The organism is Priestia sp. YIM B13551 (assembly GCF_042787905.1).
Classification (GTDB): Bacteria; Bacillota; Bacilli; order Bacillales; family Bacillaceae_H; genus Priestia.
The window spans coordinates 1-55,609 of record NZ_JBHZOX010000005.1; the positions used below are offsets into that span (position 1 = coordinate 1).

General features: G+C 38.0%; 68 protein-coding genes and 1 riboswitch (1 of these 69 cut by a window edge). Of the genes, 28 read left to right on the plus strand and 40 right to left on the minus strand.

Translation table 11 applies throughout. From position 1 onward, the window contains the following. The first annotated feature begins 333 nt into the window (after positions 1–333). The 3 genes from ACFX4N_RS21630 to ACFX4N_RS21640 all read left to right on the plus strand — a co-directional run bounded on the left by ACFX4N_RS21630 (position 334) and on the right by ACFX4N_RS21640 (position 3,148). The gene (locus ACFX4N_RS21630; protein WP_057275340.1) at positions 334–528 is read left to right on the plus strand and encodes a hypothetical protein; all 195 of its coding nucleotides are present in this window, start codon (positions 334–336) and stop codon (positions 526–528) included. 236 nt (positions 529–764) lie between these two features. After that, positions 765–2,351, plus strand: a complete 1,587-nt coding sequence (locus ACFX4N_RS21635) for an AMP-binding protein (protein ID WP_013059576.1) — start codon at positions 765–767, stop codon at positions 2,349–2,351. A gap of 119 nt (positions 2,352–2,470) precedes the next feature. Beyond that, positions 2,471–3,148, plus strand: a complete 678-nt coding sequence (locus ACFX4N_RS21640; protein ID WP_013059577.1) for an MgtC/SapB family protein — start codon at positions 2,471–2,473, stop codon at positions 3,146–3,148. 26 nt (positions 3,149–3,174) lie between these two features. Here ACFX4N_RS21640 and ACFX4N_RS21645 read toward each other — a convergent pair whose 3' ends face one another. The 7 genes from ACFX4N_RS21645 to ACFX4N_RS21675 all read right to left on the minus strand — a co-directional run bounded on the left by ACFX4N_RS21645 (position 3,175) and on the right by ACFX4N_RS21675 (position 9,044). Next, positions 3,175–3,783 carry an NAD(P)-binding protein gene (locus tag ACFX4N_RS21645; protein ID WP_013059578.1) on the minus strand — a complete coding sequence of 203 codons (609 nt, stop codon included), beginning with the start codon at positions 3,781–3,783 and terminating at the stop codon, positions 3,175–3,177. Beyond that, on the minus strand, positions 3,764–4,531 hold the full coding sequence (locus ACFX4N_RS21650) for a sirohydrochlorin chelatase (RefSeq protein ID WP_057275339.1): 768 nt from the start codon (positions 4,529–4,531) through the stop codon (positions 3,764–3,766). The genes ACFX4N_RS21645 and ACFX4N_RS21650 overlap by 20 nt, the downstream gene beginning before the upstream one ends. Before the next feature lie 13 nt (positions 4,532–4,544). After that, positions 4,545–5,324: a uroporphyrinogen-III C-methyltransferase gene (cobA, locus tag ACFX4N_RS21655; protein ID WP_013059580.1), complete on the minus strand. Its 780-nt coding sequence runs from the start codon at positions 5,322–5,324 to the stop codon at positions 4,545–4,547. 91 nt (positions 5,325–5,415) lie between these two features. Beyond that, positions 5,416–6,015: an adenylyl-sulfate kinase gene (gene cysC, locus ACFX4N_RS21660; protein ID WP_014457932.1), complete on the minus strand. Its 600-nt coding sequence runs from the start codon at positions 6,013–6,015 to the stop codon at positions 5,416–5,418. A gap of 12 nt (positions 6,016–6,027) precedes the next feature. Further along, on the minus strand, positions 6,028–7,179 hold the full coding sequence (gene sat, locus ACFX4N_RS21665; RefSeq protein ID WP_353880246.1) for a sulfate adenylyltransferase: 1,152 nt from the start codon (positions 7,177–7,179) through the stop codon (positions 6,028–6,030). A 52-nt stretch (positions 7,180–7,231) separates the two neighbouring features. Continuing rightward, the gene (locus ACFX4N_RS21670) at positions 7,232–8,311 is read right to left on the minus strand and encodes a sulfate permease (RefSeq protein ID WP_082611996.1); all 1,080 of its coding nucleotides are present in this window, start codon (positions 8,309–8,311) and stop codon (positions 7,232–7,234) included. A gap of 19 nt (positions 8,312–8,330) precedes the next feature. After that, a complete protein-coding gene (locus ACFX4N_RS21675) occupies positions 8,331–9,044 on the minus strand; it encodes a phosphoadenylyl-sulfate reductase (RefSeq protein ID WP_025601286.1) in 714 nt (237 codons plus the stop codon). 254 nt (positions 9,045–9,298) lie between these two features. After that, a riboswitch (SAM riboswitch) is annotated at positions 9,299–9,401 on the minus strand. Positions 9,402–9,714: 313 nt separating this feature from the next. Between ACFX4N_RS21675 and cdaS the strand changes: the two genes are divergently transcribed. The 3 genes from cdaS to ACFX4N_RS21690 all read left to right on the plus strand — a co-directional run bounded on the left by cdaS (position 9,715) and on the right by ACFX4N_RS21690 (position 11,678). Beyond that, a complete protein-coding gene (cdaS, locus tag ACFX4N_RS21680; protein ID WP_013059585.1) occupies positions 9,715–10,341 on the plus strand; it encodes a sporulation-specific diadenylate cyclase CdaS in 627 nt (208 codons plus the stop codon). Positions 10,342–10,438: 97 nt separating this feature from the next. Continuing rightward, positions 10,439–10,822, plus strand: a complete 384-nt coding sequence (locus ACFX4N_RS21685; protein ID WP_013059586.1) for a VOC family protein — start codon at positions 10,439–10,441, stop codon at positions 10,820–10,822. A 67-nt stretch (positions 10,823–10,889) separates the two neighbouring features. Beyond that, positions 10,890–11,678, plus strand: a complete 789-nt coding sequence (locus tag ACFX4N_RS21690) for a potassium channel family protein (RefSeq protein ID WP_028409582.1) — start codon at positions 10,890–10,892, stop codon at positions 11,676–11,678. A 9-nt stretch (positions 11,679–11,687) separates the two neighbouring features. On the opposite strand, the gene ACFX4N_RS21695 is transcribed toward ACFX4N_RS21690, so the two are convergent. The 4 genes from ACFX4N_RS21695 to ACFX4N_RS21710 form a co-directional block, all read right to left on the minus strand. Beyond that, entirely contained in the window at positions 11,688–12,092 is a 405-nt protein-coding gene (locus ACFX4N_RS21695; protein ID WP_016765797.1) for a YugN-like family protein, read from the minus strand. A gap of 48 nt (positions 12,093–12,140) precedes the next feature. After that, positions 12,141–12,341, minus strand: coding sequence for a hypothetical protein (locus tag ACFX4N_RS21700; protein ID WP_225519265.1), 201 nt, complete (start codon positions 12,339–12,341; stop codon positions 12,141–12,143). Between the two features lie 130 nt (positions 12,342–12,471). Then, entirely contained in the window at positions 12,472–13,821 is a 1,350-nt protein-coding gene (locus tag ACFX4N_RS21705; protein ID WP_013059589.1) for a glucose-6-phosphate isomerase, read from the minus strand. 245 nt (positions 13,822–14,066) lie between these two features. Next, positions 14,067–14,315 carry a hypothetical protein gene (locus ACFX4N_RS21710; RefSeq protein ID WP_225519264.1) on the minus strand — a complete coding sequence of 83 codons (249 nt, stop codon included), beginning with the start codon at positions 14,313–14,315 and terminating at the stop codon, positions 14,067–14,069. Positions 14,316–14,529: 214 nt separating this feature from the next. Between ACFX4N_RS21710 and ACFX4N_RS21715 the strand changes: the two genes are divergently transcribed. The 7 genes from ACFX4N_RS21715 to mnhG are packed head-to-tail and all read left to right on the plus strand — an operon-like array spanning position 14,530 to position 20,283. Next, positions 14,530–16,935: a Na+/H+ antiporter subunit A gene (locus ACFX4N_RS21715; RefSeq protein WP_098239786.1), complete on the plus strand. Its 2,406-nt coding sequence runs from the start codon at positions 14,530–14,532 to the stop codon at positions 16,933–16,935. Continuing rightward, positions 16,932–17,354 (plus strand): Na(+)/H(+) antiporter subunit B, encoded by a 423-nt coding sequence (locus tag ACFX4N_RS21720; RefSeq protein ID WP_098239785.1) that lies wholly within the window; start codon positions 16,932–16,934, stop codon positions 17,352–17,354. Before ACFX4N_RS21715 ends, ACFX4N_RS21720 begins: the two co-directional genes overlap by 4 nt. Then, complete coding sequence (locus ACFX4N_RS21725) at positions 17,354–17,695, plus strand: Na(+)/H(+) antiporter subunit C (RefSeq protein WP_013059592.1); 342 nt, start codon at positions 17,354–17,356, stop codon at positions 17,693–17,695. The genes ACFX4N_RS21720 and ACFX4N_RS21725 overlap by 1 nt, the downstream gene beginning before the upstream one ends. Continuing rightward, positions 17,685–19,169 (plus strand): Na+/H+ antiporter subunit D, encoded by a 1,485-nt coding sequence (locus tag ACFX4N_RS21730; RefSeq protein ID WP_013059593.1) that lies wholly within the window; start codon positions 17,685–17,687, stop codon positions 19,167–19,169. Before ACFX4N_RS21725 ends, ACFX4N_RS21730 begins: the two co-directional genes overlap by 11 nt. A 6-nt stretch (positions 19,170–19,175) precedes the next feature. Next, on the plus strand, positions 19,176–19,652 hold the full coding sequence (locus tag ACFX4N_RS21735; RefSeq protein ID WP_013059594.1) for a Na+/H+ antiporter subunit E: 477 nt from the start codon (positions 19,176–19,178) through the stop codon (positions 19,650–19,652). Further along, positions 19,653–19,937, plus strand: coding sequence for a Na(+)/H(+) antiporter subunit F1 (locus tag ACFX4N_RS21740; RefSeq protein WP_013059595.1), 285 nt, complete (start codon positions 19,653–19,655; stop codon positions 19,935–19,937). Beyond that, the gene (gene mnhG / locus ACFX4N_RS21745) at positions 19,921–20,283 is read left to right on the plus strand and encodes a monovalent cation/H(+) antiporter subunit G (protein ID WP_013059596.1); all 363 of its coding nucleotides are present in this window, start codon (positions 19,921–19,923) and stop codon (positions 20,281–20,283) included. Before ACFX4N_RS21740 ends, mnhG begins: the two co-directional genes overlap by 17 nt. Positions 20,284–20,327: 44 nt before the next feature. Here the strand turns inward: mnhG and ACFX4N_RS21750 are convergent, their stop codons facing one another. Beyond that, entirely contained in the window at positions 20,328–21,491 is a 1,164-nt protein-coding gene (locus ACFX4N_RS21750) for an iron-containing alcohol dehydrogenase (protein ID WP_013059597.1), read from the minus strand. A 220-nt stretch (positions 21,492–21,711) separates the two neighbouring features. Between ACFX4N_RS21750 and ACFX4N_RS21755 the strand changes: the two genes are divergently transcribed. Next, the gene (locus ACFX4N_RS21755) at positions 21,712–21,942 is read left to right on the plus strand and encodes a DUF378 domain-containing protein (protein WP_013059598.1); all 231 of its coding nucleotides are present in this window, start codon (positions 21,712–21,714) and stop codon (positions 21,940–21,942) included. A gap of 36 nt (positions 21,943–21,978) precedes the next feature. On the opposite strand, the gene yugI is transcribed toward ACFX4N_RS21755, so the two are convergent. From yugI to ACFX4N_RS21770, 3 genes are all read right to left on the minus strand, one after another. After that, a complete protein-coding gene (gene yugI, locus ACFX4N_RS21760; protein ID WP_013059599.1) occupies positions 21,979–22,380 on the minus strand; it encodes a S1 domain-containing post-transcriptional regulator GSP13 in 402 nt (133 codons plus the stop codon). Between the two features lie 207 nt (positions 22,381–22,587). After that, positions 22,588–23,748, minus strand: coding sequence for an aminotransferase (locus tag ACFX4N_RS21765; protein WP_013059600.1), 1,161 nt, complete (start codon positions 23,746–23,748; stop codon positions 22,588–22,590). After that, positions 23,748–24,248, minus strand: coding sequence for an Lrp/AsnC family transcriptional regulator (locus ACFX4N_RS21770; RefSeq protein WP_013059601.1), 501 nt, complete (start codon positions 24,246–24,248; stop codon positions 23,748–23,750). Before ACFX4N_RS21770 ends, ACFX4N_RS21765 begins: the two co-directional genes overlap by 1 nt. 158 nt (positions 24,249–24,406) lie before the next feature. Between ACFX4N_RS21770 and ACFX4N_RS21775 the strand changes: the two genes are divergently transcribed. Both ACFX4N_RS21775 and ACFX4N_RS21780 read left to right on the plus strand, forming a co-directional pair. After that, on the plus strand, positions 24,407–25,255 hold the full coding sequence (locus ACFX4N_RS21775; protein ID WP_107918134.1) for an alpha/beta fold hydrolase: 849 nt from the start codon (positions 24,407–24,409) through the stop codon (positions 25,253–25,255). Between the two features lie 168 nt (positions 25,256–25,423). Next, a complete protein-coding gene (locus tag ACFX4N_RS21780) occupies positions 25,424–26,596 on the plus strand; it encodes a MalY/PatB family protein (RefSeq protein ID WP_013059603.1) in 1,173 nt (390 codons plus the stop codon). 35 nt (positions 26,597–26,631) lie between these two features. Here the strand turns inward: ACFX4N_RS21780 and ACFX4N_RS21785 are convergent, their stop codons facing one another. Together ACFX4N_RS21785 and ACFX4N_RS21790 are read right to left on the minus strand one after the other, a co-directional pair. After that, positions 26,632–27,156: a superoxide dismutase family protein gene (locus tag ACFX4N_RS21785; RefSeq protein WP_107918135.1), complete on the minus strand. Its 525-nt coding sequence runs from the start codon at positions 27,154–27,156 to the stop codon at positions 26,632–26,634. A 103-nt stretch (positions 27,157–27,259) separates the two neighbouring features. Next, entirely contained in the window at positions 27,260–27,457 is a 198-nt protein-coding gene (locus ACFX4N_RS21790; RefSeq protein WP_078082210.1) for a hypothetical protein, read from the minus strand. Positions 27,458–27,542: 85 nt separating this feature from the next. Between ACFX4N_RS21790 and kapB the strand changes: the two genes are divergently transcribed. Beyond that, entirely contained in the window at positions 27,543–27,923 is a 381-nt protein-coding gene (gene kapB / locus ACFX4N_RS21795; RefSeq protein WP_013059606.1) for a kinase-associated lipoprotein KapB, read from the plus strand. A 36-nt stretch (positions 27,924–27,959) separates the two neighbouring features. Here kapB and kapD read toward each other — a convergent pair whose 3' ends face one another. Continuing rightward, on the minus strand, positions 27,960–28,574 hold the full coding sequence (gene kapD / locus ACFX4N_RS21800; RefSeq protein WP_013059607.1) for a 3'-5' exonuclease KapD: 615 nt from the start codon (positions 28,572–28,574) through the stop codon (positions 27,960–27,962). A gap of 344 nt (positions 28,575–28,918) precedes the next feature. Continuing rightward, complete coding sequence (locus ACFX4N_RS21805) at positions 28,919–29,302, minus strand: hotdog fold thioesterase (protein ID WP_013059608.1); 384 nt, start codon at positions 29,300–29,302, stop codon at positions 28,919–28,921. 106 nt (positions 29,303–29,408) lie between these two features. Here ACFX4N_RS21805 and ACFX4N_RS21810 point away from each other — a divergent pair, with 106 nt between their 5' ends. The 3 genes from ACFX4N_RS21810 (at position 29,409) to ACFX4N_RS21820 (ending at position 30,798) form a co-directional block, all read left to right on the plus strand. After that, the gene (locus ACFX4N_RS21810) at positions 29,409–29,777 is read left to right on the plus strand and encodes a YuzC family spore coat inner layer protein (RefSeq protein ID WP_057275329.1); all 369 of its coding nucleotides are present in this window, start codon (positions 29,409–29,411) and stop codon (positions 29,775–29,777) included. A 176-nt stretch (positions 29,778–29,953) separates the two neighbouring features. Beyond that, a complete protein-coding gene (locus ACFX4N_RS21815; protein ID WP_013059610.1) occupies positions 29,954–30,490 on the plus strand; it encodes an HD domain-containing protein in 537 nt (178 codons plus the stop codon). Positions 30,491–30,606: 116 nt separating this feature from the next. Beyond that, the gene (locus tag ACFX4N_RS21820; RefSeq protein WP_013059611.1) at positions 30,607–30,798 is read left to right on the plus strand and encodes a hypothetical protein; all 192 of its coding nucleotides are present in this window, start codon (positions 30,607–30,609) and stop codon (positions 30,796–30,798) included. 51 nt (positions 30,799–30,849) lie between these two features. Here the strand turns inward: ACFX4N_RS21820 and ACFX4N_RS21825 are convergent, their stop codons facing one another. Together ACFX4N_RS21825 and ACFX4N_RS21830 are read right to left on the minus strand one after the other, a co-directional pair. Then, a complete protein-coding gene (locus ACFX4N_RS21825; RefSeq protein ID WP_029319220.1) occupies positions 30,850–32,169 on the minus strand; it encodes a Na+/H+ antiporter family protein in 1,320 nt (439 codons plus the stop codon). A gap of 267 nt (positions 32,170–32,436) precedes the next feature. Next, a complete protein-coding gene (locus ACFX4N_RS21830; protein WP_029319223.1) occupies positions 32,437–33,930 on the minus strand; it encodes a leucyl aminopeptidase in 1,494 nt (497 codons plus the stop codon). 245 nt (positions 33,931–34,175) lie between these two features. Between ACFX4N_RS21830 and ACFX4N_RS21835 the strand changes: the two genes are divergently transcribed. Then, positions 34,176–34,652, plus strand: coding sequence for a divergent PAP2 family protein (locus ACFX4N_RS21835; RefSeq protein ID WP_013059614.1), 477 nt, complete (start codon positions 34,176–34,178; stop codon positions 34,650–34,652). A 42-nt stretch (positions 34,653–34,694) separates the two neighbouring features. Here ACFX4N_RS21835 and ACFX4N_RS21840 read toward each other — a convergent pair whose 3' ends face one another. The 3 genes from ACFX4N_RS21840 to ACFX4N_RS21850 form a co-directional block, all read right to left on the minus strand. After that, positions 34,695–35,342, minus strand: coding sequence for a 3D domain-containing protein (locus tag ACFX4N_RS21840; RefSeq protein WP_041816630.1), 648 nt, complete (start codon positions 35,340–35,342; stop codon positions 34,695–34,697). An 81-nt stretch (positions 35,343–35,423) separates the two neighbouring features. Further along, positions 35,424–35,747, minus strand: a complete 324-nt coding sequence (locus tag ACFX4N_RS21845) for a YuiB family protein (protein ID WP_013059616.1) — start codon at positions 35,745–35,747, stop codon at positions 35,424–35,426. Between the two features lie 122 nt (positions 35,748–35,869). After that, positions 35,870–37,084 (minus strand): NAD(P)/FAD-dependent oxidoreductase, encoded by a 1,215-nt coding sequence (locus ACFX4N_RS21850; protein ID WP_025752690.1) that lies wholly within the window; start codon positions 37,082–37,084, stop codon positions 35,870–35,872. A gap of 493 nt (positions 37,085–37,577) precedes the next feature. On the opposite strand from ACFX4N_RS21850, the gene ACFX4N_RS21855 reads away from it, so the two are divergent. Further along, positions 37,578–38,570, plus strand: coding sequence for an NAD(P)/FAD-dependent oxidoreductase (locus ACFX4N_RS21855; protein ID WP_013059618.1), 993 nt, complete (start codon positions 37,578–37,580; stop codon positions 38,568–38,570). A 26-nt stretch (positions 38,571–38,596) separates the two neighbouring features. Here the strand turns inward: ACFX4N_RS21855 and ACFX4N_RS21860 are convergent, their stop codons facing one another. The 4 genes from ACFX4N_RS21860 to ACFX4N_RS21875 all read right to left on the minus strand — a co-directional run bounded on the left by ACFX4N_RS21860 (position 38,597) and on the right by ACFX4N_RS21875 (position 41,101). Then, positions 38,597–39,115 carry a hypothetical protein gene (locus tag ACFX4N_RS21860; RefSeq protein ID WP_013059619.1) on the minus strand — a complete coding sequence of 173 codons (519 nt, stop codon included), beginning with the start codon at positions 39,113–39,115 and terminating at the stop codon, positions 38,597–38,599. A 149-nt stretch (positions 39,116–39,264) separates the two neighbouring features. Next, positions 39,265–39,630 (minus strand): HesB/IscA family protein, encoded by a 366-nt coding sequence (locus ACFX4N_RS21865; RefSeq protein WP_013059620.1) that lies wholly within the window; start codon positions 39,628–39,630, stop codon positions 39,265–39,267. 75 nt (positions 39,631–39,705) lie between these two features. Next, on the minus strand, positions 39,706–40,560 hold the full coding sequence (gene dapF / locus ACFX4N_RS21870) for a diaminopimelate epimerase (RefSeq protein ID WP_098547090.1): 855 nt from the start codon (positions 40,558–40,560) through the stop codon (positions 39,706–39,708). A gap of 301 nt (positions 40,561–40,861) precedes the next feature. Beyond that, positions 40,862–41,101, minus strand: coding sequence for a YuzB family protein (locus ACFX4N_RS21875; RefSeq protein WP_013059622.1), 240 nt, complete (start codon positions 41,099–41,101; stop codon positions 40,862–40,864). A gap of 382 nt (positions 41,102–41,483) precedes the next feature. On the opposite strand from ACFX4N_RS21875, the gene ACFX4N_RS21880 reads away from it, so the two are divergent. Continuing rightward, positions 41,484–42,548: an NAD(P)/FAD-dependent oxidoreductase gene (locus ACFX4N_RS21880; RefSeq protein ID WP_013059623.1), complete on the plus strand. Its 1,065-nt coding sequence runs from the start codon at positions 41,484–41,486 to the stop codon at positions 42,546–42,548. A gap of 43 nt (positions 42,549–42,591) precedes the next feature. Here ACFX4N_RS21880 and ACFX4N_RS21885 read toward each other — a convergent pair whose 3' ends face one another. After that, positions 42,592–42,918 (minus strand): YuzD family protein, encoded by a 327-nt coding sequence (locus ACFX4N_RS21885; protein WP_013059624.1) that lies wholly within the window; start codon positions 42,916–42,918, stop codon positions 42,592–42,594. A gap of 193 nt (positions 42,919–43,111) precedes the next feature. Here ACFX4N_RS21885 and ACFX4N_RS21890 point away from each other — a divergent pair, with 193 nt between their 5' ends. Further along, positions 43,112–43,342: a NifU family protein gene (locus ACFX4N_RS21890; protein ID WP_013059625.1), complete on the plus strand. Its 231-nt coding sequence runs from the start codon at positions 43,112–43,114 to the stop codon at positions 43,340–43,342. Between the two features lie 89 nt (positions 43,343–43,431). Here the strand turns inward: ACFX4N_RS21890 and thrB are convergent, their stop codons facing one another. The 5 genes from thrB to yutH all read right to left on the minus strand — a co-directional run bounded on the left by thrB (position 43,432) and on the right by yutH (position 49,052). Then, positions 43,432–44,346, minus strand: a complete 915-nt coding sequence (gene thrB / locus ACFX4N_RS21895) for a homoserine kinase (protein WP_013059626.1) — start codon at positions 44,344–44,346, stop codon at positions 43,432–43,434. Then, on the minus strand, positions 44,340–45,401 hold the full coding sequence (thrC, locus tag ACFX4N_RS21900) for a threonine synthase (protein WP_025752680.1): 1,062 nt from the start codon (positions 45,399–45,401) through the stop codon (positions 44,340–44,342). Before thrC ends, thrB begins: the two co-directional genes overlap by 7 nt. Beyond that, positions 45,401–46,702, minus strand: a complete 1,302-nt coding sequence (locus ACFX4N_RS21905; protein WP_013059628.1) for a homoserine dehydrogenase — start codon at positions 46,700–46,702, stop codon at positions 45,401–45,403. Before ACFX4N_RS21905 ends, thrC begins: the two co-directional genes overlap by 1 nt. 241 nt (positions 46,703–46,943) lie before the next feature. Beyond that, positions 46,944–47,933, minus strand: a complete 990-nt coding sequence (locus ACFX4N_RS21910) for a 2-hydroxyacid dehydrogenase (RefSeq protein WP_013059629.1) — start codon at positions 47,931–47,933, stop codon at positions 46,944–46,946. A gap of 117 nt (positions 47,934–48,050) precedes the next feature. Next, complete coding sequence (gene yutH, locus ACFX4N_RS21915; RefSeq protein ID WP_013059630.1) at positions 48,051–49,052, minus strand: spore coat putative kinase YutH; 1,002 nt, start codon at positions 49,050–49,052, stop codon at positions 48,051–48,053. A gap of 176 nt (positions 49,053–49,228) precedes the next feature. Between yutH and ACFX4N_RS21920 the strand changes: the two genes are divergently transcribed. After that, a complete protein-coding gene (locus tag ACFX4N_RS21920) occupies positions 49,229–49,729 on the plus strand; it encodes a phosphatidylglycerophosphatase A family protein (RefSeq protein ID WP_013059631.1) in 501 nt (166 codons plus the stop codon). A gap of 36 nt (positions 49,730–49,765) precedes the next feature. On the opposite strand, the gene ACFX4N_RS21925 is transcribed toward ACFX4N_RS21920, so the two are convergent. Both ACFX4N_RS21925 and ACFX4N_RS21930 read right to left on the minus strand, forming a co-directional pair. Next, complete coding sequence (locus tag ACFX4N_RS21925) at positions 49,766–50,536, minus strand: TIGR01457 family HAD-type hydrolase (RefSeq protein ID WP_013059632.1); 771 nt, start codon at positions 50,534–50,536, stop codon at positions 49,766–49,768. 74 nt (positions 50,537–50,610) lie between these two features. Beyond that, on the minus strand, positions 50,611–51,048 hold the full coding sequence (locus ACFX4N_RS21930; RefSeq protein ID WP_013059633.1) for a DUF86 domain-containing protein: 438 nt from the start codon (positions 51,046–51,048) through the stop codon (positions 50,611–50,613). Between the two features lie 161 nt (positions 51,049–51,209). On the opposite strand from ACFX4N_RS21930, the gene ACFX4N_RS21935 reads away from it, so the two are divergent. Continuing rightward, positions 51,210–51,476, plus strand: a complete 267-nt coding sequence (locus ACFX4N_RS21935; RefSeq protein WP_013059634.1) for a DUF3055 domain-containing protein — start codon at positions 51,210–51,212, stop codon at positions 51,474–51,476. A 48-nt stretch (positions 51,477–51,524) separates the two neighbouring features. Here ACFX4N_RS21935 and ACFX4N_RS21940 read toward each other — a convergent pair whose 3' ends face one another. Next, positions 51,525–51,800, minus strand: coding sequence for a YutD family protein (locus ACFX4N_RS21940; protein WP_013059635.1), 276 nt, complete (start codon positions 51,798–51,800; stop codon positions 51,525–51,527). A 196-nt stretch (positions 51,801–51,996) separates the two neighbouring features. On the opposite strand from ACFX4N_RS21940, the gene ACFX4N_RS21945 reads away from it, so the two are divergent. Further along, positions 51,997–52,638: a YhcN/YlaJ family sporulation lipoprotein gene (locus tag ACFX4N_RS21945; protein ID WP_013059636.1), complete on the plus strand. Its 642-nt coding sequence runs from the start codon at positions 51,997–51,999 to the stop codon at positions 52,636–52,638. A gap of 38 nt (positions 52,639–52,676) precedes the next feature. Here ACFX4N_RS21945 and lipA read toward each other — a convergent pair whose 3' ends face one another. Continuing rightward, entirely contained in the window at positions 52,677–53,576 is a 900-nt protein-coding gene (lipA, locus tag ACFX4N_RS21950; RefSeq protein WP_013059637.1) for a lipoyl synthase, read from the minus strand. Positions 53,577–53,892: 316 nt separating this feature from the next. Between lipA and ACFX4N_RS21955 the strand changes: the two genes are divergently transcribed. Further along, positions 53,893–54,894: a M23 family metallopeptidase gene (locus ACFX4N_RS21955; protein WP_057275323.1), complete on the plus strand. Its 1,002-nt coding sequence runs from the start codon at positions 53,893–53,895 to the stop codon at positions 54,892–54,894. Positions 54,895–54,924: 30 nt separating this feature from the next. On the opposite strand, the gene ACFX4N_RS21960 is transcribed toward ACFX4N_RS21955, so the two are convergent. After that, entirely contained in the window at positions 54,925–55,041 is a 117-nt protein-coding gene (locus ACFX4N_RS21960; protein ID WP_107918137.1) for a methionine/alanine import family NSS transporter small subunit, read from the minus strand. Next, on the minus strand, positions 55,041–55,609 hold the end of the coding sequence (locus ACFX4N_RS21965; protein WP_057275322.1) for a sodium-dependent transporter. Its footprint extends 946 nt past the window's final position; the window shows 569 of its 1,515 coding nt (coding positions 947–1,515); its start codon lies off the right edge, out of view — the gene reads right to left on this strand; the stop codon is at positions 55,041–55,043. The genes ACFX4N_RS21960 and ACFX4N_RS21965 overlap by 1 nt, the downstream gene beginning before the upstream one ends.

Consider the following 55,609-nt stretch of genomic DNA (forward strand, 5'->3'; position numbering starts at 1 on the left):
AAAAAATAAAAATTAACGTTGACGTTTGTCGCTTTGTTCAGTTTTCAAAGTTCAACCGCCGCTCTTAAGCGACTTTACTATCATAACAAGTTGAAACCTAGTTGTCAACAAGTTTTTTTATTTGTTTATCACTTCGATGTTTGCTTTAGCAGTTCATCTTAGCGACATTTAATAATATACCACGCCTTCTTTTATTGTGCAATAGTTTTTCGATATATTTTTAAAAACTATTTTTTTGTAAACGAAACGTTAGCCAATTAATAGATACTAGCATATCTAGAGCCATACTAGCATAATGTCTATTAAATCCTTATCCGCCAAGGAGGCGTTCACTTGGATACCTTAATTGCAGCTGCACTCTATTTGTCCTTTTGTATGTCTATTCTCTTAATTTCACTTGCTTATTGGGAATCAATTCAAATGTCTAATAAAGAAGGCAAAGTCAACGGCCTTTCATTTATTTCACTTTCAACATTCAGCATGATTTTTTGTTTGTTTACTTCATATTTTTATGCCATTCTTTATTAACATGCGTTGTCTTCTTATAACAGGGAGACATTTCTTTATTTTATTACAATATTCGCATTCCGTATACTTACTTGTTGAAATCAATGTGATAAATCTAGTTCCTTCCCTTTCCTATATGCAGTGTAAAGTGAAGGAATTTGTCGAATGGTTTTTTGGAACACTTCCTTTAAATTTGATAAACTACTTTTAGAAAACGCTTTCATATATACTTTAACATTATTCAAGGAGGAAACCAAATGAAACCATTGCTTGAATTAACGGTTGGAGAACTTTTAAAAGAAAGTACAAAAAAGTTTGGGCATCAAGAAGCGGTTATCTACTCTGAACAAAATATTCGCTATACGTACGCGGAATTTTATCAAGAAACCTCTCGAGTTGCAAAGGCACTTCTAGCCACCGGTCTCAAAAAAGGCGACCATATCGCTATCTGGGCTACCAATGTGCCGGAATGGTTGCTTCTTCAATTCGCAGCAGCTAGAATAGGCGCTGTTTTGGTTACCCTTAATACAAGTTATCAATCCTCTGAATTAGAGTATGTATTGAGTCATTCTGATACAACAGCGCTATTTTTCATTGATGAATTTAAAAGCACTTCTTATACGTCTATTATCACCAGTATTGAACATAATCTTCCCAAACTAAAACATCTTATAAACTTAAGTGGATCAAGCGAACATACATCTTGGAACGAGTTTTTAATGAGTAGCTTAATGGTATCGGATGAGGTTCTCGATAAGCATGAACAATCCCTACATATCCATGATGTTATCAATATGCAATATACTTCCGGAACAACAGGTTTTCCAAAAGGAGTTATGCTCAGTCACCATAATATAGTAAACAACGGCTTTTTAGTTGCTCAGTCTATGAAACTGACTAACGAAGACCGCTTATGCATCCCAGTTCCTTTCTTTCATTGCTTCGGATGTGTGCTGGGTGTTCTAGCATGCGTATCTGTAGGTGCTACTATGCTACCGATTATTGAATTTCAACCTGCCTCTGTTTTACGCACCGTAGAGAACGAAAAATGTACAGCTCTTCACGGTGTACCAACTATGTTTATTGCGGAATTAAATACGCTTGACTTTCATCAATATGATTTATCTACTCTTCGCACAGGAATCATGGCTGGTTCTAATTGTCCAGCAGAAGTAATGAAACGAGTCATACATGACATGGGCATCAATGAAATTACGATCGCCTATGGTCAAACCGAAACATCTCCTGTAATCACCCAAACAACCCCAACTGATTCTATCGAGCGGCGAGTACAAACGGTTGGCAAAGTTCATAATCATGTACAGATTCAAATTATTAATCCAGTTACAGGTAAACCAGCTTCTTTCGGAGAACAAGGAGAACTTTGTGCAAAGGGATATTTAACAATGAAAGGATATTACAAAATGCCGGAAGAAACAGAAAAAACAATTGTAGAAGGTTGGCTACATACAGGAGATTTAGCTACCATCGATAAAGATGGCTATGTAAAAATTACAGGACGTCTAAAAGATATGATTATTAGAGGCGGAGAAAATATTTACCCAAGAGAAATTGAAGAGTTTTTATATAGAATACCCGAGGTAGAAGATGTGCAAATTGTCGGTATTCCTGATCCAAAGTATGGAGAACGAGTTGCTGCATGCATTAAACTCAAGCAACATTCTTTTCTTACCGCTCAAGAAATCAAAGACTTTTGCAAAGGTAAGCTTGCTCATTTCAAAATTCCGGAACATATTTATTTTATAGACGACTTTCCCATGACGGCATCCGGCAAGATTCAAAAATATAAATTAAAAGAAAAGATCGTAGCGCTTTATAAATAATCAGATTTTTTTGAATTTAACCTGTCATTATGAAGAAAAGTTTACTATACTGATACATATCTGTTTTTCTTCTTTCATACAGATATAAACAACAATGTTTATTGAAATAGGTGAAAATAATGGAAAATGAAATGTTGCTCAAATTAGGTATTTCCGCTGTACTTGGTCTTATTATTGGAATTGAAAGGGAACTAAAACGAAAGCCTGTTGGTTTAAAAACATCTCTCGTAATTTCCATTATTAGCTGTTTACTCACGATTGTTTCGATTGAGTCTTCTCAAATCTTTAATAAAGGTGATCACATCACAATGGACCCGCTTCGTCTGGCCGCTCAAATTGTTTCTGGAATTGGTTTTTTAGGGGCCGGTGTCATTTTACGAAAAGAAAATGACAGCATCTCAGGGCTTACAACAGCGGCTATTATCTGGGGAGCAGCAGGTATAGGCATTGCTGTAGGTGCAGGGTTTTATCCTGAAGCTATTACCGGAGTTGTACTGCTCATCATCAGCGTTGAACTTCTTCCCTTCCTTATTACTATTTTGGGGCCTAGGCAACTGCGCGAGAAAGAGCTTATTCTTCAACTCAAGCTGGCGGATAAGCACAATATCTTTGATACAACTAATAGCATTAGAGAAAAGAATATTACAATTAAAAATATTCGAATCAAAGATTTAGACACCAATGAATTGTATATACGAATGAAAGTGTCAGTTAATAACCAGCGCCCTACTACAGAAGTGTATTACGAAATTCAAAAAATCAGCGGTATTCGAAGCATTGAAGTTGAAAATGTATAAATAAAAAACGGCCAATTGGCCGTTTTTTATTTATATTTTTCAATCTGTTGTAAAAATTCCCGCTGTTTTACTAGAGACAGCCGGTATTGATCATTGATAATTTCTGTTAATAACTCATGTTTACGGCTCTTTGACACATTCAATCTGTGGATAAGAACTCTGCATTCATACAAAAACTGTGTATACTGTGTGTAACTCTCATCATAATTTGAGGATAAGTCTTCTTTGATTCGTTTTGTCAACAAAGGACTAGCGCCATCTGTGGATATTGCTAGCGATAATCTCCCTCTAGAAAACTGTGCAGGAATCTGAATATTTCCATCGGAAAAACTGCTGGCCATATTAACCAACTGATCATTTTTAATATGCTGCTTAACAAACTTATTCACAGCTTGATCATTTGTAGCCACAACAATTAAAAAGACATTAAGTAAGTCTTCTTCTCCTACTTTTTTTCTTTTTACACGCAGCTGATCTTTAGCTTCCCATTCATTTATTTCGGCTGAAACAGTTGGAGCAACCACTGTAATGGCTGCTCCTTCTTGTAAAAAACCTTTAATTCTACGAGTTGCGATTGTCCCCCCCCCAACTACTAAGACCGAACGACCCTTTAAATCAAGCATAACGGTATACATCGTATTGATTTCCTTTGCTCGATAATAACGTTTTTACTTGGTGACTTAAAATGTGTGCAAGTTCATCATGATAACCTAGGTAGTTGGCTAAGATAAACTGCTGGGCATCTGTTGATAGCTGCTCCAATTCTTCCTTAATTTCGTTCATTAAAATACCGGTAAACAAAAGGTACGGAAGAACGAATACTTGCTTATACGAAGTTCGTTTAGCAAGGTGCAGGCCTTCTTTTAAATTAGGAGAAGCCGCAGCTAAATAGCATGTGCTCACTTCTTTAAAAGCACCTTTCCCTTTTAGCAGTTGAGCTATTTCGTTAAAATCTTTTTTTACAGCAGGATCACTGCTTCCTCTGCCGACCAACAATACCATCGAATCTTCATGCTTATCCACATTGGTTTCCTTGATTCTCTCTACCAAGATATCAACAATTCGTTCGTCTACGCCGAACGGTTCTCCGTACAGCACTTCTACCTGGGGATAACGTTCATATACTTTGTGTATTTCTTCGGGTATATCATGCTTTGCATGCGCAGCTGTTAATAACAGAAGAGGCACAATTGCAATACGAGTAGCACCGTGTTCAATACATGCTTCAAATCCTTGTTCAATAGTGGGGGAAGCTAGTTCTAGGAAACAAACTTCTTGAATCGTTACATCTAGATTTTTTTTACATCTTTCAATAAAAGCAACTGCCTGATCAGCGCCTTCTTTTACGCGGCTGCCATGGCAAACATATAAAACTGCATCCATATAATCAACCTCTTTAGTAAGCTTCTTGTGCAAACGAATAGTAATGCTGTCCAGTCTTCTCAAACCAATTTAATCGGTCATGAAAATTCACAACTTCACCAACGATAATCATACTTGGATTTTCAATTTGTTCTTCTTTAACAATATCAACAATTGTACCAAGAGTTCCAGTTACAGTGCGCTGGTCCGCACATGTTCCCCAGTGAATCAATGCAATTGGCGTAGCTGAAGTTTTTCCGTGTTTCATTAACTGTTGGCAAATGTACGGTAAGTTCCGCACCCCCATATAAATTGCAAGAGTATCTACACCTTTGGCTAGGCTATCCCATTTGATTGCATCATGCTCGCTATCTTTACGATGACCTGCTACAAAAGCAAAGCTTGCGCTGTATTCCCGGTGAGTGACAGGGATTCCTGCATAAGCAGCGGCTGCGATGCCTGATGTAATTCCTGGAACAATTTCAAATGAAATGCCCTGCTGCACGAGAGCTTCTGCTTCTTCCCCTCCACGTCCGAAAACAAATGGATCTCCGCCTTTTAAGCGCGTTACAATTTTTCCTTTTTTAGCGAATTTCACTAAAAAGTTGTTAATTGTTTCTTGCTTGAGGGTATGATAGTTCGGAAGCTTTCCGCAGTAAATGATATCTGCATCACTTTTAGCATACTCCAGCAGGTCCTTATTCACTAAACGATCATATAAGATAACATCTGCTTGCTGAATTGCTTTCAACCCTTTTAATGTAATTAAATCTGGATCTCCCGGTCCTGCACCGACTAGATATACTTTCCCCATGAATGCCTTTCACCCTTCCATCATTTCCACGTCTCCGCAGCGCTCCCACATTTTAATTTGAATTAGAACAGCGGACAAAGTCCGCTGTCATTTAGATAAATTTTCGGTTAGCTAAATATTCAATAACAGTTTGTACACATTCTTCTACAGACTGTGTGCTTGTATTAATTGTTAATTCAGGGTTAGCCGGTGACTCATACGGAGAATCAATTCCTGTAAAATCACGAATTTCTCCGCTTCTTGCTTTTTTGTAAAGGCCTTTTGGATCTCTTTTTTCACATTCTTCTAACGGACACTCCACGTATACTTCCAAAAATTCATTCCCCTCTAAGATCTCACGCACTTGAGCGCGGTCCTCTTGGAATGGAGAGATAAATGCTGTGAGTACCACTTGACCGCTGTCTACAAATAGTTTAGAAACCTCACCGATACGGCGAATATTTTCTGTACGATCTTCAGCAGAAAACCCTAGATTCTTATTTAAGCCGAAACGAACATTGTCACCATCTAATACATAGTTGCGAATATTTTTATCAAAAAGCGCTTTTGCCACTGCGTTTGCTACGGTAGATTTACCTGAACCCGAAAGACCTGTAAACCATAATACAAAACTGTGATGATTATTTTGCTCGCGTCTTTCCTCTTTTGTAATTCCAGCATCATGCCACGTAATGTTTGTTGATTTGCTCACTTCAACCGCTCCTTATTTTGAAGATACTTTTTGTTTTGCTAATCCTTTAATTAACACTTCAATTACTTCTTTACGGCTGAATGTGCTTGGTGGCACTTCTCCGTTACGAAGCATTTCACGTACCTTTGTTCCAGATAGAATCATATGATCTTCCTTGCTGTGAGGGCATGTTTTCGTTGATGCCATCGCTTCACACTTCTTGCAATAGAAGCTGTGTTCAAAGAATAAAGGTGTAATTCCTAATTCATCTGCTGTAAAGTTACTGAAGATTTTTTGTGCGTCATATGTTCCATAGTAGTCACCAACACCAGCGTGGTCACGGCCTACAATGAAATGTGTGCATCCAAAGTTTTTTCGAACCATTGCATGGAAAATAGCTTCTCTAGGTCCAGCATAGCGCATCGCAGCAGGGAAAACTGCTAAAGCTACACGATCGCTAGGATAATAGTTCTCTAAAAGTACTTCATAACTTTCCATACGGATATCTGCTGGGATATCATCTGACTTTGTTTCTCCTACAAGTGGATTTAAAAACAGGCCGTCTACAATTTCTAATGCCGTTTTTTGAATATATTCGTGCGCACGGTGAACAGGGTTACGAGTTTGGAATCCAACAACTGTTTTCCAACCGCGTTCTTCAAATGCTGCTCTTGTTTCAGTAGGATCTAGGTAATACTTTTCAAAACGCGTTTTAGATGTACGTTCTACAAGTACGATTGGACCTGCTACATATACATTTGGGCGCTCCATCATTTTTTTCACGCCAGGATGAGCAAGTTCTGCCGTGCGGTACACGTTCTCCGCTTCTTTTTCTTTATTTGGCGTATATACTTCAGAAACTTCTAAAACACCATACGTTACGCCGTTTTGAACAAGTTTTACTTTGTCGCCAATGTTTAATTCTTTAGCTTGCTCTTCTGTTACAGGAAGAGTGATAGGAATACTCCATACTGTTCCATCTGCTAAACGCATATTTTCAACAACTGATTGATAATCTTTTTCTCCTAAAAATCCTGTAATTGGGCTGTAAGCACCAATTCCAATTAGTTCTAAATCACTTAGGGCCATGTTATCTACTTCGATTTCTTTTGTTAGTGACGTGTAGTCATATGTTGGTTGATATAAATTAATTAATTCTCCACCGTGTGCTTGAATTGTTGTCATTTTGTAAAATCCTCCTTAAATAATTAACACAATATAATAAAAAGCACTTGAATCACGCAGTCATTTTTTCTTTTTCCGACTGCAAGCTTGCTCTTTTTCTTCTAGTCGCTCTAGCTAAGCTTAGAACACCTGCTGTGGCAATACATCCGCTAGCTAGCACCACAAATGAATATAAGTCGCTTTCAAGTACTAATTTCACAAGAACATATGAGATTACGAGTGAAAATACAGGGGATACCACCCAAACCTTTAACATTTGAATGACCACTTCGCGCTGTTCTTTCGTGAATCCCGTTTTCGCTGCTCCTATTCCAATAATAGAAGACGTAGTGACCTGTGTAAGCGGTACTGGCAAACCAAACAGTGAAGCGACTGTGACAAGAGAAGCACCAGTACCCGAGATAATGCACCCTTCTCCTACAGAATAGCGAGTAATTTTTTTCCCGTTTGTTTCAATAACTCGGCCTCCTAGTAAAAGAGCCCCGAGCGCCACTGCCAATCCTCCTGCTATGACACCCGTTGTGGCATCCATTAATCCAGCTCCTACTAGAGGACCGACAGCATTTGCCACGTTATTCATTCCAGCTGAGAAGGCTTCAAAGAATCCCGTCGCTATAACTAAAATCGTTAAAACTCTTTTCCACTTTCCCTCTGCTTCTTTTTTATGCGCTCTGCGTTTTATCACTTTTCCAATCAAAAAAGCAATGACAAATGAAACTAGCGGAACAATAATCCAAAAAGACATGACAACTAAAAGTTTTTCCACATACAGAGATTGATAAGCTACGCCTACTCCAACAACTGAACCAACCGTTACTTCACTTGTTGATAGAGGAATACCAATTAAATTCGCGAAAAAGAGTGACAGCGTTGCAGCAGCCAGAATGATAATAACTAATTCTACTGACAGCAATTTTTCAGGTATGATACCTGAACTGATGGTTTTTACCACCTCGCCGCCTCCGATAATGGCTCCGAGCACAATACCTGCAGCACAGATGAACAGGGCTACTCTTCGCTTTTTAATCGCACCGGAGCCGTATGAAACGCCCATAGCTGCTGCTGCACCGCTTGCCCCAATATTCATTGCAAAAAAAAGCGCAATGATAAAGGCAACATATAAAAGCATCATTTATTCAGCTCTTTCGTATTTAAGATTCGTGTAATCCGCATTCAACTTTTTGTGTACCTGCCCATCTTCCTGAACGTAAATCGTCTACATTGTAGGCAGGTGCGGTACAGGGTTCACAGCCGATACTTGGGTAGCCTTGATCATGAAGTTTGTTATATGGCAAATCATGCTTATACACATAGCGCCAAATTTCCTTCCAAGACCAATGAATTAACGGACAAACTTTCACCTTCTTGAATTTCTCATCCTTATTAAAGTAATTCGTGCTGGCACGAGACTCAGACTGCTCGCGTCTCAAACCAGAAATCCACGCATCATAAGGAGCAAGAGATTCTCTTAATGGAATGATTTTTCGAATTTGACAGCATAAGTTAGGCTGACTCTTCCAAAGCTCATCTCCATGTTTTTCAGCTTGTTCTGCAAGAGTTAAATCCGGTTTTTTCATATGAATACGTAAATCAGGGAAGCGTTCTTTAATTGCATCAATCACTTCATATGTTTCTTTAAAATGAACGCCTGTATCTAAAAAGACAATTTCAGCATCTTTTTTCACTTTTGAAATTAAATCAATTAACACGATCCCTTCGATCCCAAAGCTTGATGCATAGATAATTGAATCTCCGTAGGTATCATACGCCCACTGCAATGCTGAAAGGGCTCCTTTTGTTTCATCTTCACTGTCGAACTCTGGAAACGTATCACTCCAGTTTTCGTACGTATATAAGTCTGCCATTTTCTTCACTCCAATTCTTAGTTATCCGCGTTATCCAATAAAAAAAGACGGTTTTACCCACTAGAATTGGATAAAACCGCCTCTAGTGTGTCTAGTCAGCGAAACTATTTAATTCTTACTTTGCTTCGACATGCCCAAAGATTTGTTTTAAGTCGGGGGTTACAGTCATTGGTGTCCCTCCTCAAATTATCGCTTGCGCTATATCAAAATAAAAAGTCTTCCATATTGAAAGACTGGGTAGGCAATAAATTTTCACCTTATCTTTCAAAATGATACACACTTTGCTGGAATTAGCACCTTGCTAAGCAGGTTGCCGGGGTTCAGCGGGCCAGATCCCTCCACCACTCTTGATAAGCATTTTTTAAAAATTTTAGCATATTTAGAATATTTGTCAACATTAAAAATCATATATCCGATAAGAAAACTATACTTTAAATTCACAGAAATATCTATACTTTTATTTAAAACAACATATGTAAATTTAAACCAAATGTGAACATATCAGTTTATAAAACGCTTTCTTTTTTCTCCAACTTTTTATATTCTCTTGCTAAATAAAACACAAAACCTCTCTATAAAATTAATAAGGGATTTATAAGCTTTACGGATAATTCACCCACATTAGCACACATTACAGATAACACTGACTGACAGATAGGAGCTATATAAGATGGAGAGACAACCTTTTCAATTAGACGATACAATTAAAAATAATGTGCGAACATATTTACAGCAGATTTCAACTGAAGCCTCTAATTTAATTAAACATTTAGACACGAGTGATCATTGTATACTATGTGATTTTGAGGAGATGCGAAAGTTATTTCAAGATGTTCAAGCTACGGCTGCCTCTTATTACTTGCGTCATTACTTATCGCCTTATACATTTGAATATGCTGCTCTGTCCTTAGCTATTCATAACCTTTCTGAGAAACGTCACGGCGCTTTAATTGTCATTGAACGGGAACAAAATGTAGACCCTCTTATTCAAAAAGGAATGCCTATTCAAGCTCCTGTCAGCGCTACGCTAGTTGAGACGCTGTTCTATCCAGGGACACCCTTACATGACGGAGCCGTCCTAATTAGAAATAATCAGCTTATCTCAGCTGCTAATGTTTTACCTCTCTCGTCTATTATTTCAACGACCAAAAAATTGGGAACACGTCACCGTGCTGCCATTGGAATGTCGGAAAAATCGGATGCATTAATTTTAGTTGTCTCTGAAGAAACAGGCAAAATTTCGTTTGCACTTGATGGAAGCCTCTACCCTATTCACTCCAGCAAAAATATGATTTAAGAGCCCTTTCCTGATAAGCAGCCCTATGTTGACTTCTATATCCTTTCTCTTTAATATATTTCATAGTTTTTACATACTATAGATACGGGTGATGCATATGACAATTTTAAAATTTGAACATGTAGGCGTTCAAGTAAAGGATATAGAAGAATCTATTGAGTTCTATACGCAAAAAGTGGGATTAGAGCTCATCGAAAAACTACCACATACCGATCCGTCTTTGAAGCTAGCTTTTCTAGGTTTAGAAGGCAATGTAATTGTAGAGTTAATTCAAGGGTATAACTCAAGCTTACCTAACGAAGGTAAAGTTCATCATTTTGCGCTGGCAGTAGACGGAATTGAAGAGGAGTTTGAGCGTTTAAAATCAGCAGGCGTTTCATTTGTGGAAGAAAACATTGTAACTTTGCCAAATGGAGCAAGATACTTATTTTTCTACGGTCCAGACAAAGAATGGATTGAATATTACGAAGTAAAAAGATAAAGATATCTTATACCTTCAGTGAAAAATGGTCATACTGTGGCTATGACTAATCACTGGAGGTTTTTTTATGATGGAATGGCTATTATTTCGACTTTTTCGTCGTTCTATTTTAGTGCGGCTTCTTTTTATTATCGGCTGCCTTGTTCTGCTTTTCGGCATGCTTATACATTTCCTAGAGCCGCAAACGTTTGGGAATGTGTTTGAAGGAATTTGGTGGGTTATTATTACAATCTCTACTATAGGGTACGGTGATTTTGCTCCGACCACTACGATTGGAAGGTTAGCTGCAATTATTTTAGTCCTGATCGGAACGGGATTTATTACCACTTATTTTGTTACGCTTTCTAAAATTGCTGTTTCCGCTGAGAGCGCTTATTTGGAAGGAAATTTAAAATTTTATGGAAAAGATCACTTCATCGTTGTTGGGTGGAATGAGCGCGCCAAACTCGTGTTAGAGTCTTATCGCGACGCATTTCATAAAGAAGACATTGTTCTTATCGACGACTCTCTGACTAAAAATCCCATGATTTGTGATCGCGTTCATTTTATTAAAGGAAGTCCCTCTCATTATGAAGTATTAGAACTTGCCAACGCTCGGTACGCAAAAAAAGTGCTGATTACTGCCGATCAGCATAAGACAGAAGAATATGCAGACATGAATACTATTGTTACGTTAGTCGCTCTGCAAGGATTGAACCCTTCTATTTACAGCATCGTTGAACTGTTAACAAAAAAGCATATTCAAAATGCACAAAATTTGGGGGTGAATGAAATGATTAAAACAAACGAGTTGATTAGTCAAGTCATGTACGAACATATTTTTGTGAAAAAATTAGAGAGTTTAAAAAAAGAATAGTTCCTTCAATTACTGAAGCAGCGCATCTTCTGCCTCTCTAATTAGCTCTTCTCCTAAGCTGATATACTTTTCTGGAAATGAAGCGTCTGCGTCTTGGGGTTCTGCAAACTGATTAAATGAAGCACTGACATTTCCATTGTGAACATCGTCATCTAGACCAATTTGATATTTATGTGAAAGTAAAAATGGCGTGCCAATCTGTACGGTTGTTCCTTTAGAATCCAGTTCTCCATTCGTAGCTGTAAACGGGATACGTAAAAACTGATAGCCGACTTCATCATTCATCTTATAGTCGAATGAACCATGGTCATAATCCCAATTCCCTCCAATGTTATACCCAAGCGGCTTAAGCGTTTTTTCTAATTCGTAAAGCTTGAATAATGTGCCCTCTAATCTTGAAGATAATTCAATCATGTTATCCCTCCTCTGTTTTAACATGTCCTCTTTCCAGCGTTTTATCCTTTATCTCAAAAGCAAAAAAGAGGTTGAGACATAACTAAATGAATCCAACCTAAAGACGAACAAACTGGATAAAGTAGCTCGTATAAATCGCTTGTGACACCGTGATGTCCGTGCAAGGCTTCGCTTTCCGCGGGCAGGCGCTGAGCCTCCTCGTCGCTTGCGCTTTTCCCCGCAGGAGTCTTCGCCTTGCCCTCCAATCAACTGCTAGAAGGACCTAAACAGATGAAACTATATTCACCATAACAAAAAAAACGAACCACTAATCAAACATGTTGATCAATGGTTCGTTTTCCACTTGGGCTAAAATACTTTTGTACCGCCCTCTTTTTACTTACTTCAAACGCTTTTCTAATTCTGCTTTTTTCTCTTCAAAACCAGGTTTTCCCAGAAGAGCAAACATATTTACTTTGTATGCTTCTACTCCCGGCTGATCGAATGGGTTTACGCCTAATAAATAGCCGCTGATTGCACATGCTTTTTCGAAGAAATATACAACATATCCGAACGTATACTCATCTAGCGCAGGAATGTTCACAACTAAGTTTGGAACGCCTCCATCTGTGTGAGCAAGCATTGTACCTTGGAAGGCTTTTTTATTTACAAAGTCAACTGTTTCACCAGCTAAGTAATTTAATCCATCTAAGTCCGCTGCATCTTCTTCAATTGTTAGCTCATGACGAGAATCTTGAACTTGTACAATTGTTTCAAAAATATCACGACGACCTTCTTGTACATATTGACCTAAAGAATGAAGATCCGTTGAGAAGTTAGCAGATGAAGGGTAAATACCTTTTTGATCTTTTCCTTCACTTTCGCCAAATAACTGTTTCCACCATTCAGCAAAGTATTGAAGAGCTGGCTCATAGTTAATCAGCATTTCAATTGTTTTTCCTTTATTATAAAGAACATTACGAGCTACAGCATATTGATAAGCTGGGTTCTCTTCTAGCTCTGATGATGAGAATGCTTCTTGAGCATCAGCTGCCCCTTTCATCATTTGTTCGATATCAAGACCCGCAGCGGCGATTGGTAATAAACCAACCGCTGTTAATACTGAATAACGGCCGCCTACATCATCTGGAATAACAAATGTTTCATAGCCCTCTTCATCCGCTAATGTTTTTAATGCGCCACGCGCTTTATCTGTTGTTGCATAAATACGCTTGCGTGCTTCTTCTTTGCCATATTTCTCTTCTAATAATTTACGGAAGATACGGAAAGCAATCGCCGGTTCTGTTGTTGTACCAGATTTTGAAATAACATTAATAGAGAAATCTTTATCTTGTAAAACATCCATTAAGTCTTTCATGTATGTTGAGCTGATGTTGTTACCAGCAAAAATAACTTGCGGAGTTTTACGCTGTTCTTTTGATAATGTGTTATAGAATGAATGCTGAAGCATTTCAATTGCAGCACGAGCACCTAAGTAAGATCCTCCAATACCGATAACAATTAATACATCTGAATCAGATTTAATTTTTTCTGCACTTTTTTGAATGCGTGCAAATTCTTCTTTGTCATACTCCGTAGGAAGGTCGACCCATCCTAAAAAGTCGTTTCCAGCACCTGTTTTCTCATGAATTGAATGGTGAGCTACTTTCACGGCATCACGTAAGTATGTAAGTTCATGTTCACCAAAAAATGATAACGCGTTTGAATAATCAAAACGAACATGTGTCATAGTCTGTTCCTCCATTAAAATATCTTTATTTTTCACTTTATCGAAACTGTTAGCTGAATTCAAGTGAATCCACTTACAATTTGACACAATCATTATAGTTTGTTGAAACTGCAATCATTGTATGTACCCTTTTATTTAACGATAAATTCAGTTGTGAAGTCAACTAATGTTCTTTGATTACAGGACGTAATTCATGCACGATTACGCAAATAATAAGCAAATAAAAAACGACTACAGAGTGGTCTTCAATCGTTTTTTATTTGCTTATCGGGTGGTGCAATATAGTTCATTTCACCTATCTTCACATATTGTCTCGGTTTATAAGAGGCTTTTAAAAGGGAAAAGTCTATTGATATGGAATTTTCAGCTTGGTTTTTAGAAGTGAGTAGCATCCTGTTTTCTTCTTTCATTTCCAAGTGATTATTCAGCACAAATCCGCCCATACATAATGCGGTAAAAATGAGAAAACTGATGGCTATTTGTTTCCTATACATTTCCATCACCCCATTCTTAGAGTGACAATTTCGAGTGATTTTTATACGTCCAAAAAAATTTTTTTATGTTTTTTTTATGGATTTTGTGACGAGTTTCTATTTATTTAATAAGGTTTGAAAAATCCGCTGATACTAAGAAATAGCATGGATGCATGCATAATTAAATTATTATATAATCGGTTACAGAATTGAATATCACAAGGAGGTTTGTCTTTTGTCGTGGTTGCACTTGGTGATTTTATCGCCTTTTTTATTAGCCTTTTTTGTCCCCCTTCTGTATAGGAAATTCCAGCGTATTCATACAGGGTGGTTCGTTTTACCTCTTCCACTTGTGTTGTTCATTTATTTCACACAATATATCAGTGGTGTTTCTAAGGGGGAAACATATCTACATTCAATGAAATGGATACCTAGTCTGGGCATTAACTTTGATGCCTATGTGGATGGACTTGGTCTTCTGTTTTCTCTATTAATCACCGGAATTGGGACACTTGTTATTCTTTACTCCATTTATTATCTTTCTAAGACAAAAGAAGCACTGCATTCGTTTTATGTCTATTTGCTTCTTTTTATGGGGTCGATGCTAGGAGTTGTATTATCAGACAACCTAATGAGCCTTTACAGCTTTTGGGAATTAACAAGCCTTTCATCTTTTTTATTGATTGGTTATTGGTACAAACGAGAGAAATCTCAATACGGAGCCTTAAAATCTATGCTCATTACCGTATTCGGAGGACTTTCACTTTTAGCAGGAATTGTGCTTTTATACGTTATGACAGGTACTTTCAGCATACGCGAAATTATCTCAAACGTAGATGTAGTCACATCAAGTCATCTATTCATTCCAGCTCTAGTCCTCATTTTATTAGGGGCCTTTACAAAATCTGCTCAGTTTCCTTTTCATATTTGGCTGCCAGATGCAATGGAAGCTCCAACCCCAGTGAGTGCATACCTTCATTCAGCCACAATGGTAAAAGCGGGAATTTATCTTTTAGCAAGACTCAGCCCTGTTTTCTCTATAAGCGCCACTTGGTTTTTTATTATTTCAATTATAGGACTAATTACACTGTTTTGGGGCTCGTTTTCAGCAGTAAAGCAACAAGACTTGAAAGGGATTTTAGCTTTTTCAACCATTAGTCAGCTCGGGATGATTATGTCACTTATAGGAGTAGGTAGCGCAGCTATTCACTATAATTTTTTAGACGATAATATCTACTTAGTAGCTCTTACTGCAGCGGTTTTCCATTTGATTAACCACGCTACCTTCAAAGGCAGCTTGTTTATGGTAGTAGGCATTGTCGATCATGAAACAGGCACGCGTGACATTAGAAAGTTAGGCGGGTTAATGAGCTTCATGCCTGTGACATTTACCATTGCTATCATCGGGGGATTTTCAATGGCGGGTCTTCCTCCTTTTAATGGATTCTTAAGTAAAGAGATGTTTTTTACAGGCATGGTAAACGTGACAAAAATGGATATGTATAGTATGCAGACGTGGGGAATTTTGCTGCCTATCATCGCTTGGTTAGGAAGTATTTTCACTTTCGTCTATAGTATGATTCTTGTCTTTAAAACCTTTACAGGCAAATACCAGCCCGAAAAACTAGAAAAGAAGCCGCATGAAGCACCAGTAGGGATGCTTATTTCACCTGTTATTTTAGCATCACTGGTTGTTATTTTTGGCTTTGCTCCTAATTTATTAGAATCAACCCTTATTGAGCCAACAATGGCCTCTATCGCACCTAGCCTGCTAGCTGAAGGTAAAGAATATCAAGTGCATATTAAATTTTGGCATGGCTTTACCCCAGAATTATTTATGACGCTAGGGGTCATCATATTTGGTATTTTGTTATTTATGACGATTCAAAAGTGGTCAAAAATTTATACACGATTCCCTTCTTCTTTAACGCTTAATAACGGCTATAATTATGGAATTAAAGGGATAGAAAAAGGGTCAACACGTATCATGAAAACATTAATGACAGGATTTATTAGAGACTATCTTTTAATCATTTTTACTTTCATAGGCATTTTACTTCTCGTGACGCTCTTTTCTCAGAATGCCTTTGCGATTGATTTAAAAGATACTGCTTCTATAGGCGTTTATGAAGCCATATTAGCAGTCGTAATGGTTGCGGCTACTATTACAACTTTATTGGCAAAATCACGCCTCACAGCCATTATTTCGCTCGGAGTTGTCGGGTATACGCTCTCTTTATTTTTCGTATTATTCCGAGCTCCTGACTTAGCTTTGACTCAATTAGTGATTGAAACTGTATCGGTATCCCTGTTTTTACTATGTTTCTACTACTTGCCGGAGTTTCGGAAGCGAAAAGTAAGGGTGAAGTTTCAGCTGCCAAACTTACTGGTTGCTCTTCTTGTAGGAACGACTGTTACACTGCTTGGCATATCAGCAAACAGTACGAAACTATTTGAATCGATTTCACATTACTTTATTGAAAACAGCTATGAAAAAGCAGGCGGCGAAAACATGGTGAACGTAATTCTTGTTGACTTCCGCGGATTTGATACATTATTTGAAATTACCGTACTTTGTATAGCAGCTCTTGCTATCTATGGCATGATTCGTCTTCGGTTAACAAAGGAGGAAGAAGAGTGAAAAAAAATGATTTGATACTACAAACCACAACGAAAGTAGTCACGTTTATTATTATCATTTTTGCCATTCATCTTTTCTTTGCAGGTCATTATACACCGGGGGGAGGGTTTGTTGGGGGACTTACTACCTCAGCAGCCCTTGTATTACTACTGCTGGCTTTCGATATAAAAACCGTATCCAAAGTCATCCCATTTGATTATAAGAAGGTCGCGGCTTCCGGACTGCTGCTAGCTATTTTAACGGGGCTTGGGTCATTTATTTTCAAAGTTCCATTTCTAACTCACACATATAGCTACTTTATCCTTCCCCTTCTCGGGAAAACATCTTTAGCTACCGTTGTACTGTTTGATTTAGGTGTATATCTAGTAGTAGTTGGTGTTACGATGACCATTATTCAAACGATTGGAGAGAGTGAATAGTGGAAATATTAATGTCCATAGTGGCAGGGATTCTATTCACTGCCGCTGTATATCTCATGTTATCCCGCAGTTTACTGCGAATTATTATTGGAACAGGTTTATTAAGCCACGGCGTTCACCTGTTGATTTTAACGATGGGCGGATTAAAAGGGGGGAGTGTTCCCCTTCTGGGAGAAAAGGCTTCTTCTTATACAGATCCTTTACCTCAAGCCCTAATTTTAACTGCCATTGTCATAAGCTTTGGCGTCACTTCTTTTTTCCTTGTACTAGCTTACAGGGCTTATCAAGAACTCGGAACAGACGATATGGACAAGTTAAGGGGAAATGAACATGACGAGTAATTTTGTAATCATCCCACTGCTTATCCCGTTTGTTGTAGGTGTTGTGCTCATTTTTTTCAAAGACAATATTAAACTTCAAAGGATAATCAGTGTTTTATCATTAATCACCACCACTGCTTTTGCTTCCTATTTAGTACAACTGGTTCAATCAAAAGGTGTTTTAACTCACGAGCTTGGGAACTGGAAACCTCCTTTTGGAATTATTCTAGTAGCGGACATGTTCGCGTCCCTTCTCGTACTTACTGCTAGTGTGGTAACACTATGCTGCGTTCTTTTTGCTTTTCATACAATTGGGGAAAAGCGTGAACGTTTTTACTTTTATTCATTTGTGCAATTTTTATTAGTAGGCGTATTCGGCGCCTTCTTAACAGGTGATATCTTTAACTTATTTGTCTTTTTTGAAGTCATGCTTATGTCTTCGTACGCTCTTATTGTAATTGGCGGTACAAAAGCACAGCTTCGAGAGTCACTTAAGTATATTTTAGTCAACGTCATTTCATCCGCTTTGTTTGTCATTGCCGTTGCTTATTTATATGCCGTAACAGGAACTCTCAACATGGCGGACCTTTCACAGCGAATTGCTGAGGCGAACCAGCCGGGAATTTTAACAACCATTGGCATGCTTTTATTTATCGTCTTTGCCTTAAAAGCAGCTTTATTTCCAATGTATTTCTGGCTTCCAGGTTCATATAGTGCGCCTCCACCCGTTATTATCGGGTTGTTTGGTGCTTTGCTCACAAAAGTAGGCGTTTATTCGATTTTCAGGACTTTCACTTTACTGTTTTACCATCATCCTGAATTTACTCATCAAATTATCGGCTACGTTGCGCTTTTGACTATCGTTGTTGGTGCAGTAGGCGCCATTGCTTATTCTGATGTAAATAAAATCTTAATTTATAACATTATTATTGCTGTCGGAGTCATAGTCTACGGAGTGACCTTGACAACAAACGCAGGTTTTGAAGGAGCTATTTATTATTTAATTCACGACATGATTATTAAAGCAGCTCTATTCCTTCTTGCTGGAAGCATCATTCGAATAACTGGAACAACAAAATTAAAGAAAATGGGTGGGTTAATTAAAGACTATCCGCTGCTTGGCTGGATGTTTTTTATCGCTACTATTTCGTTGGCAGGAATTCCTCCCCTAAGCGGCTTTATTGGAAAATTCCTTTTAGTTCAGGGCGGCTTAGAATCAGAGAGCTACACGTTTGTAGGAGTTTTACTAGTTTCAAGCCTGCTTGTTTTATATTCTGCCATTAAGATTTTCATGAGCTGCTTCTGGGGTGAACCTAAGCTTTCTTCTGAGCATGGAAAAGTATCCCTTAAAGGTATTCTATACCCATCCGCTATCTTACTTGCTGTTTCTGTCTTTTTAGGACTAGGTGCAGAAGCTGTTATTCCTTATGTGTCAACAGCCGCTCAAACGCTTATGGATCCTTCAATTTATATCCAATCGGTGTTAAAGGAGTAGATCTGCATGTCATTTCAACTATTATTAAACGTAATCATTGCATTCACATGGATGTTTTTGAGAGGGATTTGGACACTCCCTTCCTTTATTATAGGTTTTTTCTGGGGAGCGGTACTGCTGTTTGTTTTCCGCCGTTTTTTTCACAGGCGTTTTTACTTGCATAAAGTGTATGCGATCATTAAACTGCTGTTTATTTTCATACGAGAATTATTCAAAGCCAATATTGCAGTGACTAAGGACGTATTGCGCCCTAAATTAAATATTCAGCCAGCCATCTTTGCAATGCCAACCCGTCTGGAGAGTGAATGGGAAATTACCATTCTTTCTCTTTTAATTACGCTAACGCCAGGCACACTGGTGATGGATGTGTCAGATGATAATTCTACTATCTATATTCATGCAATCAATACAGACGATATTGATGACATTATTACAGATATTCAGCAAACATTCGAAAAAGCCATTATGGAGGTGAGTCGTTAAATGCTCGATATTTTTTTAAACGTTTCGCTCATTCTCATTTCTGCTTCAACTATTGGATTTGTTTATCGAGTGGTAAAAGGTCCGTCAACTGCTGATCGAGCAATGGCCCTTGATGCTATTGGAATTAACATCATTGCCATCACGGCCATCATCTCGATTATTTTTCGAACGCAGGCTTTTTTCGAAGTCATTTTACTGCTAGGCATCATAGCCTTTGTAGGTACCGTTGCTTTTTCTAAGTTTTTAGAGAAAGGAGAAGTGATTGAATATGAACGTGATCAGTGAAATCATTGTAGGAGCTTTGGTACTAATAGGGTCTCTTCTGACAGTTGTGACCATGATTGGGCTTATTCGCTTGCCTGATACGTATACAAGAAGTCACGCTGCCTCCAAAAGTGCTACCTTAGGCGTCCTGTTTATATTAGTGGGCTGCTTACTCTACTTTTGGATTGACACCGGCCATATTAGTGCACGGTTAATTTTAGCGATTGTCTTTGTGTTTATCACCTCTCCTATTGCTGGGCATTTACTAGGAAGAGCGGCTTATTACAGCGGAGTTCCTCTTTCTGATAAAACCGTTCGGGATGATTTGAAAACCAAACAGCAGAAAAAGCTTACCCATGATGAATAGAAAAAAACGCCGTGCGGTTTGCACGGCGTTTTTTATCGAGAATCTTATAAAGAAGCGCGTAGGATTGCTAGTACATCTTCTCTGTTTAATTTTTTAAATTTACCAAATTCACCTTTAGCCATTGCACGATCAGCCATAAGATCTAATTTGTCTTCACCAATATCATAATCAGCTAAGCGAGTTGGTGCACCTAGGCTTGACCAGAATTCACGAAGCTTATCAACACCTTCAAGTGCTACTTCTTTATCCGTCTTGCCTTCCGTATCTACGTTAAATACGCGTACAGCTACTTGCTTGAAGCGATCTACGTTCTCATCCATTACGTGTTTCATCCAGTTCGGGAATAAAATTGCCAATCCACCTGCATGTGGAATGTCATATACAGCTGATACCGCATGCTCAATATTGTGAGTAGCCCAATCGCCTTGGTGTCCCATTTGTAACATACCGTTTAATGCGATTGTCCCATTGTATAAAATCGTTTCACGTAACTCGTAGTTCTCTAAGTCGTTTAATAATTTTGGTCCCGTTTCAATAACCGTTTGCAGTACTCCTTCACACATGCGATCTTGAAGCGGCGTATTTGTTGCAGCATGGAAATATTGTTCAAATACGTGGCTCATCATGTCGACCATGCCATAAACTGTTTGATTTTTTGGTACAGTAAATGTATTAACGGGATCTAAAATAGAGAATTGAGGGAATGTTGCCGGACTGCCCCAGCCGTATTTTTCTTGTGTTTCCCAATTTGTAATAACAGAACCAGCATTCATTTCTGAACCTGTTGCTGCTAATGTCAGCACTGTTCCAAATGGAAGAGCTTCAGCTGCGAATACGTCGCGGTTAATGATGTCCCATACGTCTCCATCATATTTTGCGCCTGCTGCGATTGCTTTTGTACAATCGATTACGCTTCCTCCACCAACTGCAAGTAAAAATTCAATACCGTTTTCTTTACAAATATCGATTCCTTTGCGAACAGTTGTCAGACGAGGATTCGGCTCTACTCCCGCTAACTCATGTACTTCTGCATTCATGTCATTCAGTACATCCATTACTTGATCGTATAAACCGCTGCGTTTTACGCTTCCTCCGCCGTATACTAATAATATCTTTTTACCAAAGCGCCCTGCTTCTGTTTTTAATTGCTCTAATTGACCTTTACCAAAAATTAATTTTGTAGGATTATAAAATGTAAAATTGTTCACTATAAACTCCTCCTTACGAGCTTGATTACATGCATCATTATGAAGAACAACTTTTTGATTGTAAAGAATATTGACTTCCTAAAGATTATTCCCTGTTGACTAGACGCTCACCCCATCCAAATCAACGTTTATTTGTCTGTATCTTCCAAAAGTAAATATGCATATTTCCCTCAAAAAAAAGCAGGCTAATAAGTGAACTACAAAACAAGGAGGGTTCATCATGAGTGGTATTCAACGTATTGCGCTCGTATTAACGATTATTGGAGCAATTAACTGGGGACTTATTGGCTTTTTTCAATTTGATTTAGTAGCAGCAATCTTCGGCGGTCAAACATCTGCTTTCTCCCGCATTATTTATGGATTGGTTGGAATCGCAGGACTGATTAACCTAGGTCTATTATTTAAACCTTCTGCTGAAGTAGAGCGTACAGAACCTAGAACGGAACATTAAAAAAAGAAGGATAGCTAAGCTATCCTTCTTTTTTTCTTATTTCTTAATTAGATCTTCGCGGTTTGATTGCTCAATCCACTCTTCTAATTTTTCTTTTAATGTGTTGAATCCTTGAGTAGATTCAGTGTGAACTGTTGCTTGACCTTGACGCTTTTTAGCAGGTTTTTTAGGTGCAGAAGCTTCAGTTTTTTCTGGAGCTGGCTCAGTAGCACGAATAGATAAACCAATTTTACCAGTTGACTCATCAACAGATAAAACTTTAACGTTTACTTCGTCTCCTACTGATAAATGTTCGTTAATATCTTTAACGAAGCCATGTTTCACTTCTGAGATATGAACTAATCCTTGAGTTTCTTCATTTAATGCAACGAATGCACCGTATGGTTGAATTCCTGTTACTTTACCTTTTGTAACAGTACCGATTTCAAATTTTGACATATAAACACTCCTAGATACCTTATTATTTTCACCATTATAGCCAATTTAAAATTATAGCACAGTTCATAGATTGAATCAAAAAGTAGTTATACTATATTTATTATTTACCAATTTCGTCACAAATATAAACTAACACTACATTTCATCATAGCAAAAAAGATATTATATCAAACCGTCTATACGATATGACATAATATCTTATTTTTATTATAACTTATTTTCAACAAAACGGCTAATCCGTTTTATGGATTCTTCTAATGATTCCATTGAAGAAGCGTATGAACAGCGAATATGTCCCTCTCCGCCTTTTCCAAATACATTGCCTGGCACCACGGCTACTCGCTCTTCAAGCAAAAGCTGCTCAGCGAATTCTTCCGATGACAATCCAGTTTTCTTGATAGACGGGAACACATAAAACGCTCCTCCGGGAGAATGGCATTCCAGACCAATTTGATTTAATGACTTCACCATATAGTTCCGTCTTCTGCGATAGCTTTTTCTCATCTCTTCTACGTCATGCTGCCCATTTTGCAGTGCTTCAATTGCTCCATATTGTGCCATGGTAGGCGCACACATCATTGTATACTGATGAATTTTCAGCATTGCTTTAGCAATCTCAGTTGGTGCACATATGTATCCAAGACGCCATCCAGTCATGGCAAACCCTTTAGAAAAGCCAGAAATAATAATAGTTCGTTCTTTCATTCCTTCTAAAGAAGCAATAGATGTAAATTCTTCATCATATGTTAATTCTGCATAGATTTCATCCGTGATAACAAGCAAGTCATGCTTTATGACAATATCCGCAATAGCCTGCAGCTCTTCTTTAGAGAGTGAGCTTCCTGTTGGATTATTAGGAGAGCATAAAAGAAGGGCTTTCGTGTTGCTTGTAATGACTTCTTCAATCTGTCTAGGCTGCAGTTTAAACTCTGTTTCTGCCGTTGTTTCAATTGCCACAGGAACTCCTCCTGCTAGCGAAATTAACGGACTGTAAGACACAAAATTTGGCTCCACGACAATAATTTCATCTTCAGGGTTAATCAAAGCTCGCATTGTAATATCTAGAGCCTGACTTCCTCCAACGGTCACAATAATATCATCTTTATAATCATACGAGACGTTAAAATTTCTTTTCATATACTTCATAATTTCAAAGCGGAGCTCTAAAAGCCCCGCATTTGCTGTATAAGAGGTATATCCTCTTTCCAACGATAAAATACTCGCTTCTCGAACAGCCCAAGATGTGACAAAATCAGGTTCACCTACTCCAAGAGAGATGACGTTATCCATACTTGCTGCTAAATCAAAAAAGCGGCGAATACCTGAAGGTTTCAGCTGTTGTACAGTTGTTGACAAGCGCTCTTTCATTACGGAGACACCACGATTCTGCGATCTTCATCGCCTTGGTCATAGATGGTACCATCGTGCTTGTATTTTTTCATGATAAAGTGAGTCGTTGTAGATAAAACAGAGTCTAGCGTAGAAAGCTTTTCAGAAACAAAAAACGCTACTTCAGACATTGATTTTTCTTCAATAATAACAGACAAATCATATGCTCCTGACATTAGGTACACGGATTTCACTTCTTGAAAACGATAGATGCGCTCCGCAATCTCGTCAAAGCCTACTCCTCGCTTTGGTGCAACTTTTACATCTATCATAGCCGTGACGCCCTCATGTCCATCTACTCGTCTCCAGTTAATATCAGCTGAATATTGCACAATTACTTTTTCTCTCTCTAGCTTTTTAACAATATTAGAGGTTTCTTCAAATGTTAAATCCACCATTTTTGAAATACTATCTATTGAAATACGGCTATTTTTTTCTAGAATTTCTAAAATTTCTAACTCTTTTTCTTCTAAGAACACCGCGTTCCCCTCCTACAACGATTAAATTTTTTCACTTTTTCCATTATATCAAATTTAAACACATCTTTAATGTGAAATCTATACCGGTAATTGAGTTTCATTTTATAGATTGCTGGAAATTAGGACAGACTAGAAAGAAAAAGATGGAGTGAAACAAATTGACTGAATCTAAAATTACTTGTCACCAGCGTACTTTTAATGGAGTCAATGTTTACTACGAATGCCATAACTATCACCCTGATAAACCAGCCATTGTATTTATTCACGGCTTTTTATCATCGAGTTTTAGCTTTCGACGTTTAATTCCTTTATTTGAAGATACGTTTTCTATCATTACGCTGGACCTTCCGCCATTTGGGCGAAGTGAAAAATCGTTAACCTTTCAATACTCGTATAAAAATTTAGCCAGAATTGTCATCGAGTTGATTGAATATTTAAAGTTGAAAGATGTTGTACTATCGGGACATTCAATGGGAGGACAGGTTTGTTTAAACGTAGCAAAGTTAAAGCCTTCTTGCGTATCAAAACTAGTTCTTCTGTGCAGCTCAGCTTATTTAGGCCCCTCACATTATGGATTGGTCATGTCTTCTTATGTTCCCTTCTTTTATCTGTGGGTAAAAACGTGGCTGTCTCGCAAAGGTATATTAGGCAACTTGCAAAATGTCGTATTTGATCATAAGTTAATCGACGAAGAAATGATTGATGGCTATACTGAACCATTTTTGGATGACCGTACGTTTATGGCTTTAACAAGAATGATTCGTGATCGAGAAGGAGACCTATCCTCAAAGGATTTGCAGCACATAAAAAAACCCAGTTTACTCATTTGGGGAGAAGAAGACCGGGTTGTTCCTTTGCATCTCGGACGTAAGTTAAAAGATGATTTAACAGACTCTACCTTTATCTCTTTAAAGGAAATTGGACACCTTTTACCAGAAGAGTGTCCCGACATTGTGCAATCTCATATGGTCGATTTCTTGTACGGTGAAAAAGCCCTGTCTCAATAATGACGGGGCGAGTTCGTATATTTCACACGAGGCGCTAACTTTAATAAAAAATTTATTAGTCGTGCTTCAGCAATTTTTTCACTTTCTTTATTGACTTCACAAGTTAACTTCGTTGACAAACGTATTAAAAATAAGCAAACTATTATATTAAAAAAGGGGGTACCTTTATTGTCTACTTATTCTTTTGATCAATTAATTAACCGTACAGGTACGCAGTCCGTAAAGTGGGACAAAACTGATCTTGTTTTTGGAGCAAAAGATGTTCTGCCTTTTTGGGTAGCTGATATGGATTTCCAAGCGCCGCCTAATGTTCTTCAAACCATTAATGAGCGTGTCAAACACGGTATTTTCGGCTACACTTCCCCTACTGAATCTACGGCAAATGCTTTATCATCTTGGGTAGAAAAAAAGCATCAGTGGACCATTGATCATGAATGGATTACATACAGTCCAGGAGTTGTATTTGCCCTGAGTATGGCTATCCAAGCATTTACGGAACCCGGAGATTCAATTTTAATTCAGCCTCCAGTCTATACTCCATTTTTTAACATGATAAAGGTAAATGATCGAGAAGTTGTTGAAAATCCGTTAAAACTTGCAGGCGATAAATACGAAATTGATTTTGCAGATTTAGAGCAAAAATTTGCAGAAGGCGTAAAATTAATGATTCTTTGCAGCCCTCATAATCCAGTAGGACGCGTGTGGACAAAAGAAGAACTGAAGAAGCTTGCCGATCTTTGTGAAAAATACAATGTATTAATTGTTTCAGATGAAATCCATTCTGATCTAATTTACCAGCCTTATAAACACATTCCCATTAGCATGGTGAGTGAAGATGCAGCCAATCGAACCATTACGTGTATGGCCCCTAGCAAAACATTTAATATACCGGGACTTCAAGCTTCAGCTATTATTATTCCAAACGAGAAACTGCGCACACAGTATGTTCAACAACAGCAAAAACAAGGGTTTTCTAATTTAAACACATTCGGAATAATTGGGTTAGAGGCGGCTTACAGTGAAGGTGAGGAGTGGCTAGAAGCACTGCTTGTATATCTGAAGAAAAATGTAGATCTCGTGACGCGTTTTATAAGTGAAAACTTGCCTGAACTGCGAGTGGTTCAGCCCGAAGGAACTTATTTACTATGGATTGACTGCAACAAGCTGCATTTATCAGAAGAAGAATTACATGAACGCTTATTAGAAAAAGGGAAAATTGCCGTAGAAAAAGGCGAAAAATACAGTTCCACATATGGAAAAGGTTTTATCCGCTTGAACATTGGCTGTTCACATGAACAGCTTCAAGAAGGATTAAATCGCTTAAAAGTAGCTTTAACGTAAAAAACAGCGTTCTTTCTCACGAAAGAACGCTGTTTTTAATGTTTTTTTGAAATAACTCCGCAGGCGATTCGCTTGCCAGAATTACCTGATGGCTCTGTCATTCCGTCATCACCTTGTTCGGTAATAACAAGGGATGAACCATCCATACGCTTAACGAGCGATGTCTTTCCTTCTTTTAACGTGACTTGAGGAACCATATCTGTTCCTGTATACGTCTGATCGTCTTCTACCACAATATTTTTCATATCGCCTAAATGCGGTCCTTTTGGATTTAACAGTCCGTGTTTCTTTTTATCAGAATCAAGGTGATTGCCCGCACTTTTAAAGTTAGGAGCTTTGCAAATTCCCATTTCATGAATATGTACGCCGTGTTCGCCAGGTGGAAGTCCGCTTAAATTGTACGTAAACTCAATTCCATCGGCCTGTTCTTTCAACTTGACTGTACCGATGCTATCTCCATCTGCGTTATAGACTTTGACTTCTTTATTGGATATTTCTTTTTCCATACACCCCGTTAACAAGAAAAAAGGCACGGTTCCAATGAGTAGTAGTTTTTTCATGTTGCCCTCCAATCGCATATGCACTAGCGAAAGTTTTAGATGTCTTTCCATAGATTGTCCAGCAACATATTATTTTAAACGCTTACATTTTATTTGCATTTCATTACAGTGATTTCTTATTATCCTGTTCTTTTAGCTTTGCTTCTAACTCCTTCGTTTTTTCTTCTTCTTTTTTCGAAATCTTAATGATTAAACGCCATACTGCAACTGCTGCTAGTACAAAAATCGCCATAGTAGCAAAAGCAGGAATATATTCTCTTTTATCTTCCGGAAAATAAAGCAAAAACATTAAATACATCATGTACAACATCCTTTCATAGAAACGGTAGAGGGTTTTGATTTATACTGGTGATAACAAACACTTTACTTAAAGGAGATCTGGCAATATGACATTTACAATTGGTCAAACCGTTACGGCACTTTATAAAACTGGGAAATACATCGGTGAAATTACACAAGTTCGAGACCTGCATTATGTTGTGCGGATTCAAGCTGTGTTAAAGCATCCAGAACAAGGTGACTTACATAACCCTGGACAAGTGGACGTACCTTTTTTTCACGAGCGAAAAGCACTTGCATTTCGAGAGCAGGCCAATATTCCTCAAAAAATGGTTCATCTCTATGAAGACAGCGTTCCCGATTATAAAAATTCACTAAAAAAAGCGCTTGAATTAAAGATAGCTGAACAACAAGCCAAAGATAGCCCTTTTGCTCAAGCAAGTATTGCCTGTTTAGAAGAGTTAAAAAAAGAGTACGGTATTCATTAAGTAAAAAGCCAAATTCACGTAGAAGTGATTTGGCTTTTATAATGCAAATTTATTTAATACTTTTGAAAAATCGATTCGATCTCCTATGGTCGTTGGCTCTGGTTTTTGAAGGTACCGCTTATCTTTTTCTACAAGCTTAAAGATATTGAGTGTCGTCATCGCATCATCAAGCGCGCAGTGGTGCTTTCCAGTTCCTTCTTTACCATACTCTTGCACAGCTTTCCAAAGGCCAGTTTGATTTTGATCTCCAAAAAAGCGCTTATACTCCATTGAAAGATCAATTTCTTTACCTGCAAAAGGAAATGGCACCTTATTTTTTTGACAGCACTGCCTTAATACTTTCATATCCATGTTCCCCCATGTAATAATCGTGCTGTGTTTATACATGCCCAGTCGCTGTACAAGCTGCTCTAGCGTAATGCCTTCATTTACTTGATTTTGTTCGATATGGAGAAATGATTTACAGCGCTCAGTTAATTTTGTAAAGTGTGTAGGCTGTACGTAAGAGGAGAAACGATCAATGATTTCTTGATTTTTAACAAACACCAAACCAACTTCAATGATTTCCGGAAAAAAGCCTTTTGGAAAACCCTTATACTCTGGCATTGTAAATTCAAAATCAATGAATAAATACTGAGAGTTCTTATCCAATATTATCACCCCTTTGTAAAATAAACCGCCCTACTATATTAATGCTATTATAGCACGATTGAACAATCGGAAGGTCTATTTTCTGTTCTTATTTTTAATATTATGAATATTCTAGTTGCTGAATAAAAAGAATACTTTACTACTACTATATTCTAGAGCATGTCTCTATGCGCAGGGTAACTGTCACGAATAGACATAATTTCGCTTATTTTTTTACCTATTTTTTCACTTTTTTATGTATCCGCTCTTCCAAATTCTCTTTAAACTCTAACACGAGTGTGTGAGGTGGCTCCTTCTCACTCCAAAAGCATACCTCACACCTTCTAGACTAAGCATTCTTATGTTTAAGCTTTAGGTAGAATAGCAAGCGTACATCTGGATATACAGATTAAATTCTCTTCTTCATCTTGAATTTTCACTTCCCAAACCGCTGTTTTTTTTCCTTTATGTAAAGGAACGCCTATAGCTGTAACGATTCCGTCTTTTTTCCCTTTGATATGATTGGCATTAATTTCTAAACCTACGCAGATTTCTTTTTCGAGATCTACACTTTTAATGGCACCTAGACTAGCCACAGTTTCAGCTAACGCCACCGATGCTCCTCCGTGTAAAAGCCCGAATGGCTGACGCGTTCGCTCATCAACAGGCATCGTCGCTTCGACTCTTTGTTCACTCGCACTAATAATCTCAATTCCTAATGCTTCTAACAGCGTATCTTTTGTTTTCATATCCATACCTCCCTTTGTATCTAGTATACAATAACGGTTTTGCTACAACATATACGAACCCTCTACATATACATAATAAAAATCCGTTTTCTAGGAGGATTCTTATATGAAATCATTTGCTCCCTTGTCTTACTATTGGCCACCGTACTACATGCCTCACCCTTATACATACAGGGTACCTAACTTACCTGAGGCGGACATCGCGACATTTCAGCAATCTCTTAAAGTTATTCCCTCTACCATGCAAAGCGCTACTATATTTATTCAAAGAGCTAATACTTCGCCAAATTTAATAAAAAAAATAAAAGTTGCTGCTCAAGAATCCAAAATGAGTGAAGTAAAAAGACTCATTCTTTCCACTGGTGTTAAGACAAAAATCGATGTTTTTTATACTCCAGACTATATTAAAATTACGTTTATTCATCCCGATAACCAATTTGACTGCTGTCACGTATCGTTAAATATTAGATGGTAAAATACAAAGAAAAAAGTCTTATTTTCTTCAAAAAAAGATGTACATGTTGTTTCGTTCCGAATATTATAATATATGCCATTTTTGTATGTAAAAACAAATTACACGATAATTGTATTTAGGATACAAATATGATATTGTATTTGGAAATATATTTTTTCTTTAGGAGGGATGACATGATGAGACATGTTACGCTAGTAGAAATTTTCACGCATCCTATCGCTCAAAAATATTTAACTCGATCTGGCGTTGCGCATGCTGTATCCGTCGCCTATCATGCGTTTCGTCTATCCGTACAGCATAATGTAAACCCCGATTTAGCTACAAAAGCAGCGCTGCTTCATGATATTGGCCACTACGAATGGTACACAAATGGTCAGTGGGATTATGAGAAGTATCGTCAAAATGATATTCACGCTATTAAAGGGGCTGAACGTGCACATAAATTACTCATTCGTTTAGGTGAGGAACCTCAGGCGGCAAAAGAAATTGCTTTAGCTATTTTACTACACACAGACTCATATTTGCCTGAAGGAACAATTCAACAACGCCCTCTTCAAAAAGTAGTCAAACTAGCTGATGAAGCTGATGAAGAGCCAGGCGGCAAACACCATTACCGTGAAATGGAATATAATCTGGCTGTAAAGAAAATTAAGGAGCTTGATAAGAAAGTGCTTGAACTTCTACATTCCAACCAATTTAAACAGTTAGGCTGACAGGATTAACTCCTTTCATAAGAGTTAATCCTTTTTATTATTTCTCCTCATAATTCCCTGCAAATTACTCATACTACTTATTGATTCTCATTTTTTGTTAGTTAGGAGGAAGAAGAATGTCTAAAAACGCTAGAGGTTACGTGCAAGATTCTTGCACATCATTAAATCAGGCAAAAGCAAGCCTTGAACAAGCTCTTCAAACAGTAGAGAAAGATTCGAATCGTGAACGTATTGAACAATCTCTTCAGGCTGTAGAGCAAGCATTAGGAGCTTGTGACAGCACTGCTTCTACTCTTTCTCAAGCATGAAAAAAGCAGCCGGTTTTGATCGGCTGCTTTTTTTCATTATAGGGCCTCTATTTACAAGATAACCGAGGCAATCCACCCAAAAATAATAAGTGGAATGTTATAGTGAAGAAAAGTTGGTACACACGTATCCCAAATATGATCATGCTGACGATCGACTGCTAATCCAGATGTGGGTCCAAGCGTACTGTCTGAAGCTGGTGAACCAGCGTCTCCAAGCGCTCCCGCTGTACCAACAATACAAATCGTTGCCATTGGACTCATACCAAGTTCTAAGCAAAGAGGAACAAAAATCGTCGCGATAATTGGAATGGTAGAGAAAGAAGAACCAATGCCCATTGTCACTAAAAGCCCGATGACAAGCATAAGAAATGCACCTAGCATTTGGTTGCCGCCAATAAGAGCAACAGAGCCTTTTACAAGCGCTTCTACATCTCCAGTTTCTTGAAGAACTTTTGCAAAACCAGAGGCAGACAGCATAACAAATCCGATGAAAGCCATCATTCTCATTCCGTTCGTTAATACTGGATCTGCTTCATTCCACTTCAAAGCCCCGCTGAAGTAAACGACAACAATCCCTGCAAGCGCTCCGAAAATCATAGAATCTACTAAGAGCTGCACAGTTAAAGCCGCTACAATCGCAAGTAAAGCTACAATAATTCCTCTTGTTGTGTAACCTGTACGCTCCTCTGTGCCTTGGTCAATGTCAATGTCTTCATAAGTGCGCGGCTTGCGGTACGAAATAAACACAGCAAACAATAAGCCCACTACCATTCCTAAAGCTGGAAGAGCCATCGCCGTGGTAATATCTCCTTTATCAATTGTTAATCCACTTTCTTTGATGTTAGTAAATAAAATGTCGTGATAAATCTTACCGAATCCTGCCGGCAAATACATATAAGGTGTAACCAATCCAAATGTAATAACGGTTGCGACTAATCGGCGATCGATTTTTAACTGATTAAATACTTTCAATAGAGGTGGAATTAAAAGCGGAATAAATGCAATGTGAACCGGAATAACGTTTTGAGAAAAACATGAAATAATAAGGATGATCAATAAAATCAGTACTTTTGACAGTGACTTCTTTTTCGTTTCTCCTTCTTTCCCTACTATTTTTAACGCTAGCTGAACAACGGCATCAGGCAGCCCTGTCCGCGAAACAGCCATTGCAAATCCTCCAAGCAAAGCATAGCTTAATGCAACAGAAGCACTGTTTCCAAGACCATCTGTGTATATACTTACTGTATCTGTGAGGCTGATACCGCCAACAAGTCCTCCAATTAGCGCTCCGACTGCTAAAGAAAAGACAACGTTGATACGCAATAAGCTCAAAATCAGCATCACGAGCACAGCTATTAATACTGCATTCATTTTGAAACCTCCATTTTTCTTTTTACTTTATCTCATTAAAACATTAGAGAGATAAACAACATGTTCATTATATTAGGTATAGAAAAAAAGTCAATCATCTTACTAAATAAACGTTTGTTTAACTTCTCTACACCCTTAACAATATAAGGATTTTTCTAAGTAATCTTTTCTTACTAAAAAGAAAAAACATTATGTAAACATATTAAAAAAGAAGCATCATCGATGCTTCTTTTTACGTTTCTTTCTATCACTGCTATACTTTTTTCATTAATTGGCTTCAAATGAACAAACCATTGTAGCTAGTGTTCGCACCATCACGCCTGTTGCACCTGAAGGTCCTAACTCATGAGAAGCAGCGGATGTTGCAGTTCCAGCAATATCCAAGTGAACCCATGGTGTTTGCTCTGCAAACTCACCAATAAAAGTTCCTGCCATAATTGCGTGCCCCTCTCGTCCAGGAGAGTTATTTAAATCTGCTACCTTACTTCCCCGAACACGCTTTTTGTCTCGTTCTGTAATAGGCAGCTCCCAAATCGGTTCGCCTGTCTCAATGCTCGCTTTCGCTATTTGCTGCAATAAAGCAGAATCATTCGTCATTGCCCCAGTTGTATGTGTACCAAGAGCTACAATTACACCACCCGTTAATGTCGCCACGTCTACTAAATAATTTGCTCCGTGGTGTTTGGCATAGGAGATACCATCAGCTAACGCTAAACGCCCTTCAGCATCTGTATTCAGTACTTCTATTGTCTTTCCATTCATTGCTGTAATTACGTCATCTGGCTTAAAAGCACGCGCGCTAATAACGTTGTCAGTTGATGGAATGACAGCTACTACGTTTTGATGAGGTTTTAATTCTCCAATTGCTTCCATTGCACCAAGAACAGATGCAGCTCCGCCCATATCTGTTTTCATACCTACAATCCCGTCTTTAGATTTAATAGAGTAACCACCTGTGTCAAAGGTAATCCCTTTTCCTACCAACCCAATAACGTCTTCCCATTTTTCTTTTCCTTGATATTTCAGGACAATCATTTTAGGAGGCTCTGCGGAACCTTGATTAACTGCTAACAGTGCGCCCATTCCCAATGTTTCCATCTCTTCTTTTTCTAAAATTTCATATTCAAAACCATATGTATGTGCCATTTCTACTGCATAATTAGCTAAATCTGTAGCCGTTAGCATATTGCTTGGTAAGTTAACAAGGGTGCGCGCTGAGTTTGTTGCTTTTCCATACGTATATCCAACCAAAGCAGATTGTACAACGTCTTTGTAAAAAGAAAACAGTTCAATTTTCTCAAGCTGCTTGTCAGGTTCGTTTGATTTCTTTTTGTAGTTTTCAAACTCGTACATAGCAAGCTGTTGAGCTTCTCCTAATAAAGCTGCAGTTTCTTGCTCTGACCACACTCCTGTATCAAATGTAGAAAGGGCGACCGATGCGTTTGAAATCTTCGCTTCTTTTAACTTTTTAAATAACAGCCCAAAGCTCTCTTTGAGTCCATTTTTAGTTAGCGCTTGCTTTCGTCCGAGTCCCACAAAATAAAGACGTTTTGCTCCTAATTTTCCTAGTGTATGAATCGTTGATGTACGTTTTTCTTGTACACGTATATCCCCTTCTTTAATCAAATGAATGAGCTGTCCACCTAAAGCTTCATCAATTTCTTTTAGAAGGCCTTCAAATTGTTGGTTTTGATTAAATAACCCGATTACGAGCGCTTCTGTTTGATGATCAACACCAAATGTTTCTACATGCGAAAACATAAAATTCCTCCCTTTTACGTATAGAGATTTTATTTTTATTTATCATCTGCTTTGTTTAATCTATTCAGCAAGTGGAATATATATCATATTCACCACTGTTTTCATCTATATACATATGATAGCAGAAATACAATTTTTAATCACAGTTCAAAAACCTTAGTTTCACACATATACTTTCATCTACCGCTTTTTTCATCATACGGGTTTAGCTTTTCAGACATTTTAAGTTGAGGGAGGACGTCTCAATGGATTTATTCTCAAATTTTCCACTTTGGAGTTCATTAATCGCTATTTTCTTTGCTCAATTTATTAAGATTCCCCTTTCTTTTGTAGCTACTAAGAAAATAGACGGCAGCTTATTTTTTAGTACGGGAGGCATGCCAAGCTCTCACTCTGCAGCAGTAACTTCCTTAGCAACTGCCATTGGGCTAGCAGAAGGTCTTAAATCCCCCATTTTTGCTCTCTCCGCTATTTTTGCCATTATTGTCATGTTCGATGCTAAAGGAGTAAGAAGACATGCAGGAGAGCAAGCAACGGTTTTAAATCGTTTGGTTGAAGACTTTCAGCGCGCGGTAAAAGAGGCAAAGCTGTGGACGACCAATGAAGAAGACGAAAAACAAGTGAAGCTAAAAGAGCTGCTTGGACATAAGCCTATTGAAGTTTTCTTTGGGGCCTTAACAGGGATAGCAGTTGCTTTTGTAACGTATTATGTATGGCCATAAAACATAAGAAAACACATGAAGAATTCTTCATGTGTTTCTCGTTTATTTTACCTGCTGGCGAAAAACCTGCATCGACTTCTTTTCATTCAGCATTGTTAACTCTTCTTCAGTTAAGCGGCCGTCCCCTGATTTCACTACATAGACGTTTAATTCTTTTTTACCCCATATGTTGTACACATCGGAAACAGTCTCAAAATATAAATCAAGATGATTGCCTTTAATAGCCCCACCTTTATCTGCTACCACTCCATAGCCATAGCCCGGAATAAACAAGATCGTGCCGATTGGAAATATGGTTAAATCAGCAGCGATGGTTGAATACAAGTCACGTTTTACTTTAACGCCCGAATATGTAATACCATACCCTGGATGATTGGGATTTTTCCCAGTTGATTCGTAACCAGCTGTGTAACCCGTAGCCAATACATTCTTAGTTGGATAACGCGACCAATCAAATGCTTCTTCAATCGTCAGACGCTCTTTGTCATTGCTAGCCGCTTCAGCTCTTAGTGGTTTTAGAAATGATGGCAAGAGCCTTTCATTCATTAGAGGATGCCCTGTACGGTTTATAAAAGGCATATATTTGATGACTGTGGTTATTGGGACGCCAGTAATTGCTTCATATGTTGTAAACAGCGCTCCGACCAGTAGTAGGCACATAATGAATCGCTTTGCTATTTTTCCAATCATTGTGATTTCCACAACTCCTCTCACGAATCTATTTGTTTCCAACATAAAAACAAATTATTCGTTTGCGAGAAGAATTTACATTTAAAACATTTGGTACCCTCTTGTTCGTAAAGATTTAATGGTAATGCCTGAAGCTAGTGCACCTATAAAACCAGCCATTAAAATCGCAATGTCAGCTGTGGCTAAAGATAGCACTTTTGTCCCTAGCTGCTGAAAGGAGTGAGCGGGATGTTGAATGTAATCAACCGCTCTTACATCATCAATAATAAAAATAAAAATCACGGGATAAATAATGGCCATAATCCAAGACATGCGAAGCAGCATATTCAATAAGAAACCGATTCCAAAAAACAAAACAAAAAACAACAAGATGGAGATAATTAGTACAGGCACACTCATTTCCATTGCTTTTCGCCTCCGTTACTCTTTATACTCTCAGTTTACTTAAGAGTAATGAAGGCGTCAATCACAGAAAAGTAAGTTAATACCAAAAAAGCAAAAGGCTTAAAGACCTTTTGCTTTTTGTTTTAAAAGAAATTAAATTTTCCTTTTTTCAATACAAGACCTGCTCCGCCTTGAAGGAAAAGCGAGCGATTATCAACAACTTTTTTCATAAAAGATGCGCTTGAACCAAATAGTTTTCGACCATATACAACGCCAATTGCGTCATCATGCCCTAACGAACATACCGTTCCTTTAATATCTGGTTTGAACTCGCTTAATTCTTTTTGACCTTTCATCAAACGGCTAATATTTTCAGCGCAGGTACCGCCTTGCTGCATAGCAATTTGAGCTGTTGGCGGATAAGGACGTTCTGTTTCAGGGTTAATCATTAGTGAACAATCTCCAATAACAAACACATCTTCATGCCCTGGTGCCAGCAAGCTATTGCTTACTTTTACACGCCCGCGCATGTTTTCAAATCCAGCTTTTTCAATCACGTGACTGCCTCGAACACCCGCAGCCCATACAACTGTTGCTGATTTGATTTCTTCTACTTGGTCATCTTTTGATACAATAATCCCTTCTTCTGTACACTCTTTAATCGCTGTTCCGATCTTGAACTCGATTCCTTTTCGTTCTAGTTGTGTTACCGCATATTCTACAAGTTCTGGATCAAAACCTGGCAAAGCCGTAGGCGCTGCTTCTACACAAATAACGCGTACTTTTTCACGCGGAATATCAAACTCTTTGCAAAGCTGAGGGACTCGATTTGCTAATTCTCCCACAAATTCAATGCCGGTAAAGCCAGCACCCCCAACAATAATTGTCAGAAGTTCGTCTCTTTTTTCCACTTCATTGTTGTACGTCGCAAACACATAATCAATATGCTCACGAATTTGACGTGCTGCATTAATGCTCGTAATGGTAAATGCATGTTCTTTTAAACCTTTAATTCCGAAAGTTTCTGCTTCATACCCTAAAGCAACAACTAAATAATCGTACGTTAGCTCACTGTTTTCAAGAAGAACACGCTTTTCATCTAACTTAATATCTACGACCGTGTCTTTGATAAATGTAACCTTATTTGTGTTAATTAAATTTTTAACAGGAACACGAGAGCGATCTTGATGAATTGTACCTGCTGATACTTCATGAAGCCATGTGGTTTCGTAATGGTAATCGTTTTTATTTACCAAAACAATTTCCGCATCACTAGCACCCAGTTTCTTTTGTAAATTAACAATTGTCATAATGCCGCCATACCCGGCACCCAAAATGACGATTTTAGGCTTTTTCATAGGAATGTCATCCACCTTTTTTAGTTATAGTCACAAGTATGTCTTAAAAATATAATGATAAGAGCAATTTTATTTGGTTTGCTTTTTTATGTTAGTTTGAGCAAGAACGATCATCGCTATCCATTTATTATTCATATAAGAAAAATAATGTGAATCACTTCACGTTCTTTTTTAAAAAAATACATTTTTTCTTTTTCAAAAAAATGTAAGCATAAGTCCTAGCTTGATTTACACAAACATCTTATGCTTTTTTAATCGGTTTTTCAATCCTTCACTTTGTATTTACAAGCTTTTAAATTTTCAATTACTTTCCTGTATACCCAGTTTTATATTTGACCAAAACGTGTGGTTATGTTAATGATTACAAATACTGATCTTTAAGTTGAGAAAGTTTCTCAAACATTCCAGCGTGTTTTAATGATATTTTATAATTTACTATGCTATCATAAAGTGGAATATGCATTGGCACAGAACAATCTAGAGGTGATTATAAATGAAAGAAGATAAACAAGTATATGATATTACCATCATCGGAGGCGGCCCTACAGGCTTATTTACAGCATTTTATGGCGGTATGCGTCAAGCGAGCGTAAAAATTATTGAAAGCTTGCCACAGCTTGGTGGGCAGCTTTCTGCTTTATATCCTGAAAAATATATTTATGACGTAGCTGGTTTTCCAAAAGTACGGGCTCAAGAATTAGTCAATAACCTAAAAGAGCAAATGGATCAATTTAAACCTGCAGTTGCGCTAGAGCAAGCCGTAGAAAAGGTAGAAAAACAAGCGGACGGTGTATTTCGATTAACTACTAATTCTGAAGTCCACTATTCAAAAACAATTATTATTACGGCTGGAAACGGTGCATTTAAGCCCCGTAAAATCGAGCTAGAAAACGCAGAACAGTTCGAGCAAACGAACCTTCATTATTTTGTGGATGATATGAATAAATTCAAAGGCCGCAAAGTATTAGTATGCGGGGGCGGGGATTCTGCTGTAGACTGGTCTCTTATGTTAGAGCCGATCGCAGAAAAAGTAACGTTAACGCATCGCCGAGACAAGTTCCGCGCTCATGAACACAGCGTAGAAAACTTGCATAATTCATCAGTTGATATTAAAACGCCTTATGTACCGGTTGAATTTATTGGAGATGACCGTATTACACAAGTTGTGTTAGAAAACACAAAAGGTGAAGAAAAGACAGTAGTAGACGTAGATGATGTTATTGTAAACTTTGGATTTGTTTCTTCTCTAGGTCCAATTAAAGAATGGGACTTAGATTTAGAGAAAAATGCAATTGTTGTTAACTCAAAGCAAGAAACAAACATTCCTGGCATCTATGCAGCAGGTGATGTCTGCACATATGATGGAAAAGTAAAACTCATCGTGGCAGGATTTGGCGAAGGTCCGACTGCTGTTAATAACGCTAAAGCATACATTGATCCAAAGGCTCGCTTACAGCCTATGCACAGTACGTCAATGTTCTCATAAAAAAAGCAGGCTCTCGCCTGCTTTTTTCATTGCTGGATTGGTGTAACCATTCGATGAATGATTTCACTCATCATTTCCGCATCACTGCTTATTAAACAGATTTCATAAAAGGAATGGTTTCCTTCTTGACTAGTTACGCTCATCCTGTAGGCCTTCAAACCTTCGAGCTTGCTTAAATATTTTACTACCTCTGATTGACCGGCAATACGTTCAATCAGCAGAATATGCTCTCCTTCAACTGCTCCGTAGCTTTCAGCCAGAGAGGCGTTAGCATTTTCATAATAGCGAATGTAAGGTTCAGAATGGTTAAGAGGCGCAGAGGACGAGTTTTGATAACAGGCTTCACCTGAGGAAAAAGGCAAATGTTGAACAAATAAATGCGATTCACTGAAGTGAATACTTTTTGCATCCTTAGACTCCATTTTCCTACTTTCAAGTTTTAACCAGTTTATAAACCCCTTCCATAGAATAGGCAGGGTGTTTTTTTTGCGAAAACTTCCGTAACCTCCTACTTGTTCCGCGTCGTAACGAGTCGCATCTATCAAATCCGTTCATCTCCTCTTTTTTATTGAGTATAAAAAAGACTGATTATTCAGTCAACATGTTTGGCAGATGATGTAACATACAAAAATTTCTCACTAAAAAAGCTTTCTTCACCAGATGAGGTGAAGAAAGCTTCTTTATAAAAATATATTTAGCACTCTTCAGGAGCACCTGCGTTGCTTGCTGTACGGAAAGAAGAGCCGCAGCCGCATGCTGCAATGGCGTTTGGGTTATCAATTGTAAACCCTCCGCCTAGCATAGATTGCTTGTAATCAATTTTTACATCTTTTAAAATTGGAGCACTTTCGCTATCTACAAGAATCTTAATGCCATGTTGTTCAAACAGCGTATCGTTTTCATTTACTTCGTGAGCAAAACCCATACCGTAAGAAAGACCTGAACAGCCTCCTCCATTTACATTAACACGTAAATAAGCATTTTCTTCTTCATGTTCTTTCATCATATCTTTTATTTGAAAGCTTGCAGCTTCTGTAATTGTTAGGATATCTTGACTCATTTTTAAACAGACCTCCTTTTTTGTTTAGTATACGACGAAATGGCTGTGACGACAAATCGTCTGCTTCTTCATTTTTTAATAATAATACGTGCCGTCACAAATCACATTGGCTGGACCTGTCATTAATACATTGCCTTTATTTTGCCAAACAATCGTTAAATCTCCTCCAGCGAGGTGTACGACAGTAGGAGCATCTTTTTTCGTCTTCTCATTTAACACAGACGAAACAACAGCAGCGCATGCTCCTGTCCCACATGCTTGAGTGATACCCGAACCTCTTTCCCATACACGAAAGTTCAGCTCTCTTTCGTTCACTACCTCGACAAATTCAACGTTCACTCCTTCTGGAAAACGCGAATCTTTTTCAACCATGGGTCCTAATGTAGTAAGAGGCGCTTGTTCAATATCATTTACGTAAAAGACGACGTGAGGATTTCCCATTGATACAGCCGTCCCTTTTAACCGTTCTTTTCCAAATTCCATCTCTTCATTAACGACCTGGTCTTGGCTTGCTCCCGTCATTGGAATTTGTTCTCTAGCTAAAATAGGCGCTCCCATATCGATTGTCACTTCTGGAACTTCATTTCCCTGCGGATGCACCGTTGCTTCTACAACTCCAGAAAGCGTTTCGATAAAAAATCTTTCGCTTGTTACTAAATTATGTTCATATGCATATTTAGCTACACATCTTAAACCGTTTCCGCAGTTTTTTGCTTCCGAGCCGTCATTATTAAATACGCGCATTTTTACATCTGCACGTTCAGATGGACAAATAAGAATCATTCCATCCGATCCAATTCCCGTATAAACATTTGAGACTTTTACAGCAAGCGGTGCTAACTCTTGCTCTTCTATATGTTCTTCAAACATATTTACGTAGATATAGTTGTTGCCAAGTGCATGCATTTTTGTAAACTGAAATTTTTTCATATTATCACCCATTATTTTTTTATGTAGCTCTAGTATAAAGTGATTCTCTTTTGTACACAATAATATCATCCCCCGTTTTTTTAGCTCCTTAATCATAAAGATTAAGGGGTTTTTTATTTTGTCCTCCTTTGGAGTATTAAAAAACAAAAGAAGCATTATGATTGTAAAGAGGATGGTTAAAGCGCAGATATTTGCGCAAAAACGCATAAAAAAGCACGGCAAGACAGCCGTGCTTACATCATCTATTCTATTAGCCTCATGTCCCTCTTCTGATAAAAAGAGATACGACAGCGGGGATAGTTTAAAACATTGGGTTTTCTTCTAAATGAATGTAAATATTATCTACTAACTGTTCAGGTGTTTCCGCTGTAACAATCTCTCCGTTTACCAAGGCAAATAAAGATTGTGAACATTTCCCGCAATAACCTAAACATCCGTATTCAATAATATCTAGATTTGGATCTTTTTCAAGCTTTTCTAAAGCTGTTTGAGAACCACTGGCTAAATTGCTAACGCAAAATTCAATAATTGGCTGTATCACGTTTTTCACCTCTCTACTATTAGTTTATCCTATCTCCTTTCATTTTCAACGTCAACTTTGGAAATTCACGTTCATTTTGCGCACGCTTTTTAGCTTCACAGACTTTTTCAACAAAACGTATAAATAAAGCTTTATTACAGGGATAGCTTGAAATTATGTTGAAACATATTGTGGTTTTTTATTAATTTAGTTATACTTTTATGTATAGAAAACCAAACGAGGTTATATTAAATTATTATTTAAGTAAAATATGTTATCTTATATAGCCTTTCATATCTTTTTGGCAACCATCCTTATTAACGGTAATTTGTACTCTCCTATTCTTAAAAGCAAGAATAATAGAGAGAAAACAAAAATGCATGAAGCTAAAGGGGAAATTCACATGAAGAACCTTGTCATACTGGGCGGCGGATACGGTGGTATGCGCGTTTTGCAGCGCCTTTTTCCGAATCAATTACCTAACGATGTAGAAGTAACGCTTATTGACAAAGCACCTTATCACTCACTAAAAACTGAATTCTATGCACTTGCAGCTGGAACAATCTCTGATCAGCATGTTCGTGTTGCTTTTCCTGAACACCCTCGCTTAAAAATTCGCTACGGCTGTGTAAAACGCATAGACCTGGAAGAGAAATGCGTCTATGTGGATGATCAAATGATCGCTTACGATGACCTGATTGTAGGACTCGGATGCGAAGATAAATATCATGGAGTTCCCGGAGCTCTTGAGCATACATACAGCATTCAATCCATTGATGCTTCACGAGCAACTTATCAGACATTAAACAACTTGCCGGCCCACGCTACTGTTTCAATTGTAGGAGCTGGATTAAGCGGAGTAGAACTAGCAAGCGAGCTAAGAGAAAGCCGCCCGGATTTAAAAATCATCTTATTTGACCGCGGTAAATTAATTTTATCTGCTTTCCCAGAACGTTTAAGTAATTACGTTCAAACTTGGTTTACTTCAAACGGTGTTGAAATCGTAAATAGTGCTAATATCACAAAAGTAGAACCGAACATTCTTTATAATCATGATGAGCCCATTCAAAGCGATGCAATCGTGTGGACAGCAGGTATCCAGCCAAATAAAGTGGTACGCGATTTAGACGTAGAAAAAGATCCTCAAGGACGCGTCGTATTAACGAAATACCATAACTTGCCTGACGATGAAAATGTCTACATTTTAGGTGATTGTGCAAGCCTACCGCATGCACCAAGTGCTCAGCTTGCAGAAGGTCAGGCTGAACAAATTGTGCAAGTACTTCTTCACCGCTGGAAAGGCGAAGCGCTTCCAGATGAATTGCCAACTATTAAATTAAAAGGCATACTTGGTTCATTAGGCAAAAAGCATGGATTTGGCTTAGTTGCCGAACGTCCAATTACAGGACGCGTAGCTCGATTATTAAAATCAGGTATTCTTTGGATGTATAAACACCACAGTGGATAAAATAAAAGCCGTTAGATGACTGACAATCTAACGGCTTTTTTCATTATGATGCGCAGAAACCATACTTCTCCATTTCCTCAAATACGCGCTTTAATTTCGGATTGCCTTCCCCAACAATTTCTCCATTAATAACCACTACAGGATAGAATAAATCTTCTTCAATCACACGCTTGGCAAAGGCTGCTTTTTCCGGATCCGTATGCGGCTCGTTTATATCTACATATGTGATAGCAAACGGTTGGTTCGGATATTTGCGAGAAATCGCTGCCTCTAGCCAATCATAGGTGTCTTTTGAAGACGGCAGATTAACACAGCTTGCACAAACAATTTCAGCTCCATAAATACACACTTCTACCTCAGTTGATTGCATAGCACATCCCCCTTGAATCTTTACATACAAACTGTACGATTATTCACACTTTTACTTCATTATGAATACTATTTTACACAAAACTGATTCATTGCACATCTTTTTCTTTTAAGGTAACATTACGATGTATACTCCGATAGATTTTTCATGAAAGACCGTTTATAATAAGAGTAGAAGAAAGGAGTCGATAGTTATGTCAGAAATGCACGAGCAAGTTCAAGAAGTATTAGAAAAACTTCGTCCGTTTTTACTTCGCGACGGTGGAGACTGTGAGCTAGTAGACGTAGAGGATGGTATTGTAAAGTTACGTCTTTTAGGCGCTTGCGGAAGCTGCCCAAGTTCAACAATCACGCTAAAAGCTGGTATCGAACGTGCCCTTTTAGAAGAAGTACCTGGTGTAGTTGAAGTAGAACAAGTATTCTAATCTCTTTGATTTTATTATAAAAGCAACCTCCCATTTTATTGGGGCTTGCGAATGAAAAATCCTCATTCAAATGAATGAGGATTTTTTTATTAACTCGTTGTGACTTCAGCTTCTACAAATACACCTTTGCGATCAATTTGTAAAACATCTATTTCGCAGTTCGGCAGTAAAGCATACATATGTTCAGCAATCGCTTTTCCTTTTCCTTTTGGTGCTAAACATAATACACTCGGACCGGCTCCGCTTAGTGACACACCGTATGCGCCGAGAGCTTTTGCTTCTTTTCGCACAAGAGAAAGCTCTGGCACGAGCCTCATACGATAAGGTTCGTGATATAAATCTTTCTCCATAAATTCGCCTACCAGAGGTAAATCTTTATTTAACAGGGCCGCTACTAGCATGTTCCCTATTGCCCCAGCTTCTACTGCGTGGCGATAATTAATATCCGAAGGCAGCACATCACGAGCATCGGTTGTTTTTAATTCATATTCTGGAATAGCCATCACGATATCGACATCAAATTCAGGTATTTGAGCAATATATGTTTCATTTTCATGATGGTAACCAACAACGATTCCGCCGTAAATAGACGGGCTGACGTTATCGGGATGTCCTTCCATTAAGCTGCTGATGCGAAGCTTTTCTCTTTTTGATAAACGCAAGTCACACAGTACATTAGCCAGCTCGATTCCAGCTACGATAGCCGATGCGCTGCTTCCAAGTCCCCTTGCTAATGGAATGTTGCTCCAAACAGAGACCTTCGCACTTGGAAGATCAATGTTAAATTGACGAGCCACGTCTTGTGCCACTTCATACATTAAGTTATCTGTACCTGTAGGAATACTTTGCACTTCTTTCGTTTCAGGGATAAAAATCCATTCCTCATGACGCTCTACTGTTAATCTTAAGTAACGAGATAAAGCCACTCCAATGGAATCAAATCCTGGCCCTAAATTAGCAGAGCTAGCTGGGACCGTAATGACAAAACGCTCATTTTCTAGCATGAAGCAACGACACCTTGGATATACTCAAATACCTTTTCTTCATCATTTGGTAAAACCACTGGCTTTACATTATGAGCATCGATTGCTACGTTTGGATCTTTTAATCCGTTACCTGTTAATACAGCTACAACCGTTGAACCCTTTGCAATTTTACCAGAAGCTACATCTTTAAACACACCAGCTATTGAAGCGCAAGAACCTGGCTCTGCAAATACACCTTCTTTGCGTGCAATTGTACGATATGCTTCTAAGATTTGTTCATCTGTTACTTCATCAATTTTTCCGTTTGATTCTTTTGCTGCGTTTACAGCATAATCCCAGCTTGCTGGATTTCCGATTCGAATAGCCGTTGCAATTGTTTCTGGATTTTCGATAACTTGATTACGCACGATCGCGGCTGCACCCTCTGCTTCAAACCCGTGCATGTGAGGAAGAGACGTTTGGTGACGCTCACTGTATTCTTTGAATCCTTTCCAGTAAGCTGTAATATTCCCTGCATTCCCCACTGGGATAGCTAAAACGTCAGGCGCTTTTCCAAGCTGTTCACAAATCTCGAAAGAAGCTGTTTTTTGCCCTTCAATACGATATGGGTTTACAGAGTTTACAAGTGCAACCGGTGATGTTTCACTCAGCTTACGAACCATAGAAAGCGCTTGGTCAAAGTTTCCTTCAATTGCTACAATTTCTGCACCATACATAACAGCTTGAGCTAATTTCCCCATCGCAATTTTTCCATTTGGAATAACAACGATACAGCGCATGCCAGCGCGTGATGCATAAGCTGCTGCAGCTGCGGATGTGTTACCTGTAGATGCACAAATAACCGTATTGCTTCCTTCTTCTTTGGCTTTTGCTACAGCCATTACCATTCCGCGGTCTTTAAATGACCCCGTTGGATTTAACCCTTCTACTTTCACATGTAAATCAATGCCTAGCTCTTTTGATAAATGAGCGAGATGAATTAAAGGTGTATTTCCTTCATGTAGTGTAAGCATAGGTGTTTTCTCTGTTACAGGTAAAAACTCTTTATATTCAGCTAATAGACCTTTCCACATCATACTGTGCCAACTCCCTCTACGCGGTAACTGCTTTTTACATTTTCTACAATTGGTAAATCCCGAAGCTGCTGAAGGATTTCCTCATAATCTTTTTGAGATGTTTTGTGTGTAACAACAACAATCTCAGCTAATTCGCTTCCTTTCACAGGAAGTTGAATAATTTTTTCGAAGCTCACGCCACGCTCTGAAAATAGTGTTGTTAATTTTGCAAATGCTCCAACTTGATCTTTAACATGAATACGTAAGAAATGCTTCGAGAACATTTCATCTTCTGCTTTTAACTGTTTTGGATACTGAGGCGTTACCGCACTTTTACCATTCACACCTAAACGCATGTTTTTCATAACACCTACTAAATCTGATACGACAGCAGTGGCAGTTGGCAGGCTTCCTGCCCCCGGTCCATAAAACATCGTTTCTCCAACAGCTTCTCCGTATACATATACAGCATTGTACTCATCGCTTACTGAAGCAAGAGGATGTGTGTCTGCTAAAAGAGTTGGCTGAACACTAACTTCTACATTGTCGCCGTCACGATGTGCATATCCAATCAGTTTCATCGTATAGCCTAATTGTTTACTATATTGCAAGTCTTCTTCCGTTACTTCTGTAATACCTTGAACACGAACATCGTCCAAGTCAATTTTCATTGAAAATCCTAGTGTAGCCAAGATTGCCATTTTGCGAGCAGCATCTAAACCACCTACGTCAGAAGTGGGATCCGCTTCAGCATATCCTAAATCCTGCGCTTCTTTTAACACTTCATCATAAGCGCTTCCTTCTTTTGTCATTTTCGTTAAAATGAAGTTTGTTGTACCATTTACAATTCCCATCATTTTGGTAATACGATCAGATGCTAATCCATCTGCTAATCCACGAAGAATTGGAATACCGCCTGCTACACTTGCTTCATAAAATAAATCACAGTTATTTTCAGAAGCTACTGTTAACAATTCTGAGCCGTAAACTGCCATCAAATCTTTGTTTGCCGTTACAACATGCTTTTTATTACGAAGGGCTGTTAATATATAATCTCTTGTTTCTTCAACGCCACCCATTACTTCAATGACAACGTCAATCTCCGCGTTATGTAAAACGTCTTCAACATTCGTTGTTAATTTATCTTCACTGATTTCTACGTCACGTTTCTTATCAATATCTTTAACTACTACTTTTTTAACTTCTACAGGACACCCGACTTGATGACTTAATTTATCCTGATGATTTTCAATAATTTTGACTACTCCGCTTCCTACCGTTCCTAACCCTAATAATCCTACTGAAATACTTTTTGTCATATTCCTCACCTCTGTGTTCTTTCTACGTATACATTTGTTCTCTTATAGAGGACATTATAGACCTTATTTTTCTTTTTTACAAGGTTTACTTGCCATCTTTTCTCGTAAACTCGTTAAAAAAATTGGTATATAAAGATAAATGTAAATTTTTAAAATATTTCATTTTATTATCATAACATGGCTCTCACTGTTTTTTAATAAAAAAAAGACAATTTCACCGAAATGAAATTGCCTTTTTCTGTTATGATTTTTTCGCAAACGCTTCTTTATTTACAATTGTAATGGGAGACTCATTTGTAAGTACTGCTTTAATGTTTTTAACACATAAAGAAATCATTTCCGTGCGCGTTTCGATACTCGCACTGCCGATATGAGGAAGAGCTACAACATTAGGCAATTGAAGAAGAGGGTGAGAAGCAGAAATAGGCTCTTGATCGAATACATCCAAGCCAGCTCCAGCAATTTCCCCGGATTGAACCGCATGTAACAATGCTTGCTCATCAACCACTGCTCCTCTTGAAGCATTAATAAAAATCGCAGTTGTTTTCATCTGTTCAAATGCTGAAGCATTAAATAAATGTTTGGTTTCGTCCGTTAACGGTGTCAAACAAACAACAAAATCAGATCGTTCAAGCAGCTCATTTAACTCACAGTAAACTGCATTGAGCTTTTTTTCTGCTTGAAGGTTGCGGCTTCGATTGTGGTACAAGATTTCCATATCAAAACCTGTAGCACGTTTCCCAAGCGTCTCTCCAATTTTCCCCATTCCAACAATACCTAATGTTTTATGATGAACATCTCTACCCGCTAACAAAAATGGACTCCAGCTTTTCCACTGATTTTCTTTCACATATCCAGCAGCTTCTACTAAACGTCTAGCTACACTCATTAATAAACCAAACGTTAAATCTGCTGTTGTATCAGATAAAACATCGGGGGTATTAGAAACGATAATTCCTCGTTCAGTTGCCGCTTCTACGTCAATATTATCGAATCCGACCGCCAAGTTAGCTACAAGCTTTAAATGAGGAGCTTGCGTAAGCAATTCACTGTCAATACGATCTGAAAGCATTGTTAATAGAGCATGTGCGTGCTTAGCTTTTTCACAAAGCAGCTCATGAGGGACTGCCTCATCTTCTTTATCCCACATTTCCACATTCGCTACTGCCTTTAAAGGTTCGATTAATTCATTCGGTATTTTTCTCGTAATAAATACAAACGGCTTGTCCATATGTACGCCACCTCTTTATCCTTTTTAAACTGCATGCACAAAAACAAAATAGAAAAACAGGTTTGGATTATCCAACACCTATTTTTCTATTTTATCATATTCTATAGTAATCGCTTTTTAATGAATCCATGTTAATTCAGGAATGTGATAACGAGACGTTGAGATACCCACCGACTGGTAAAAGCGCTTCAGAAAAGCTTCGTAGTGAGAAGAATGAGCTAATACTCCTTCCAGCTTCTCATAATACTTTTGTTTTTGCCGCTCATCTTGTACACTGTAATACCCTTCAATGACCTCAAAATAATGAACGGGAAAAAGAAGTCTAGCATATAACAGTCTCCATGAAAAAGAAGAAAGCGGATTTACCTTTTCGTATTCACTTAAAAACTGATGCATGTGCCTTTCATCGACAGCGTATGTTAATAAATATTGTTCCCTTATATATTCAGCTATATCTCTGCTCGGATGATCAAAGACCCAATCTGCTGGGAGCTTGTAAACGTAGTCTTCCCCCCATGTTTTTTGCCCGAACCGATGATGACAAATCGTCGCAGCGTCAACTGAACGAGGCAAATCGTCAATTTCCGTGTCTACTAGGTATTGAATAGCATTTTCCGTTAATCCTAGGTAATAAGGAAAAGTTTCTAAAAAACGTTTTTCCATCTCTTGATTAGGCAAAGCACGTAATCTTCCATACCAAAATTGCTCCATCTGGTCGAGACGCTTCTCCCACATGGACTTCCATTGCCCTAGCCGGTTTGCTTTTTCCACTTCATAAGGAAACAGCCTCCCTTTTTGATGAAAAACAGCTAGCTCGTGCCCAGGTGAAAAGTTGGGGTTTTTCTCTTCCGCAAGACAGCGGCAAATGATAAATTTTTCAGTTTCAGTTTCTGTAATCATTTCACCATTCAAATTAGGCATAAATGTTGCCACATGGCGATCACCTTGGCCCATCAGAAATTGACTCATTTGATATAGTTCATTTAACTCGTCTTGTTCCATTTGCTTTACATTAATGATTGTATATAAAATATCTCGATACTGGAAACCTTCAAATTTACCAACGGGCATAAATTCATTTGGACGTAATCCGTAATGCTCATAAATGGTTTGTATCATTTTAATCCCTCTCTTCATTCATTCAAGAAATTATATGATGGAAAACAACATTACTTGTCATAATATTTACGGAGGAATGAATAGATTAGAAATACACCATTTATAGTTATTTACTCCGGGTTAGTAGTATGAAACAACTTTAGACTTAAAAATATATAGAAAACAGGTGATGATACTTGGAGAAAAAACATACACAAAGTGAGTTAGAAAAAAAAGCAAGAGAATGGTTAATAGAACGCGGCGTGGCTCTTACAGACATTGCTGAACTGGTCTATTACTTGCAAAAAAAGTATCACCCAAACTTAACAATTGAAGACTGTTTATATAACGTTGAGCGCGTCATTTCTAAACGAGAAGTTCAAAATGCTATTTTAACGGGTATTCAACTAGATGTCCTCACAGAAAAAAAAGTGATTGAGCCGCCTCTGTTGGATATTCTTGAAAAAGACGAAGGTTTATACGGTATCGACGAGATTTTAGCATTATCGATTGTAAATGTGTACGGATCAATCGGCTTTACCAATTACGGGTATATTGATAAACAAAAGCCGGGTATTCTAGAACGATTAAACGATAAATCGACTGGAGAGTGCCACACTTTCTTAGATGATTTAGTAGGCGCAATTGCCGCTGCTGCTTCTAGCCGGTTAGCGCACCGGGCTGCCAGTCAAGAATAGGTTAAAAAACAAAAAAAGCTGTCAATTGACAGCTTTTTAAATTCTCTCCATCCACTCTTTTAGTGAATCTACCGTATAAGTTGGCTTTTTCTCATATCCTTCTAGTAACTCTCTTGTTGTTACCCCTGTATGGACTAATAATGTATCTAAGCCTGCATTCATCCCTGCTAAAATATCTGTATCATAGTAATCACCAATCATGATTGTTTCTTCTTTTGGCGTACCGATGACTTCAAGGGCTTGCTCCATAATAATACTTTCTGGTTTGCCAATAAATACTGGATTTGTTTGAGTAGAAACCGTAATAACGGACGTGATAGATCCATTACCAGGCAGTAAGCCTCTTTCAGTAGGAATCGCAATATCTCCGTTCGTTGAAACAAAAAAGGCGCCGTTTCGAACGTTTAAACATGCTTTTGCTAATTTTTCATATGTAATTTCCTGATCCAAACCAACAACTACGAAATCAGTATCTTCCTCTTCAATGGTAAATCCTTTTTCAAGCAGCGCATGTCGGATTCCTTCTCCACCAATTACATAAGCTGAAGCGTTTGCTTTGCGTTCGTGTAAATAATTAGCTGTTGCCTGGCTCGTTGTAAAAACTTGCTCTTCTGTTGCAGGAATGCCAAATGCCTCTAGCTTTTCAGCTACTTTATCGGGCGTTTTTGTAGAGTTGTTTGTTACAAATAAATAAGGAATTCCTTTTTCCTTTAATTTAATAACAAAATCACGCGCCTCGGCAATTAGCTCTGTTCCTTTGTACATTGTTCCGTCTAAATCAATCAAATATCCTTTATATTCCTTCATGTTGTGTGATCTCCTTTCAAGTCTCATACTTGAAATCATAGCTTATTTTTTATACAACTACAACTTGCTTGCCTTTAGTTACGAAAAGCAGACACAGGCCCTAACTCTGTCTCTAGATATGTCCTTACGCGCTCTGAAAATGCTGCCAGTACGTCTTTATGCTGCATCACTTTTTGATAAATATCCTGATGATTAACATCCACATATTCTTGAACAAGGGTTTTACGCAATTGAACGATCTCTTTTAATGGCGTTTCTTCCTCTTTTTTAACCACTTTCTCATCAACTAAAATGTCAATGATATCGTCGTAACTGCCTGGATCTCTCATAATAAACCCATCAATCATTGCATTTCCTACATCTAAAACGTTTTCAATTAAAAGGTGTACAATTCTCTCTAATGCCTTTTTCTCTATTTCTGTGTTCCAGCTCGAATGCTCAGCAAACAAGCGAACATGTTCATCAAAAAAAACAAGCGTGGCTTCTATTTTTTCACGATCTACAAAGTACATATTATTTCCTCCCTAGTTGTCAGCTCTCTATAAATCTTTTTCATAAACAAACGGGGTTCCTGTTCTATTTTATCATGACCCATTATCCATTTGATAAATTCATTTTTGTTTTTGACCTTATTTGATATGATAAAAATACAACCTATGAAAGGAGTATACCTATGAGCGAACGCTTTTATCTATATGACGATGTTGTATCTACAAAGACCCGATTTGTCAGCTTTATGGGCGAAAACCAACGATTTGATTTAGCTATTATCCAAACCGACCGTTATTATGGCAAACAAGTTGTTCTTGATATTCAAGGAGGACGCTTTGCCATCATTGGACAAGATGACCTTGAAGAACCAAACTATCTTGAAGAAGTATTTAAATTAAACAGTGAAGACGGTCAGGAACTTCGCGAATTTTTATATGAAATCATCTAAAAAAAAAGGCAGCGTGAAGGACAATTAGTGTCTTCGGCTTGCCTTTTTTTACTTATGGACTTTTTTTAAGACAAAATACGCACAGCCAAAATTACAATATTCATGTAAATAGTCTTGAAGCGTACTAATCTTCGTATCATACGTTGCCTTTTGATTTCGGTCATCAAAAAAGCCTCGCAGCCGAAGCTGATTGTATCCCCAATCTCCCACAATATAGTCATAGCGGCTCAGCACGTCAATAAAGCGACCTCTAAACGCCTCTTCATTAAATGCCTCGCGCTCATCTTTTAATACTTCATAACAAATATTATTGATACAGACCATTGCTCACACCTCTTCTCTTAAAATTTACCATACCATAATTATGATGATGAAACCATCAATTAACATGAAATTTTTCACGTATAAGCAGCACTCTAATCCTGTAGGAGTTTTATCGGTATACCTACTGATCTTTTATGCTCCACATGAAGGTTCGCCGGTTTACCTGGCGTACGATATTTAACTACAGGAGGTGGAAATGGTGAAGAAATCTATTCTTGGAATCGCTTTGATAACAAGTATTTTAACCATTGGCTGTCAAAATAAAAACACAGCTGAAAATGAAAATTTATCACCAAACAACCCAGATGCCATTAATGTAAACGAGCCTAATCATTATTATAATCCAAATAATAATAGCGGCACAAATTATGGATATGTTCGATACACTAAAAACACAAATGAACAAAATTCCAATATGAACCAAGTAGGAACATTTAATCGAGAAGAAGCAGCCGACAATATTAGTAAACTGAGCACCGCTATACCAAATATTAAGCAAGCCGCTACGCTAGTAACCGATAAAGATGTGCTTGTTGCTTATAAAACAGATGCTAAAAATCGGAATAACGCAGCCGATCAGGTAAAACGTACAGCTATGTCTGTAGTTCCTCGTTATTATCATGTATACGTCTCAGATAATCCGAAACAGATGGACCAAATCGAAAATATCAGTGAAATGAATACGCAAACGAATGATGCTAGAAAACGAATCGATGCTGTTATTCAACAAATGCTGAAATCTCCCCAAGGGCGTAAAATGAACGGCGGAGAAGATGCAAATGGAAGAGAGAAAAACGAATTGAATGAACCGATGACGGACAAAGATATGGTGGAATAAACAAAAAAGGTGATGAGCATATCATCACCTTTTTTACCTTATTTGCTTTCTTGTGCTTTGTTTTTTGCAGCAGCGTTAACTTGCTCATCTGCATGGTAAGAAGAACGTACAAGAGGACCTGCTTCAACATGGCTGAATCCTTTTGATAATGCAATTTCTTTTAGCTCTTCAAACTCATTTGGATGGTAATATTTTTGAACTTTTATGTGCTTTTTAGTTGGCTGTAGATATTGGCCTAGCGTCATAATATCTACATTATTCGCACGCAAATCATCCATCGTTTCAATAATTTCTTCTTTTGTTTCTCCTAGACCAAGCATGATACTTGATTTCGTAGGGATATCCGGCTGCATTTCTTTTGCACGGCGAAGGAACTCAAGAGAACGCTCATATTTAGCACGAGCACGAACACGAGGCGTAAGGCTGCGTACTGTTTCAATATTATGATTTAAAATATCAGGACGTGCGTCCATTACAATACGTAAGTTCTCTTCCACACCGCCCATATCAGAAGGCAATACTTCAATTGTTGTGAATGGATTTTTACGACGAATCGCACGAATTGTTTCAGCTAATACGCTTGCTCCTCCGTCTTTTAAATCATCGCGAGCTACTACTGTAATAACCGCATGTTTTAAGTTCATTAGCTGAACAGAATCCGCTACGCGTTCTGGCTCTTCTAAATCTAATTCTGTTGGTAAACCTGTCTTAACCGCGCAAAAACGACAGGCACGTGTACATACTTCTCCTAAAATCATAAAAGTTGCCGTACGACGAACAGCCCAACACTCATGAATATTCGGACATCTTGCTTCTTCACAAACTGTATGAAGGTTTTTCTCACGCATCATTTTCTTTAAGCCTGTGTAATTTTCGTTTGTGTTTAGCTTAATCTTCAGCCACTCGGGTTTTCGGACATGCTCTTCTTTTGTTGCCATATTATCAACTCCACCAATCTAGAAAATGTCTATAACCTATATGCTTAATTTTAACTACATATTAAAAACATAACTATATGTCACTTTATCATAAAAAAGTGAGATTCGACAAGTTGTCTGCTCTTTATTTTCCTCAGTCTTCTTCTATTTCCCATTCAAATGTGTGCGTTTTCATCCTCCGTATAATTTCCATTTATCTTCTGAATAAAATTCTTTAAAAAAGTTTTGAAGCGATTTCCATTAATTAATATTTATGAAATCTTTTTTCTCGCTGCAAACTAGTGTTACACACTATTTTTAGAAAGGGGGAAACACGATGCGCAAAACGATTATCTTACTTTTTATGTTCATGTCTATATTCACAGGATGGCACCACGTAACAGCTGAATCATCAGCAGATCAAGAAAAAATACTTATTCAAAAGAGATTAGAGCTGTATAAACAAATGGAAGCCGCTACTACGATTCCTTGGTATTACTTTGCAGGGATTGATCAGTATGAACGAAATATTCGACGCTCCCATAAAGATATTCCAAGAGAAAAAGGCGCGATCGCCATTTATTATCCTCCAGAAAAATGGTCAGGTTCTTTAAATCCGAATTTGGAAGATACAAACCCACTTACTATTTCTCTGCTCGGGGGAATGGGCAAAGATGGGAACGGAGACAAAAAAGCAGACCAATTTAATGATGAAGATATGCTTTTTACAATAGCAGATTATATTCGGACGTTCGGGGTGTCCGAAGACTATATTAAAATTGCGCTTTGGAACTATTATCACCGGGCTAAAGCAGTTGATATTATTTTAGGGAATGCCAAAATTTTTCGCCATTACGGTCGCATTGATTTAAAAGGTTCTTCATTTCCGGTGCCTCTCCGTGCGAACTACAGTTACAGGAGTACATGGGGAGATGCGCGCGGCTGGGGTGGCAAACGAATTCATGAAGGAACAGACATTTTTGCAGATTACGGAGTTCCAGTAAAATCCCCTTGCTATGGCATTATTGAGCTTAAAGGATGGAATAAATATGGAGGCTGGCGAATCGGTATTCGTGACCTTCATAATAACTATCACTATTTAGCTCATTTAAGCGGATTTGCAAAAAATTTAAAAGTAGGACAAATTGTAGAACCAGGAACACTCATTGGCGGAGTAGGAAGTTCCGGTTATGGACCTCCTGGAACTTCTGGGAAATTCCCTCCTCACTTGCACTATGGAATGTATAAAGATAACGGCAAAAATGAGTGGTCGTTTGACCCATATCCTCAGTTAAGAACGTGGGAACGAAATGATCGTTTAGAACTAAAGAAAAAATAAAAAAACAGGAAGCTGATGCTTCCTGTTTTTTTATCCTGATGCTTTACTTTCTTTTGCTTTTTTCACAGCATGAGCAATACTTGCGGCCAAGCCGCCCCATATGATGACCATCCCTACAACCATCATTGTCATTGAACTTCCATCCATTATTTAGAAACCCCCTTCTCTTTAACTGACAAACGAAGCGTCCCATCTTCCCATCGTGCAAAAGAAAAAGCAATTCCCAAAATAACAGCAAGAGCTGCCACACCCCAACCAAAAGGACCTACAAAAGTCGTTGCATACTGTTCGTAATTTTCCGAAATATTTTTCCGGAAGTTATCAAACATCATGTATCCAAGTACAAGTGGTGTAACTACTCCTAAACATATTTTCCACCATGAACCGATTCGGATATCAGAAACTTCGTTTGCATGCTGCTGAAGGCTGCTCAACTGCTTAAATACCCAAGCAACTAATACAACTTCTACTAAGCCTGCTAGAGCAACTCCGAAGTTATTAATAAAATAGTCGACCACATCTAAGAAATAAAGTCCTCCTTGTGTTGCAAATAATAGCGAGCAAATTGAAGCGATTCCTCCACCTATTAATACAGATTTTGTACGTGAGATAGTAAATTTATCTTGAATGCCTGCTACGAAGGTTTCAATAATTGAAATAAGTGACGTTAATCCTGCTAATGTTAAGGAAGCAAAGAATAACATTCCAAACAGCT

Excerpts from the sequence above, each read along its gene's own strand:
- ACFX4N_RS21710 (WP_225519264.1), bottom strand. The coding sequence starts at position 14,315 with ATGTATAGGAAACAAATAGCCATCAGTTTTCTCATTTTTACCGCATTA.
- ACFX4N_RS21640 (WP_013059577.1), top strand. The coding sequence starts at position 2,471 with ATGGAAAATGAAATGTTGCTCAAATTAGGTATTTCCGCTGTACTTGGT.
- ACFX4N_RS21955 (WP_057275323.1), top strand. The coding sequence starts at position 53,893 with ATGCGCAAAACGATTATCTTACTTTTTATGTTCATGTCTATATTCACA.
- kapB (WP_013059606.1), top strand. The coding sequence starts at position 27,543 with ATGACATTTACAATTGGTCAAACCGTTACGGCACTTTATAAAACTGGG.
- ACFX4N_RS21705 (WP_013059589.1), bottom strand. The coding sequence starts at position 13,821 with ATGACACATGTTCGTTTTGATTATTCAAACGCGTTATCATTTTTTGGT.
- ACFX4N_RS21850 (WP_025752690.1), bottom strand. The coding sequence starts at position 37,084 with ATGAAAAAGCCTAAAATCGTCATTTTGGGTGCCGGGTATGGCGGCATT.
- mnhG (WP_013059596.1), top strand. The coding sequence starts at position 19,921 with ATGAACGTGATCAGTGAAATCATTGTAGGAGCTTTGGTACTAATAGGG.
- ACFX4N_RS21930 (WP_013059633.1), bottom strand. The coding sequence starts at position 51,048 with ATGTACTTTGTAGATCGTGAAAAAATAGAAGCCACGCTTGTTTTTTTT.
- ACFX4N_RS21735 (WP_013059594.1), top strand. The coding sequence starts at position 19,176 with ATGTCATTTCAACTATTATTAAACGTAATCATTGCATTCACATGGATG.
- ACFX4N_RS21840 (WP_041816630.1), bottom strand. The coding sequence starts at position 35,342 with ATGATTGGAAAAATAGCAAAGCGATTCATTATGTGCCTACTACTGGTC.
- ACFX4N_RS21935 (WP_013059634.1), top strand. The coding sequence starts at position 51,210 with ATGAGCGAACGCTTTTATCTATATGACGATGTTGTATCTACAAAGACC.
- ACFX4N_RS21670 (WP_082611996.1), bottom strand. The coding sequence starts at position 8,311 with ATGATGCTTTTATATGTTGCCTTTATCATTGCGCTTTTTTTTGCAATG.
- thrC (WP_025752680.1), bottom strand. The coding sequence starts at position 45,401 with ATGTGGAAAGGTCTATTAGCTGAATATAAAGAGTTTTTACCTGTAACA.
- ACFX4N_RS21820 (WP_013059611.1), top strand. The coding sequence starts at position 30,607 with ATGTCTAAAAACGCTAGAGGTTACGTGCAAGATTCTTGCACATCATTA.
- ACFX4N_RS21880 (WP_013059623.1), top strand. The coding sequence starts at position 41,484 with ATGAAGAACCTTGTCATACTGGGCGGCGGATACGGTGGTATGCGCGTT.
- ACFX4N_RS21690 (WP_028409582.1), top strand. The coding sequence starts at position 10,890 with ATGATGGAATGGCTATTATTTCGACTTTTTCGTCGTTCTATTTTAGTG.
- yugI (WP_013059599.1), bottom strand. The coding sequence starts at position 22,380 with ATGTCAAAATTTGAAATCGGTACTGTTACAAAAGGTAAAGTAACAGGA.
- ACFX4N_RS21925 (WP_013059632.1), bottom strand. The coding sequence starts at position 50,536 with ATGAAGGAATATAAAGGATATTTGATTGATTTAGACGGAACAATGTAC.
- ACFX4N_RS21890 (WP_013059625.1), top strand. The coding sequence starts at position 43,112 with ATGTCAGAAATGCACGAGCAAGTTCAAGAAGTATTAGAAAAACTTCGT.
- sat (WP_353880246.1), bottom strand. The coding sequence starts at position 7,179 with ATGACAACAATTCAAGCACACGGTGGAGAATTAATTAATTTATATCAA.
- ACFX4N_RS21805 (WP_013059608.1), bottom strand. The coding sequence starts at position 29,302 with ATGAAAACAAAAGATACGCTGTTAGAAGCATTAGGAATTGAGATTATT.
- ACFX4N_RS21730 (WP_013059593.1), top strand. The coding sequence starts at position 17,685 with ATGACGAGTAATTTTGTAATCATCCCACTGCTTATCCCGTTTGTTGTA.
- yutH (WP_013059630.1), bottom strand. The coding sequence starts at position 49,052 with ATGATACAAACCATTTATGAGCATTACGGATTACGTCCAAATGAATTT.
- ACFX4N_RS21635 (WP_013059576.1), top strand. The coding sequence starts at position 765 with ATGAAACCATTGCTTGAATTAACGGTTGGAGAACTTTTAAAAGAAAGT.
- ACFX4N_RS21825 (WP_029319220.1), bottom strand. The coding sequence starts at position 32,169 with ATGAATGCAGTATTAATAGCTGTGCTCGTGATGCTGATTTTGAGCTTA.
- ACFX4N_RS21695 (WP_016765797.1), bottom strand. The coding sequence starts at position 12,092 with ATGATTGAATTATCTTCAAGATTAGAGGGCACATTATTCAAGCTTTAC.
- ACFX4N_RS21650 (WP_057275339.1), bottom strand. The coding sequence starts at position 4,531 with ATGGATGCAGTTTTATATGTTTGCCATGGCAGCCGCGTAAAAGAAGGC.
- ACFX4N_RS21645 (WP_013059578.1), bottom strand. The coding sequence starts at position 3,783 with ATGTATACCGTTATGCTTGATTTAAAGGGTCGTTCGGTCTTAGTAGTT.
- ACFX4N_RS21885 (WP_013059624.1), bottom strand. The coding sequence starts at position 42,918 with ATGCAATCAACTGAGGTAGAAGTGTGTATTTATGGAGCTGAAATTGTT.
- ACFX4N_RS21855 (WP_013059618.1), top strand. The coding sequence starts at position 37,578 with ATGAAAGAAGATAAACAAGTATATGATATTACCATCATCGGAGGCGGC.
- ACFX4N_RS21810 (WP_057275329.1), top strand. The coding sequence starts at position 29,409 with ATGAAATCATTTGCTCCCTTGTCTTACTATTGGCCACCGTACTACATG.
- ACFX4N_RS21765 (WP_013059600.1), bottom strand. The coding sequence starts at position 23,748 with ATGAAAGAGCGCTTGTCAACAACTGTACAACAGCTGAAACCTTCAGGT.
- ACFX4N_RS21835 (WP_013059614.1), top strand. The coding sequence starts at position 34,176 with ATGGATTTATTCTCAAATTTTCCACTTTGGAGTTCATTAATCGCTATT.
- ACFX4N_RS21945 (WP_013059636.1), top strand. The coding sequence starts at position 51,997 with ATGGTGAAGAAATCTATTCTTGGAATCGCTTTGATAACAAGTATTTTA.
- ACFX4N_RS21960 (WP_107918137.1), bottom strand. The coding sequence starts at position 55,041 with ATGGATGGAAGTTCAATGACAATGATGGTTGTAGGGATGGTCATCATA.
- ACFX4N_RS21755 (WP_013059598.1), top strand. The coding sequence starts at position 21,712 with ATGAGTGGTATTCAACGTATTGCGCTCGTATTAACGATTATTGGAGCA.
- ACFX4N_RS21815 (WP_013059610.1), top strand. The coding sequence starts at position 29,954 with ATGAGACATGTTACGCTAGTAGAAATTTTCACGCATCCTATCGCTCAA.
- thrB (WP_013059626.1), bottom strand. The coding sequence starts at position 44,346 with ATGCTAGAAAATGAGCGTTTTGTCATTACGGTCCCAGCTAGCTCTGCT.
- dapF (WP_098547090.1), bottom strand. The coding sequence starts at position 40,560 with ATGAAAAAATTTCAGTTTACAAAAATGCATGCACTTGGCAACAACTAT.
- ACFX4N_RS21675 (WP_025601286.1), bottom strand. The coding sequence starts at position 9,044 with ATGGCAGACTTATATACGTACGAAAACTGGAGTGATACGTTTCCAGAG.
- cdaS (WP_013059585.1), top strand. The coding sequence starts at position 9,715 with ATGGAGAGACAACCTTTTCAATTAGACGATACAATTAAAAATAATGTG.
- ACFX4N_RS21940 (WP_013059635.1), bottom strand. The coding sequence starts at position 51,800 with ATGGTCTGTATCAATAATATTTGTTATGAAGTATTAAAAGATGAGCGC.
- ACFX4N_RS21685 (WP_013059586.1), top strand. The coding sequence starts at position 10,439 with ATGACAATTTTAAAATTTGAACATGTAGGCGTTCAAGTAAAGGATATA.
- ACFX4N_RS21845 (WP_013059616.1), bottom strand. The coding sequence starts at position 35,747 with ATGGAAATGAGTGTGCCTGTACTAATTATCTCCATCTTGTTGTTTTTT.
- ACFX4N_RS21830 (WP_029319223.1), bottom strand. The coding sequence starts at position 33,930 with ATGTTTTCGCATGTAGAAACATTTGGTGTTGATCATCAAACAGAAGCG.
- cobA (WP_013059580.1), bottom strand. The coding sequence starts at position 5,324 with ATGGGGAAAGTATATCTAGTCGGTGCAGGACCGGGAGATCCAGATTTA.
- ACFX4N_RS21905 (WP_013059628.1), bottom strand. The coding sequence starts at position 46,702 with ATGACAAAAAGTATTTCAGTAGGATTATTAGGGTTAGGAACGGTAGGA.
- ACFX4N_RS21865 (WP_013059620.1), bottom strand. The coding sequence starts at position 39,630 with ATGAGTCAAGATATCCTAACAATTACAGAAGCTGCAAGCTTTCAAATA.
- ACFX4N_RS21910 (WP_013059629.1), bottom strand. The coding sequence starts at position 47,933 with ATGGACAAGCCGTTTGTATTTATTACGAGAAAAATACCGAATGAATTA.
- ACFX4N_RS21785 (WP_107918135.1), bottom strand. The coding sequence starts at position 27,156 with ATGAAAAAACTACTACTCATTGGAACCGTGCCTTTTTTCTTGTTAACG.
- lipA (WP_013059637.1), bottom strand. The coding sequence starts at position 53,576 with ATGGCAACAAAAGAAGAGCATGTCCGAAAACCCGAGTGGCTGAAGATT.
- ACFX4N_RS21740 (WP_013059595.1), top strand. The coding sequence starts at position 19,653 with ATGCTCGATATTTTTTTAAACGTTTCGCTCATTCTCATTTCTGCTTCA.
- ACFX4N_RS21790 (WP_078082210.1), bottom strand. The coding sequence starts at position 27,457 with ATGATGTATTTAATGTTTTTGCTTTATTTTCCGGAAGATAAAAGAGAA.